General features: G+C 65.4%; 56 protein-coding genes, 1 tRNA gene and 1 pseudogene (2 of these 58 only partly in view). 26 read left to right on the forward strand and 32 right to left on the reverse strand.

Features of this window, described 5'->3' with window-relative positions:
* Window positions 1-109 carry the beginning of an N-acetylglutaminylglutamine amidotransferase gene (locus DBY63_RS10945; RefSeq protein ID WP_027601310.1) on the reverse strand. The gene continues 1664 nt to the left of window position 1, outside the view, so only the first 109 of its 1773 coding nucleotides appear in the window; it begins with the start codon at window positions 107-109; its stop codon lies off the left edge, out of view.
* Window positions 110-507: 398 nt separating this feature from the next.
* Here DBY63_RS10945 and DBY63_RS10950 point away from each other — a divergent pair, with 398 nt between their 5' ends.
* Window positions 508-768, forward strand: a complete 261-nt coding sequence (locus DBY63_RS10950) for a type B 50S ribosomal protein L31 (protein ID WP_007162739.1) — start codon at window positions 508-510, stop codon at window positions 766-768.
* Between the two features lie 24 nt (window positions 769-792).
* Here DBY63_RS10950 and metR read toward each other — a convergent pair whose 3' ends face one another.
* From metR to DBY63_RS10975, 5 genes are all read right to left on the reverse strand, one after another.
* Window positions 793-1710: a transcriptional regulator MetR gene (gene metR / locus DBY63_RS10955; RefSeq protein ID WP_007162740.1), complete on the reverse strand. Its 918-nt coding sequence runs from the start codon at window positions 1708-1710 to the stop codon at window positions 793-795.
* Window positions 1711-1866: 156 nt separating this feature from the next.
* On the reverse strand, window positions 1867-3396 hold the full coding sequence (gene glpD / locus DBY63_RS10960) for a glycerol-3-phosphate dehydrogenase (RefSeq protein ID WP_108581933.1): 1530 nt from the start codon (window positions 3394-3396) through the stop codon (window positions 1867-1869).
* A 156-nt stretch (window positions 3397-3552) separates the two neighbouring features.
* Window positions 3553-4317, reverse strand: coding sequence for a DeoR family transcriptional regulator (locus DBY63_RS10965; protein ID WP_007162742.1), 765 nt, complete (start codon window positions 4315-4317; stop codon window positions 3553-3555).
* A gap of 171 nt (window positions 4318-4488) precedes the next feature.
* Window positions 4489-5997, reverse strand: a complete 1509-nt coding sequence (gene glpK, locus DBY63_RS10970) for a glycerol kinase GlpK (protein ID WP_027597604.1) — start codon at window positions 5995-5997, stop codon at window positions 4489-4491.
* Window positions 5998-6027: 30 nt separating this feature from the next.
* Entirely contained in the window at window positions 6028-6900 is an 873-nt protein-coding gene (locus tag DBY63_RS10975) for an MIP/aquaporin family protein (protein ID WP_027597605.1), read from the reverse strand.
* Between the two features lie 296 nt (window positions 6901-7196).
* Between DBY63_RS10975 and DBY63_RS10980 the strand changes: the two genes are divergently transcribed.
* Window positions 7197-7979: a PhzF family phenazine biosynthesis protein gene (locus DBY63_RS10980; RefSeq protein ID WP_007162745.1), complete on the forward strand. Its 783-nt coding sequence runs from the start codon at window positions 7197-7199 to the stop codon at window positions 7977-7979.
* 48 nt (window positions 7980-8027) lie between these two features.
* On the opposite strand, the gene argF is transcribed toward DBY63_RS10980, so the two are convergent.
* The gene (argF, locus tag DBY63_RS10985; protein ID WP_007162746.1) at window positions 8028-8945 is read right to left on the reverse strand and encodes an ornithine carbamoyltransferase; all 918 of its coding nucleotides are present in this window, start codon (window positions 8943-8945) and stop codon (window positions 8028-8030) included.
* Window positions 8946-9139: 194 nt separating this feature from the next.
* On the reverse strand, window positions 9140-9544 hold the full coding sequence (locus tag DBY63_RS10990) for a DUF3597 domain-containing protein (RefSeq protein ID WP_007162747.1): 405 nt from the start codon (window positions 9542-9544) through the stop codon (window positions 9140-9142).
* 244 nt (window positions 9545-9788) lie between these two features.
* Between DBY63_RS10990 and grxD the strand changes: the two genes are divergently transcribed.
* A complete protein-coding gene (grxD, locus tag DBY63_RS10995) occupies window positions 9789-10115 on the forward strand; it encodes a Grx4 family monothiol glutaredoxin (RefSeq protein WP_007162748.1) in 327 nt (108 codons plus the stop codon).
* A 58-nt stretch (window positions 10116-10173) separates the two neighbouring features.
* Here the strand turns inward: grxD and bfr are convergent, their stop codons facing one another.
* From bfr to pyrC, 4 genes are all read right to left on the reverse strand, one after another.
* Window positions 10174-10653 (reverse strand): bacterioferritin, encoded by a 480-nt coding sequence (gene bfr, locus DBY63_RS11000; RefSeq protein WP_027597606.1) that lies wholly within the window; start codon window positions 10651-10653, stop codon window positions 10174-10176.
* A 192-nt stretch (window positions 10654-10845) separates the two neighbouring features.
* Window positions 10846-11061, reverse strand: a complete 216-nt coding sequence (locus DBY63_RS11005) for a bacterioferritin-associated ferredoxin (protein WP_007162750.1) — start codon at window positions 11059-11061, stop codon at window positions 10846-10848.
* Between the two features lie 110 nt (window positions 11062-11171).
* Window positions 11172-11849: a ribonuclease T gene (gene rnt, locus DBY63_RS11010; RefSeq protein WP_108581934.1), complete on the reverse strand. Its 678-nt coding sequence runs from the start codon at window positions 11847-11849 to the stop codon at window positions 11172-11174.
* The gene (pyrC, locus tag DBY63_RS11015; RefSeq protein WP_042138456.1) at window positions 11846-12889 is read right to left on the reverse strand and encodes a dihydroorotase; all 1044 of its coding nucleotides are present in this window, start codon (window positions 12887-12889) and stop codon (window positions 11846-11848) included. Before pyrC ends, rnt begins: the two co-directional genes overlap by 4 nt.
* 141 nt (window positions 12890-13030) lie before the next feature.
* Here pyrC and DBY63_RS11020 point away from each other — a divergent pair, with 141 nt between their 5' ends.
* Together DBY63_RS11020 and DBY63_RS11025 are read left to right on the forward strand one after the other, a co-directional pair.
* Window positions 13031-13981, forward strand: a complete 951-nt coding sequence (locus tag DBY63_RS11020) for an OmpA family protein (protein WP_027601305.1) — start codon at window positions 13031-13033, stop codon at window positions 13979-13981.
* Between the two features lie 117 nt (window positions 13982-14098).
* Window positions 14099-15316: an argininosuccinate synthase gene (locus tag DBY63_RS11025; protein ID WP_007162754.1), complete on the forward strand. Its 1218-nt coding sequence runs from the start codon at window positions 14099-14101 to the stop codon at window positions 15314-15316.
* Window positions 15317-15366: 50 nt separating this feature from the next.
* On the opposite strand, the gene DBY63_RS11030 is transcribed toward DBY63_RS11025, so the two are convergent.
* The 5 genes from DBY63_RS11030 to DBY63_RS11050 form a co-directional block, all read right to left on the reverse strand.
* Window positions 15367-15546 (reverse strand): hypothetical protein, encoded by a 180-nt coding sequence (locus DBY63_RS11030; protein WP_007162755.1) that lies wholly within the window; start codon window positions 15544-15546, stop codon window positions 15367-15369.
* 141 nt (window positions 15547-15687) lie between these two features.
* Window positions 15688-16326: an endonuclease III gene (nth, locus tag DBY63_RS11035; RefSeq protein WP_027597609.1), complete on the reverse strand. Its 639-nt coding sequence runs from the start codon at window positions 16324-16326 to the stop codon at window positions 15688-15690.
* Entirely contained in the window at window positions 16323-17297 is a 975-nt protein-coding gene (locus tag DBY63_RS11040) for an RnfABCDGE type electron transport complex subunit B (RefSeq protein WP_108581935.1), read from the reverse strand. The genes nth and DBY63_RS11040 overlap by 4 nt, the downstream gene beginning before the upstream one ends.
* 42 nt (window positions 17298-17339) lie before the next feature.
* Entirely contained in the window at window positions 17340-19379 is a 2040-nt protein-coding gene (gene metG / locus DBY63_RS11045) for a methionine--tRNA ligase (protein WP_108581936.1), read from the reverse strand.
* A gap of 98 nt (window positions 19380-19477) precedes the next feature.
* On the reverse strand, window positions 19478-20629 hold the full coding sequence (locus DBY63_RS11050; RefSeq protein WP_074584571.1) for a M14-type cytosolic carboxypeptidase: 1152 nt from the start codon (window positions 20627-20629) through the stop codon (window positions 19478-19480).
* A gap of 122 nt (window positions 20630-20751) precedes the next feature.
* Between DBY63_RS11050 and apbC the strand changes: the two genes are divergently transcribed.
* The 5 genes from apbC (at window position 20752) to DBY63_RS11075 (ending at window position 25303) form a co-directional block, all read left to right on the forward strand.
* Entirely contained in the window at window positions 20752-21846 is a 1095-nt protein-coding gene (gene apbC, locus DBY63_RS11055; protein WP_108581937.1) for an iron-sulfur cluster carrier protein ApbC, read from the forward strand.
* Window positions 21847-21927: 81 nt separating this feature from the next.
* Window positions 21928-22494 (forward strand): dCTP deaminase, encoded by a 567-nt coding sequence (dcd, locus tag DBY63_RS11060; protein ID WP_007162761.1) that lies wholly within the window; start codon window positions 21928-21930, stop codon window positions 22492-22494.
* Between the two features lie 116 nt (window positions 22495-22610).
* Window positions 22611-23540 carry a chemotaxis protein CheV gene (locus DBY63_RS11065; RefSeq protein ID WP_007162762.1) on the forward strand — a complete coding sequence of 310 codons (930 nt, stop codon included), beginning with the start codon at window positions 22611-22613 and terminating at the stop codon, window positions 23538-23540.
* A gap of 72 nt (window positions 23541-23612) precedes the next feature.
* Entirely contained in the window at window positions 23613-24416 is an 804-nt protein-coding gene (locus DBY63_RS11070; protein WP_108581938.1) for an MOSC domain-containing protein, read from the forward strand.
* A complete protein-coding gene (locus tag DBY63_RS11075) occupies window positions 24413-25303 on the forward strand; it encodes an LD-carboxypeptidase (protein ID WP_027597615.1) in 891 nt (296 codons plus the stop codon). Before DBY63_RS11070 ends, DBY63_RS11075 begins: the two co-directional genes overlap by 4 nt.
* Before the next feature lie 21 nt (window positions 25304-25324).
* Here the strand turns inward: DBY63_RS11075 and DBY63_RS11080 are convergent, their stop codons facing one another.
* Window positions 25325-27178, reverse strand: coding sequence for a pyruvate kinase (locus DBY63_RS11080; RefSeq protein ID WP_108581939.1), 1854 nt, complete (start codon window positions 27176-27178; stop codon window positions 25325-25327).
* Between the two features lie 214 nt (window positions 27179-27392).
* On the opposite strand from DBY63_RS11080, the gene nadA reads away from it, so the two are divergent.
* Window positions 27393-28451 carry a quinolinate synthase NadA gene (nadA, locus tag DBY63_RS11085; RefSeq protein WP_007162766.1) on the forward strand — a complete coding sequence of 353 codons (1059 nt, stop codon included), beginning with the start codon at window positions 27393-27395 and terminating at the stop codon, window positions 28449-28451.
* Between the two features lie 17 nt (window positions 28452-28468).
* Here the strand turns inward: nadA and DBY63_RS11090 are convergent, their stop codons facing one another.
* The gene (locus tag DBY63_RS11090; protein ID WP_108581940.1) at window positions 28469-29908 is read right to left on the reverse strand and encodes a M48 family metalloprotease; all 1440 of its coding nucleotides are present in this window, start codon (window positions 29906-29908) and stop codon (window positions 28469-28471) included.
* Between the two features lie 96 nt (window positions 29909-30004).
* On the opposite strand from DBY63_RS11090, the gene DBY63_RS11095 reads away from it, so the two are divergent.
* On the forward strand, window positions 30005-30259 hold the full coding sequence (locus DBY63_RS11095) for a sulfurtransferase TusA family protein (RefSeq protein ID WP_007162768.1): 255 nt from the start codon (window positions 30005-30007) through the stop codon (window positions 30257-30259).
* On the opposite strand, the gene DBY63_RS11100 is transcribed toward DBY63_RS11095, so the two are convergent.
* Window positions 30260-30733 carry a peroxiredoxin gene (locus DBY63_RS11100; protein ID WP_108581941.1) on the reverse strand — a complete coding sequence of 158 codons (474 nt, stop codon included), beginning with the start codon at window positions 30731-30733 and terminating at the stop codon, window positions 30260-30262. It lies immediately after the preceding gene.
* A gap of 22 nt (window positions 30734-30755) precedes the next feature.
* Window positions 30756-31316: a glycine cleavage system protein R gene (locus DBY63_RS11105; RefSeq protein ID WP_007162770.1), complete on the reverse strand. Its 561-nt coding sequence runs from the start codon at window positions 31314-31316 to the stop codon at window positions 30756-30758.
* Between the two features lie 153 nt (window positions 31317-31469).
* Here DBY63_RS11105 and dapA point away from each other — a divergent pair, with 153 nt between their 5' ends.
* From dapA to DBY63_RS11130, 5 genes are all read left to right on the forward strand, one after another.
* A complete protein-coding gene (gene dapA / locus DBY63_RS11110; protein WP_007162771.1) occupies window positions 31470-32348 on the forward strand; it encodes a 4-hydroxy-tetrahydrodipicolinate synthase in 879 nt (292 codons plus the stop codon).
* A gap of 14 nt (window positions 32349-32362) precedes the next feature.
* Window positions 32363-33547 carry an outer membrane protein assembly factor BamC gene (gene bamC, locus DBY63_RS11115; RefSeq protein WP_108581942.1) on the forward strand — a complete coding sequence of 395 codons (1185 nt, stop codon included), beginning with the start codon at window positions 32363-32365 and terminating at the stop codon, window positions 33545-33547.
* The gene (locus DBY63_RS11120; protein WP_027597618.1) at window positions 33486-34244 is read left to right on the forward strand and encodes an MBL fold metallo-hydrolase; all 759 of its coding nucleotides are present in this window, start codon (window positions 33486-33488) and stop codon (window positions 34242-34244) included. The genes bamC and DBY63_RS11120 overlap by 62 nt, the downstream gene beginning before the upstream one ends.
* Before the next feature lie 157 nt (window positions 34245-34401).
* Window positions 34402-35112, forward strand: a complete 711-nt coding sequence (gene purC, locus DBY63_RS11125; protein ID WP_007162774.1) for a phosphoribosylaminoimidazolesuccinocarboxamide synthase — start codon at window positions 34402-34404, stop codon at window positions 35110-35112.
* An 80-nt stretch (window positions 35113-35192) separates the two neighbouring features.
* Window positions 35193-35282: transfer RNA gene (locus tag DBY63_RS11130), tRNA-Ser, on the forward strand.
* Between the two features lie 59 nt (window positions 35283-35341).
* On the opposite strand, the gene DBY63_RS11135 is transcribed toward DBY63_RS11130, so the two are convergent.
* On the reverse strand, window positions 35342-35620 hold the full coding sequence (locus DBY63_RS11135; RefSeq protein WP_108581943.1) for a hypothetical protein: 279 nt from the start codon (window positions 35618-35620) through the stop codon (window positions 35342-35344).
* Between the two features lie 590 nt (window positions 35621-36210).
* Here DBY63_RS11135 and DBY63_RS11140 point away from each other — a divergent pair.
* Entirely contained in the window at window positions 36211-36681 is a 471-nt protein-coding gene (locus DBY63_RS11140; protein WP_007162776.1) for a hypothetical protein, read from the forward strand.
* A gap of 21 nt (window positions 36682-36702) precedes the next feature.
* Here the strand turns inward: DBY63_RS11140 and DBY63_RS11145 are convergent, their stop codons facing one another.
* Window positions 36703-36909: a carbon storage regulator gene (locus DBY63_RS11145; RefSeq protein ID WP_017640335.1), complete on the reverse strand. Its 207-nt coding sequence runs from the start codon at window positions 36907-36909 to the stop codon at window positions 36703-36705.
* Window positions 36910-36997: 88 nt separating this feature from the next.
* A complete protein-coding gene (locus DBY63_RS11150) occupies window positions 36998-37270 on the reverse strand; it encodes a hypothetical protein (protein ID WP_074584567.1) in 273 nt (90 codons plus the stop codon).
* A 260-nt stretch (window positions 37271-37530) separates the two neighbouring features.
* On the opposite strand from DBY63_RS11150, the gene DBY63_RS11155 reads away from it, so the two are divergent.
* Window positions 37531-39099 (forward strand): catalase, encoded by a 1569-nt coding sequence (locus tag DBY63_RS11155; RefSeq protein ID WP_108581944.1) that lies wholly within the window; start codon window positions 37531-37533, stop codon window positions 39097-39099.
* A 71-nt stretch (window positions 39100-39170) separates the two neighbouring features.
* Here the strand turns inward: DBY63_RS11155 and rfbD are convergent, their stop codons facing one another.
* Window positions 39171-40055 (reverse strand): dTDP-4-dehydrorhamnose reductase, encoded by an 885-nt coding sequence (gene rfbD, locus DBY63_RS11160; protein ID WP_042138429.1) that lies wholly within the window; start codon window positions 40053-40055, stop codon window positions 39171-39173.
* A gap of 250 nt (window positions 40056-40305) precedes the next feature.
* Complete coding sequence (locus tag DBY63_RS11165) at window positions 40306-41151, reverse strand: sigma 54-interacting transcriptional regulator (RefSeq protein WP_108581945.1); 846 nt, start codon at window positions 41149-41151, stop codon at window positions 40306-40308.
* Window positions 41152-41409: 258 nt separating this feature from the next.
* On the opposite strand from DBY63_RS11165, the gene DBY63_RS11170 reads away from it, so the two are divergent.
* Entirely contained in the window at window positions 41410-41802 is a 393-nt protein-coding gene (locus DBY63_RS11170; protein WP_108581946.1) for a hypothetical protein, read from the forward strand.
* A 6-nt stretch (window positions 41803-41808) separates the two neighbouring features.
* Here DBY63_RS11170 and xth read toward each other — a convergent pair whose 3' ends face one another.
* Entirely contained in the window at window positions 41809-42597 is a 789-nt protein-coding gene (gene xth / locus DBY63_RS11175) for an exodeoxyribonuclease III (RefSeq protein ID WP_108581947.1), read from the reverse strand.
* Between the two features lie 442 nt (window positions 42598-43039).
* Between xth and DBY63_RS11180 the strand changes: the two genes are divergently transcribed.
* Complete coding sequence (locus DBY63_RS11180; protein ID WP_108581948.1) at window positions 43040-45742, forward strand: cellulase family glycosylhydrolase; 2703 nt, start codon at window positions 43040-43042, stop codon at window positions 45740-45742.
* 224 nt (window positions 45743-45966) lie between these two features.
* Window positions 45967-46155: a hypothetical protein gene (locus tag DBY63_RS11185; protein ID WP_027597626.1), complete on the forward strand. Its 189-nt coding sequence runs from the start codon at window positions 45967-45969 to the stop codon at window positions 46153-46155.
* 13 nt (window positions 46156-46168) lie between these two features.
* Here DBY63_RS11185 and DBY63_RS11190 read toward each other — a convergent pair whose 3' ends face one another.
* The 4 genes from DBY63_RS11190 to DBY63_RS11205 form a co-directional block, all read right to left on the reverse strand.
* A complete protein-coding gene (locus DBY63_RS11190; protein WP_027597627.1) occupies window positions 46169-46510 on the reverse strand; it encodes an FKBP-type peptidyl-prolyl cis-trans isomerase in 342 nt (113 codons plus the stop codon).
* A 59-nt stretch (window positions 46511-46569) separates the two neighbouring features.
* Complete coding sequence (locus tag DBY63_RS11195) at window positions 46570-47430, reverse strand: pirin family protein (protein ID WP_108581949.1); 861 nt, start codon at window positions 47428-47430, stop codon at window positions 46570-46572.
* Between the two features lie 76 nt (window positions 47431-47506).
* Window positions 47507-48592, reverse strand: a complete 1086-nt coding sequence (locus DBY63_RS11200; RefSeq protein WP_108581950.1) for a sigma-54 dependent transcriptional regulator — start codon at window positions 48590-48592, stop codon at window positions 47507-47509.
* Window positions 48593-48602: 10 nt separating this feature from the next.
* Window positions 48603-49769 (reverse strand): acyl-CoA dehydrogenase family protein, encoded by a 1167-nt coding sequence (locus DBY63_RS11205; RefSeq protein WP_108581951.1) that lies wholly within the window; start codon window positions 49767-49769, stop codon window positions 48603-48605.
* Between the two features lie 211 nt (window positions 49770-49980).
* Here DBY63_RS11205 and DBY63_RS11210 point away from each other — a divergent pair, with 211 nt between their 5' ends.
* The gene (locus DBY63_RS11210) at window positions 49981-51297 is read left to right on the forward strand and encodes a PAS domain-containing methyl-accepting chemotaxis protein (RefSeq protein WP_108581952.1); all 1317 of its coding nucleotides are present in this window, start codon (window positions 49981-49983) and stop codon (window positions 51295-51297) included.
* A 57-nt stretch (window positions 51298-51354) separates the two neighbouring features.
* Here DBY63_RS11210 and DBY63_RS11215 read toward each other — a convergent pair whose 3' ends face one another.
* Window positions 51355-52599 carry an acyl-CoA dehydrogenase family protein gene (locus tag DBY63_RS11215; RefSeq protein ID WP_027597632.1) on the reverse strand — a complete coding sequence of 415 codons (1245 nt, stop codon included), beginning with the start codon at window positions 52597-52599 and terminating at the stop codon, window positions 51355-51357.
* A gap of 186 nt (window positions 52600-52785) precedes the next feature.
* Here DBY63_RS11215 and DBY63_RS11220 point away from each other — a divergent pair, with 186 nt between their 5' ends.
* The 3 genes and pseudogenes from DBY63_RS11220 to DBY63_RS11230 all read left to right on the forward strand — a co-directional run.
* Complete coding sequence (locus DBY63_RS11220) at window positions 52786-53790, forward strand: ribonuclease Z (protein ID WP_108581953.1); 1005 nt, start codon at window positions 52786-52788, stop codon at window positions 53788-53790.
* 102 nt (window positions 53791-53892) lie between these two features.
* Window positions 53893-55014, forward strand: coding sequence for a YncE family protein (locus DBY63_RS25350; RefSeq protein ID WP_108581954.1), 1122 nt, complete (start codon window positions 53893-53895; stop codon window positions 55012-55014).
* A 108-nt stretch (window positions 55015-55122) separates the two neighbouring features.
* Window positions 55123-55229, forward strand: a pseudogene (locus DBY63_RS11230) (MEKHLA domain-containing protein) (it continues 364 nt past the right edge of the window).

Here is a 55229-nt window from a genome sequence, read left to right on the forward strand (position 1 = left end):
AACCCCAGGCGTCGGGGCCGCGCTGTTCGAGGCGGTGGGTGATGCGCTCCACCGCGCTGATGGATGCAGGTTGACGATCGAAACGAAGCTCTCCGGCGATGCCGCACATGGTGCTGTGCCTCTTGAATCCTTGGGATGCGGCGCGGTGAGTTCAGTCCCGAACCCGGCGTGCGCATCCAATGCGTGTGGACTTCTCGCCATCCTTGAGAAGCCAATGCAGGGGCGCTGTGCGGGTGAACAGGGCAGGGGGCGGACAGTTCGTCTGTCTGGCGCCGCGGGCCTGAACGCACGCACCGACCGACAGCGGGTCTCAGAGAGGGTGGGGTACCGCCGGTCAGGGCCTCAGGTTACGAGCCCCGGGCGCGGCGGATGGTTCCATTGCAAAGGCCATGGCTGCCGTCACCGTCACAGGCGAGGCTGCAAAAACGACCTTTATATGTTATAATGTATCTTTAATCGGTGCGCAGGAGACATCCCGTCTCGGGCGCCCAGACCAGGAGACGCCTCATGAAACCCGGTATCCATCCCAACTATCGTCCCGTGCTGTTCCACGACACCACTTCGGACACCTACTTCCTGATCCGCTCCACCGCCGAGAGCGACCGTACCCAGGAATACGAAGGCGAGACCTATCCCTATATCAGCCTCGACGTATCCAGCGCCTCGCACCCCATCTACACCGGTGAGCAGCGCCAGATGAAGGTCGAAGGTCGGGTCTCCAGCTTCAACAAGAAGTTTGCCGGCTTCCCGGGCGGCAACAGCAAGTAAGCCCCTCGCGAGCAGCGCGCCGGCTCAGCGCGCGCTGCTGACCCCTTCTAGGGTGGCGAAGGAGGTGTCCTTGGCGGTCAGCAGGAAATCCTGCATGAAGGGCGCCTCCAGCATGTCTTCGCGGATCGCCGCATAGAGCGTCGCATACAGCCCTTTCTCGCCCAGCCGCCGCGCGGTCACATAGCCGCGCGAGCTGTACTCGTGGATCGCCCAGTTGGGCAGGCAGCAGACGCCACGCCCCGAGGCCACCAGCTGCAGCATCATCACCGTCATCTCTGCCGTGCGCACCGACAGCGGCTCGACATCGGCCGGATCGAGGAAGCGGGTGAAGATATCCAGCCGATCGCGCTCCACCGGATAGGTGATTTGGGTCTCCTGGGCGAGATCCTCGGGGACGATATAGGGCCGCTGCGCCAGCGGATGCTGGTTAGCTACCGCGAGCAGGGCCTCGTAGGTGAACAGCGGCACATAGGTCACCCCCGAGAGGTCCACCGGATCGGCCGTCACCACCAGGTCCAGATCGCCCCGGGCCAGCGCTGGCAGGGGCGCGAAGGAAAAGCCGGAGGCCAGGTCCAGCTCAACCTCCGGCCAGGAATCACGAAACTGGTCGATGGTCGGCATCAGCCACTGGAAGCAGCTGTGGCATTCGATGGCCATGTGCAGGCGCCCCGCCGTACCCCCCACCAGGCGCGCCAGATCCCGCTCGGCACTGCGCAGGTGCGGCAACACCGCGTCCGCGGTCTGCAGCAGCCGCAGGCCGGCACTGGTGAAACGGATGGGCTTGGTCTTGCGGATGAACAGCGGGGTACCTAGGCGCTCTTCCAGTTCCTTGAACTGATGGGAGAGGGCGGACTGGGTCAAGTGCAGTCGCTCTGCGGCTTCCACCAGGCTGGAGGATTCACGGAGAGCATGCAGGGTTTTCAGGTGACGGAGTTCGAACATGGCGCTGGTACTGGAGACAAAGGCGCATCATGAAGACTTTTCATGGTGCTGCCTATGCTCTAACGCCTCTGGCCAGTCCTTGCCGGTTCGATTGCCGGGTGAGTTCCGACCGTCCCCGAGCGGATTGCCCACTCGCGAGACGGCTCTTTCCGGGTCTCAGGCCGCGTTGCTGCCCTTGGTGGCCTGGGTCGGTTCCGAATGCGCCAGGAAGTCTTCCAGGGCCGCCCGCTCGGCGTCGGTGAACACCAGGCCCAGCTTGGTCCGCCGCCAGAGCACGTCATCGGCGCGAGTGACCCACTCGTGACGCTGCAGGTATTCCACCTCACGCACATGCAGATCGGCGCCTAGCACCGCACCCAGCTCTTCCACAGAGCGCGAACCGCCCAGCAGGGTCCAGACGCGGCTGCCGTAAGTGGTCGCCCAGCGTTGTGCCAGGGCGGGCGTCAGGCCGCTGACCTTGTCCAGCAATTCGCGGGTCAGCGCCTGGGGCGTAGTCATCTGCTCGCCACCGGGCAGCGGTGCCGAGGCGGTCCAGCTGTTGCCCAGCTGCGGAAAGAAAGGCTGCAGCTGCGCCATGGCCGATTCGGCCAGCTTGCGGTAGGTGGTCAGCTTGCCACCGAACACCGACAGCAGCGGCGCACCCTGTTCCTCGGCCAGCGACAGGGTGTAGTCGCGGGTGATGGCCGAGGGGTTGTCCGATTCGTCGTCGCACAGCGGGCGCACACCGGAAAAGGTGTGCAGCACATCGTCGCGGCTGAGCTGCTTGCGGAAGTGGGCGTTGGCCACACCGAGGACGTAGTCGATTTCCTGGTCGGTGATGGTCACCTTGGCCGGATCGCCCTGGTACTCGCGATCCGTGGTCCCCACCATGGTGTACTGGCCGAGATAGGGGATGGCGAAGACGATACGGCGGTCTTCGTTCTGCATGATGTAGGCCTGCTCGCCTTCGTACAGCTTGGGCACGATGACGTGGCTGCCCTGGATCAGGCGGATGCCATAGGGCGACTTCTGCTGCAGGTCCTGGCGGATGAAGCTGGCGACCCAGGGGCCGGCGGCATTGACCAGGCCCTTGGCGCGGATCTGCTGGCGGCCCTGGGGCCCCTCGACCTCGACTTCCCAGCGACCCTCGACGCGCCGGGCGCTGACGCAGCGGGTGCGGGTGAGGATGTCGGCACCCTTGTCGCGCGCCTGCATGGCGTTGAGCACCACCAGGCGGGCGTCGTCCACCCAGCAATCGGAATATTCGAAGCCGCGCTTGATCTCGGCCTTGAGCGGCCCCTGGGCATCGAACTTCAGGCCACGGGAGCCCGGCAGCTTTTCGCGCTTGCCGAGGTGGTCATAAAGGAAGAGACCGGCACGGATCATCCAGGCCGGACGCAGGTGCGGACGGTGGGGCAGGACGAAGCGCATCGGCTTGACGATATGGGGCGCCTTGGCCAGCAGCACCTCACGCTCGGCGAGGGCTTCGCGCACCAGGCGGAATTCGTGATGTTCCAGGTAGCGCAAGCCACCATGGATCAGCTTGCTGCTGGCGGAAGAGGTATGGCTCGCCAAGTCGTCGCGTTCACAGAGAAACACCGACAGACCCCGACCGGCTGCATCGGCCGCGATGCCTACACCGTTGATGCCACCGCCGATGACGGCGAGATCGTAAGTCCGGGGAGTTGCAGTGGGTGCCTGGGCCATGGTGCCTCCTGTGAAACGAACATAATTATTCGGTTTCGAACATAATAGCCCAGCAAAAACTCAGGTTCTAGCCAAGCCTGTGGCTTAAGACCGCTAAAACGAAAAAAAACGAATATAGACAGAGGTGAGGCGACGAATGGTCGTCGCCTCGAGGGATCAGCGCGGACGCGCCACTTCGACCTTGACCTGCCACTCGCGCAGGCAGCGTGCGAAGGCCGGGGAAGGCTCCTGCTCCGTGAACAGCTGGTCGATCTGTTCCAGGCTGCCGAGGCGGATCATGGCGTTGCGGCCGAACTTGCTGGAGTCGGCGGCGAGAAACACCTGGCGGGCGTTATGGATGATGGCCTGGGAGACGCAGACTTCCTGGTAGTCGAAGTCCAGCAGGGTGCCGTCTTCGTCGATGCCGCTGATGCCCACCAGGGCGTAGTCGACCTTGAACTGCTTGATGAAGTCGGCCGTGGCCTGGCCCACCACGCCGCCATCGCTGCGCACCTTGCCGCTGGCGATCAGCACGTCGAAGTCGTCCTTGGCGCTGAGAATGTTGGCCACGTGCAGATTGTTGGTGATGACCTTGAGGCTGCGATGCCCGAGCAGGGCATGGGCGATGGCCTCGGTGGTGGTGCCGATATTGATGAACAGCGAGGCGTGGTCGGGCACGGCTGCGGCCACGGCTTCGGCGATCAGACGCTTTTCCTCGCGCATCTGGCCCGCTCTCATGCTGTATTCGGTGTTTTCCACGCTGGAGTCGTGGGCGGCGCCCCCGTGGTAGCGCCGTAGCAGCCCGGCTTCGGCGAGCTGATTGATGTCACGACGGATCGTCTGGGGGGTGACGGAGAAATGCTGGGCCAGCTCTTCGATGCTGACGTAGCCGCGCTCACGGACCAGTTCGAGAATCTGCTGTTGGCGAGGCGCCAGGCTCATTACGGCTTCCTTGAGGTGATCGAGTAAATTCACAGAGGATGCCGTAGCTCTATCCGGGTGGAAAGCGCTTGTCGCGCAAAGCAAGACCGGCGTCGGAAGACGCCGGCCTGGTGGGGGAGTCTTGCGGGAAGCGGCCCGGCAGGTGCCGGTCGCCTCCCGGTCGGATTCGACTCAGTCCAGCGCCCAGCCGCGGGTACGCTCGACGGCCTTCTTCCAGCCCTTGTACAGGGTGTCTCTCTTGGTCGGATCACAGGCCGGTTCGAATACGCGCTCGATGGTGCTCTTGCTGCGCAACTCGTCCAGGCTGCTCCAGAAGCCGGTGGCGAGACCGGCCAGGTAGGCCGCGCCGAGGGCGGTAGTCTCCTTCATTTCCGGCCGCTCGACCCGGGTGCCGAGCACGTCCGACTGGAACTGCATGAGGAAGTTGTTGGCGGTGGCGCCGCCGTCCACCCGCAGGGACTTCAGGGCTTCGCCGGCGTCCTGCTGCATGGCGTCCAGCACATCGCGGGTCTGGAAGGCGATGGATTCCAGGGTGGCGCGAATGATGTGGTCCACCTTGACGCCGCGGGTCAGGCCGAACAGCGCGCCGCGGGCATAGGGATCCCAATAGGGCGCGCCCAGGCCGGTGAAGGCCGGGACCAGGTAGACGCCGTTGCTGTCGGTCACCTTGGTGGCGAAATACTCGGAATCCAGGGAATCGTTGATCACCTTGAGTTCGTCACGCAGCCACTGGACGGTGGAGCCGCCGTTGAAGATGGCGCCTTCCAGGGCGTAGTTGACCTCGCCGCGGGGACCGCAGGCGATGGTGGTCAGCAGGCCGTGCTGGGACTGCACCGCCTTCTCGCCGGTGTTCATCAGCAGGAAGCATCCGGTGCCATAGGTGTTCTTGGCCTGGCCCGGCTCCACGCACATCTGGCCGAACAGGGCCGCCTGCTGGTCGCCGGCGATACCGGCGATGGGGATGCCGGTGGTCTGGCCGCTACCCAGGTGCGCCTGGCCATAGACCTCGGAAGAGGACTTCACCTCAGGCAGCATCTCGCGCGGGATGTCCAGCACCTCGAGCATGGTGGCGTCCCACTCGCGCTTGTGGATATCGAACAGCAGGGTGCGCGAGGCGTTGGTGTAGTCGGTCACGTGGGCCTGACCCTGGGTCATCTTCCAGATCAGCCAGGTGTCCACGGTGCCGAACAGCAGTTCGCCGCGGCGGGCGCGTTCACGGCTGCCTTCGACGTGGTCGAGGATCCACTTGATCTTGGTGCCCGAGAAATAGGGGTCGATCACCAGGCCGGTGGTCTTGCGGATATGGTCTTCCATGCCGTCGCGCTTGAGCTGGTCGCAGATCGCGGTGCTCTGGCGGCTCTGCCAGACGATGGCGTTATAGATGGGACGACCGGTGGTCTTGTCCCAGACGATGGCGGTTTCACGCTGATTGGTGATGCCGATGGCCGCGATCTGCTCGTTGCTGATGCTGGCCTGGGCCAGGGCCTCGACGAACACCGCGCTCTGGGTGGCCCAGATCTCCATGGGATCGTGCTCGACCCAGCCGGCCTGCGGATAGATCTGCGCGAATTCGCGCTGGGCGATGGTCACCACGTTGGCATTGCGGTCCAGCACGATGGCGCGCGAACTGGTGGTGCCCTGGTCGAGCGCGACGATGTACTGCTTGTTCTGGTCGGTCATGGTCTTGTTCCTTATTGTGATTCGCGGCGATCAGGACGCTTTGGAGGCGGAGGTCACTTCGGTGCGGGCACTTTCCTCGGCCTTGGCCGGAACGTCGCAGGCACCGGAGGCCAGGCCGGGCAGATGGCGGCAGATCAGCGCCTTGTAACCGGCGGCGCCCAGGCAGGCACCGACGATGGGGCCGAAGATGGGAACCAGGAAGTAGGGGATGTCACGGCCACCGGTGAAGGCGATCTCGCCCCAGCCGGCAAAGAAGGTCATCAGCTTGGGTCCGAAATCCCGCGCCGGGTTCATTGCGAAGCCGGTCAGCGGGCCCATGGAGCCGCCGATCACGGCGATCAGCAGGCCGATCAGCAGGGGCGCGAGCGGGCCGCGGGGCAGACCGTTGCCGTCGTCGGTGAGGGCCATGATCATGGCCAGCAGGATCGCCGTGATGACGGCTTCGACGAGGAACGCCTGGCCAATCGACAGGGAAGGATGGGGATAGGTGGAGAAAACGCCGGCCAGCTCCAGGCTCGCCTGGCTGCCGCGGACCATGTTGTGGGCCTGTTCATAATCGAAAAACAGGCTGCTGTAGAGGCCGTAGACCAGAGCCGCGCCGCAGAAGGCACCGGCGACCTGGGCCAGGATGTAGGCGGGCACCTTGCGTCTTTCGAAGCCGCCGAACAGCCAGAGGGCGATGGTGACGGCCGGGCTGAGATGCGCGCCGGAGACCCCGGCGGACAGGTAGACCGCCATGCTCACACCCACGCCCCAGATGATGCTGATTTCCCACAGGCCGAGGGTGGCACCGCCGACCTTCGCGGCCGCCACGCAACCTGTACCGAAAAAGATGAGGAGGGCTGTGCCGAGGAATTCGGCGATGCATTGACCGCGTAGCGTTGGAGCGAGAAGAGTACTCATGGAGGAGCCTCGTGGTTGTTGTATTTATAGGTGGCCAGGGAGCCATTTGTTCGCAACCGAAAATCTAATTTCAAATATGAAAACTGTCAAAGCTCCTGAGCGCAAAAACAGTGACGACGTTCGACAATTCATTGCCGATGCGACGCCGCCTGCTATTTTGGTCATAGGACTTCTGGCGACAACCGGCCCGTTGGCAGGTCTCAAGAGGTAGCCGTTGCGGCCAGGGATCATCAGGGGTCTGGTGCCCGCGCGACGGCGACGCTCGCTGTTTTTCTTCTTCTGCTCAGGTAGCGCGCATGCCCCTAGAATTTCATCAGGTCGATGCCTTCACCGATCAGCCCTTTCGCGGCAATCCCGCCGCGGTCTACCGCCTGGACAGCTGGCCAGCCGACGAGCTGCTGCAGCGGATCGCCACCGAGCACAATCTTTCGGAAACCGCCTTCGTAGTGCAGGAGGGAGATACCTGGCGCATCCGCTGGTTTACCCCGCGGACCGAGGTGCCCCTGTGTGGCCATGCCACCCTGGCCGCGGCGCATGTCCTGTTCGAGGTGTATGGCGAGGCGGGCGACCGCCTGGCGTTCATCAGCCAGTCCGGCGTCCTGCGCGTGTTTCGCGAAGTGGACGGCCTGCTGGCGCTGGATTTCCCTGCGCTAGTGCCCACGGAGCTGGGGGTGACCCCCGAACTGGAGCGTGCCCTGCGGGTATCACCGGTGGATGCCCTGGCGGCGGACAAGCTGCTGGTGCTGTTGGAATCGGAACAGGCGGTACGGGACTGCAAGCCGGATCTGGCGGCCATCGCCCGGCTGCCCTGGCAGGGCGTCATCGTGACCGCGCGTGGCCAGGAGGTCGACTTCGTGTCGCGCTTCTTCGCCCCGGCGGTGGGCGTGGACGAGGATCCCGTCACCGGTTCGGCGCACTGCAGCCTGATTCCCTATTGGTCGCGGCGATTGGCCAAGCGGATGCTCACCGCCCAGCAGCTTTCGGCGCGGGGTGGGCAGCTCAGGTGTCGGCTGGAAGGGGATAGGGTCAGCATCGCCGGACGCGCGGTAACGGTCATGCGCGGGCAGCTGCTGCTGTGATGGGGAGACCTCGGCGGCCAGGGTGCGGCCGAGGTCTTCGGCTCCGGATCAGGCGTGCAGTGGCGGCTTGATGAGGAATTCGAGCAGCGCCTTCTGGGCATGCAGGCGATTTTCGGCTTCGTCCCAGACCACGGCGCGCGGGTCGTCCAGCAGGGTATGGCTGATCTCTTCGCCGCGGTGCGCCGGCAGGCAATGCATGAAGAGGACATCCGGCGCGGCGCCATCGAGCAACTCGGCGGTGACCTGGTAGGGCTTGAAGGCCGCCAGGCGCAGGCGGGTTTCCTCTTCCTGGCCCATGGAGGTCCAGACGTCGGTGCTGACCAGGTGCGCCTGGGCCACGGCCTCGCGCGGATCCCGGGTCAACCGGACGCGCTCGCCGGCGCGTTCGAGAAAGCGCGGATTGGGCTCGTAGCCTTCCGGGCAGGCGATGCGCAGATTGAAGTCGAGCTGTTCGGCCGCCTCGATATAGCTGTTGCACATGTTGTTGCCGTCGCCGATCCAGGCCACGGTCTTGCCACGGATATCGCCGCGGTGCTCGAAGAAGGTCTGCATGTCCGCCAGCAGCTGGCAGGGGTGCAGATCGTCCGACAGGCCATTGATCACCGGCACCTGGGAATGGGCGGCGAAGGTGGTCAGCATCTCGTGGGCGTAGGTGCGGATCATCACGCCGTCAAGCATGCTCGACATGACGCGAGCGCTGTCCGGGACGGGCTCGCCACGGCCGAGCTGGGTGTCCCGAGACGAGAGGAAGATCGCCTGGCCACCGAGCTGGATCATGCCGGCCTCGAAGGAGAGGCGGGTGCGGGTGGAGGCCTTCTCGAAGATCATGCCCAGGACGCGATTGCGCAGGGGCTCATGCAGCACGCCCCTGTTACGCAGGGCCTTGAGCTCGATGCCGCGTGCGATGAGTTGCCGGAGTTCCTCGGGGGAACAGTCCATGAAAGAAAGAAAGTGGCGAACCGTCATTTCGTTACCCTAGCGTCCCGTCCCGGTAACGGCCGTCCATGGAGGGCGCGGCGAACCTGAGAGCATGCCGTTTCAAACGGCGGAAAGACCAAAGGCGAAATGGTATAAGTTCATGTCGCATTTTACCACCATCCCAGCCTAGGCCCTTCGTTTCGAGCGGCTAGCCTGGGACGGGGTAGCGAAGGGGCGGTGCCTTACAGCAGGTCAGCGGGGACGTTGCCGCCGTTGTCGGCCAGCTTCTGCAGAACGGCCTTGTGCAGCCACATGTTCATCTGGGCGGAGTCGCCCATCTTGTCGGCGGGGCAGTTCAGTTCCTTGGCCAGCTCCTGGCGGGCGGTCAGGCTGCTGTCCAGGTCGAGCAGCTTGAGCAGGTCGACGATGGAGGTCTTCCAGTTGAGCTGTTCGCCTTTCTGGGCGGCCAGACCGTCAAGCTTGGCGGCGACGTCCACCTGGCTCATGGGGGTGGCGCCGGTCGGGGCGGCCGGGCTGCCGGCGGGTGCGGCGGTATCGGTCGCGCCGGTGGTGGGCGCAGCGGCGGGGGTATCCGCATGGGCTTCACCAATGCCGAGCTTCGAGAGGATCTTGCTGAACAGGCTCATGGAGTTCTCCTGGGTCTTGGATCAGGCGCACCGAGCGGCGCCTACCCTTAACCTGACCACGGCCCGGGCGCCAAAGTTTTGCCTGGCGCCGCTCGGGATGGTCATGGTGCTGGCGAACGGCCGGGTCGGAACGTGGTCGATTGCCAGGTCGAGCCGCGCCTGTCACGGGCTGGACGTCGCGGAAATCCCGGCGTTCCACCGGCCTTTCCGTTACAATCGTCCCACCGTATTAGCGAGGTGCATCGTGGACATCATCGATACCATCAAAGACCAGATTGCCAACAATCCCGTGCTGCTCTACATGAAGGGTTCGCCGAACGCGCCTCAGTGCGGCTTCTCTTCCCGTGCCGCTCAGGTGCTGATGGCCTGTGGCGAGAAATTCGCCTACGTCGACATCCTGCAGAATCCGGAAATCCGCGCCAATCTGCCCAAGTACGCCAACTGGCCGACCTTCCCCCAGCTGTGGGTCGGTGGTGAACTGGTCGGCGGCAGCGATATCCTCGCCGAACTCTACGAGAAGGGCGAATTGCAGACCCTGATCAAGCAAGCCGTGGAAACCAAGGACGCCTGAGTCCCTGGTCCACAAAAAAGCCCGCAATGTGCGGGCTTTTTTGTGGGCATCTGCCCGATCAATCGTCGTCGTCGTGCATCTGCGACTGGATGTAGTTCTCGATCCCGACACTGGCGATGAGGCTCAGCTGGGTTTCCAGCCAGTCGATGTGCTCTTCCTCGGATTCGAGAATGTCCTTGAGCATGTCGCGGCTGACGTAGTCCCGTACGCTTTCGCAGTAGGTGATGGCTTCACGCAGGTCGGCCACGGCGCTGATTTCCAGGCGCAGGTCGCACTGGATCATCTCCTGAGTGTTCTCGCCGATCATCAGCTTGCCCAGGTCCTGCAGATTGGGCAGGCCTTCCAGGAACAGGATGCGCTCGATCAGGCGATCGGCGTGCTTCATCTCGTCGATGGATTCCTTGTACTCGTGATGGCCGAGTTTGCGGATACCCCAGTCGTTGTACATCCGCGAATGCAGGAAGTACTGGTTGATGGCCACCAGTTCGTTGCCGAGGATCTTGTTCAAATGCTGGATGACGGTGATATCGCCTTTCATGGCCGGACCTGCGAATGGGGTGGGATTGCCGGCAGTCTGAGCGTGGAACAGTCCTTTGTCAAAAGCTTAAGTTGTTGAAAAATCGACGAAAATCGAACGGTAATCGGAAGCTTTTCCATCCTTTCCGTAAGCGTTTGATTAGACAATAAAAAAGCCGGACCCAGGTTCCGGCTTTTTTTACAGGGCTCGCGCTCAGGCGCGCGGCACGTCCAGCGCGTAGGCGAGCTGCTGGGCGCCGTGCAGTTCGCCGAGGGTTTCCTTGACCACCTGCTTGGCCAGGCAGGCGCACTTGCCGCACTGAGTGGCGCAACCGGTGCTTTCCCGAACTTCCCGATAACTGCAGCAGCCCTCGTAGATGGCTTCACGGATCTGCTTGTCGGTCACGCCACGGCAAAGACACACGTACATGGATCGCCTGCTGTATGAGTGGAGGTGCCGCCAAAGCTAATGACAATGAGAATGATTGTCAAAGTTGTAGGCGGCAAAATCTCATCAAAGGCAGGATCGGCGACGGACGGTCAGTCGAGATCGACCCAGCCACCCATCTCCCGCCAGCGATTGACGATGCCGCAGAACAGCTCGGCGGTCTTCTCGGTGTCGTAGCGGGCGGAGTGGGCTTCGCGGTTATCGAATTCGATGCCGGCCGCCTGACAGGCCTTGGCCAGCACCGTCTGGCCATAGGCCAAGCCGGCGAGGGTCGCGGTATCGAAGCTGGAGAAGGGGTGGAAGGGATTGCGCTTCAGGCCGCAGCGCAACACCGCGGCATTGAGGAAGCCCAGGTCGAAGCTGCTGTTGTGGCCGACCAGGATGGCCCTCTTGCAGCCGCTGGACTTGAGCGACTTGCGCACGCCCTTGAAGATCTCGCTGAGCGCCAGCTCTTCACCCACCGCCATGCGCAGCGGATGGTCGAGCTTGATGCCGGTGAATTCCAGCGCCGCTGCCTCGATGTTGGCGCCGGCGAAGGGCTCGACGCGGAAGAAGTAGGTGTGATCCGGATAGAGCACGCCTTCCTCGTCCATGGCCACGGTGGTGGCGGCGATTTCCAGCAGGGCATCGGTGGCGGCGTTGAAGCCGCCGGTCTCGACATCCACCACCACCGGCAGGTAGCCGCGGAAGCGACGTGCCATGGGGATGCGCGAGTCGGACATCGGCTGGCTGGCGTCCAGTTCGTCGCTGAAGGTCTCGTCCATGCTCATGCACCCACCTCCAGGCGCCAGCGCAGGGTCTCGCCGGCGCGCAGCGGAATCACCTCGTGGTCACCGAAGGGCAGGGAAGCCGGCGCCTGCCAGTCCTCGCGCACCAGGGTGACGGTCTCGGCATTGCGCGGCAGGCCGTAGAAATCGGCACCGAAGTGGCTGGCGAAGCCTTCCAGGCGGTCGAGGGCATCGCGGCTCTCGAAGGCCTCGGCATAGAGCTCCAGGGCGCCATAGGCGGTATAGCAGCCGGCGCAGCCGCAGGCCGCTTCCTTGGCGTGCCGCGCGTGGGGCGCCGAATCGGTGCCCAGGAAGAACTTGGGATTGCCGCTGGTGGCGGCGTCCAGCAGGGCGCTCTGGTGGGTGTTGCGCTTGAGGATCGGCAGGCAATAGAAGTGCGGCCGGATCCCGCCCACCAGCATGTGGTTGCGGTTGTACAGCAGGTGATGCACGGTGATGGTGGCGCCGACGTTGGCCGGGGCCTCGCGCACGAAGGCCGCAGCGTCGCCGGTGGTGATGTGCTCGAAGACCACCTTCAGCGTCGGGAAGCGCTGGACGATACGCACCAGGTGCTCATCGATGAATTTCTTCTCGCGATCGAAGACGTCCACCTCGGCATGGGTGACCTCGCCGTGCACCAGCAGCGGCAGGCCGATCTCGGCCATGGCTTCCAGGGTGGGGAAGAGGTTGTCCAGCGAGGTCACGCCGGAATCGGAGTTGGTGGTGGCGCCGGCCGGATAGAGCTTGGCGGCATGCACGAAGCCACTGGCCTTGGCGGCGCGGACGTCTTCCGGGCTGGTGCGGTCGGTGAGATAGAGCACCATCAGCGGTTCGAAGCGGCTGCCGGCCGGGCGTGCCGCCAGGATGCGCTCGCGATAGGCGGCGGCCTGCTCGGCATTGCGCACCGGCGGTACCAGGTTGGGCATGACGATGGCGCGACCGAATTCCCGGGCGGCGTCGGCGACGGTCTGCTGCAGGGCGGCGCCGTCGCGCAGGTGAATGTGCCAGTCATCGGGACGGGCAAGGGTGATCCGGTCGGTCATGCGGGATTCCAGGCTGCGGGAAAGTAGGGAAATGCTACCGGAAAAGGGGGTAGCCGGCACCCGTGCGGCGGGACCGCGCTCAAGTTTTCCGCGCCCTCGACCGATAAGAACCCCAGGTACTTTTTCTTTCCGGAGTCCGACGTGCGCCCGCGTTACCTCTTCCTTTCCTGTCTGCTGCTTGCCGTGCCGGCCTGGGGGATGACCTTCCAGAGCCGGCTCGAGAGCGTGGAATGGAAGGTGGAGGGTGACATCTTCGCCTGTCGCCTGCTGCAGCCCATCCCGCGCTTCGGCAGTGGTGGCTTCCTGCGCCGCGCGGGCGAGTCCACGGTGTTCGAACTGCGGCCCAATGGCCAGTGGTTGCCGGCGGGCAGCGCCAGCCTGAAGGCGGCGGCGGTGCCCTGGAAGCCGGGGCTGGGCGATATCAGCCTTGGCTCGGTCAAGGTGGTTGAGGGCGAGCAGGCGCTGGCCACCAGCGCGCAGCAGGCGCAGCGCCTGCTGGCGGGGCTGATGGAGGGGCGCATGCCCCAGGTGAGTCGCTCGGGGGCCCTGGACGACCGCGTCGAGGTGCGACTGTTGCCAGTGCGCTTCGAACCGGCCTACCAGCAATTCCAGGCCTGCACCCAGAAGCTGCTGGCGGTCAACTTCGAGCAGATCCGCCATTCCCAGGTCAATTTTCCGGGCGGCGGCGATACCCTGGACGACCTCGCCAAGGCCAAGCTCGACCTCATCGACGAATACCTGAACGCCGATCCGACGGTCAATCATGTCATCGTCTCCGGCTACAGCGACAACCAGGGCACCCGCCTGGACAACCGCCAGGAATCGCGGCTGCGCGCCATCGCCGTGATGGAGTACCTCAAGAGCAAGGGCTTCGCTGCGGAGCAGATCGAATTGCGCTTCTTTGGCGAGCAGTACCCCGTGGCGCCCAACACCAGCAAGGCCAATCGCGCGCTCAACCGCCGGGTGACCCTGGTGTTCTCGCGGGTCCCGCCGAGCGGCGAGCCGCCGGCTGCGCCAGCCACCAGTACCGCGGCCAATCCGCCCGAATCGCTGGCGCCCACCCCGGCACCGCCGGCCAAGCCCAAGGGCTGACCCGCCCCGACCGCATGTCGCCCAGACATCAGAGTGCGTCGCGCCCCTGTAAAAGCAGCGAGGCGACCAGTAGAATTGTCGCTTTCCGACTCAACGCAATACACGGGAGCGAACGGCATGGCGGATGTGAAGAAGGTAGTCCTGGCGTATTCCGGCGGCCTGGACACCTCGGTGATCCTCAAGTGGCTGCAGGATACCTATAACTGCGAAGTGGTGACCTTCACCGCTGACCTCGGCCAGGGCGAGGAAGTCGAACCGGCACGTGCCAAGGCCAAGGCCATGGGCGTCAAGGAAATCTACATCGACGACCTGCGCGAAGAATTCGTCCGCGACTTCGTCTACCCGATGTTCCGTGCCAATACCGTCTACGAAGGCGAGTACCTGCTGGGTACCTCCATCGCCCGTCCGCTGATCGCCAAGCGCCTGATCGAGATCGCCAACGAGACCGGCGCCGACGCCATCTCCCACGGCGCCACCGGCAAGGGCAACGACCAGGTGCGCTTCGAGCTGGGCGCCTATGCCCTCAAGCCGGGCGTCAAGGTGATCGCGCCCTGGCGCGAGTGGGACCTGCTGTCCCGCGAGAAGCTGATGGACTACGCCGAAAAGCATCAGATCCCGATCGAGCGCCACGGCAAGAAGAAGTCGCCGTACTCCATGGATGCCAACCTGCTGCACATCTCCTACGAGGGCGGCGTGCTGGAAGACACCTGGACCGAGCATGAAGAAGACATGTGGCGCTGGACCAAGTCGCCGGAAGCCGCGCCGGATACCCCGACCTATCTCGAGCTGACCTACCGCAACGGTGACATCGTCGCCATCGACGGCAAGGAACTGAGCCCGGCCACCGTGCTGGCCGAACTGAACCGCATCGGCGGCGAGAACGGCATCGGTCGCCTGGACATCGTCGAGAACCGCTATGTGGGCATGAAGTCCCGTGGCTGCTACGAGACCCCCGGTGGCACTATCATGCTCAAGGCCCACCGCGCCATCGAGTCCATCACCCTCGACCGCGAGGTGGCCCACCTCAAGGACGAACTGATGCCCAAGTACGCCAGCCTGATCTACACCGGCTACTGGTGGAGCCCCGAGCGGCTGATGCTGCAGCAGATGATCGACGCCTCCCAGGCCAACGTGAACGGCGTGGTGCGCCTGAAGCTGTACAAGGGCAACGTCATCGTCGTCGGCCGCAAGTCCGACGAGTCGCTGTTCGACGCCAACATCGCCACCTTCGAAGAAGACGGCGGCGCCTACAACCAGGCGGACGCGGCGGGCTTCATCAAGCTCAACGCCCTGCGCATGCGCATCGCCGCAGGCAAGGGCCGCACCCTGCTGTAAGGGTCGCCTGGCAACGCAAAACCCCAGCCTCGGCTGGGGTTTTTTATGGCTTACAGATCGAAGTCGTACTCGGAAATCTGCCGCTTCAGGCGGCGCTCTTCGAGCATGTTGTCGATCAGCCGCCGCTTGGTCAGGTTGGTCTTGCTGACGACGGGTTCGACGGTCTCGGGCGCTTCGCCATCGGTCTCGAAATCATCGTCTACATCGATATCGCTTTTGTCTTCGGCCATTGGTAACTCCTGCAAGGCTGGACAGGATCACACGCACTCATCGACAGGGCTGCGGGACCTTTTCGCGCACCTTATAACGACAAACCAGGGGCCGGTAAAAAAGATTTTTTCAATCGCCAAAGGGCTTTGACAGGCCCTTTTTCAATCGTCAGAGGTTTTCGCCTTGTATTCGCAGAGATCCTCGATCCGGCAGCTGCCGCAGCGGGGCTTGCGCGCCTGGCAGACATAGCGGCCGTGCAGGATCAGCCAGTGGTGGGCATCCAGCAGGAAATCCTTGGGCACCACCTTGAGCAGCCTGAGTTCGACCTCCACCACGTTCTTGCCGGGTGCAAGATTGGTTCTGTTGCTGACCCGGAAGATATGGGTGTCCACCGCCATGGCGAGCTGGCGGAAGGCGGTGTTGAGCACCACGTTGGCCGTCTTGCGGCCCACGCCGGGCAGCGCCTCCAGTTCCTCGCGGGTCTGGGGCACCTCGCCGCCATGGCGCTCCAGCAGCAGCCGGCAGGTCTCGATGACGTTCTTGGCCTTGCTGTTATAGAGGCCGATGGTCTTGATGTACTCCGACAACCCCTCCACGCCCAGGTCCAGGATGGCCTGGGGGGTGTTGGCCACCGGATAGAGGCGGGCGGTGGCCTTGTTGACGCTGACATCGGTGGCCTGGGCGGAGAGGATCACCGCGATCAGCAACTCGAACGGCGAGGCGTAGGCCAGTTCCGTCTTGGGATCGGGATTGTCCTCGTGCAGGCGGCGAAAGATCTCCAGGCGTTTGGCGGCGTTCATGGGCTGTTCGGGTATTCCAGTGCGGCGAGACGGTGGGCAGCCTGCTGAGCGGCGCCGCGCAGGGCAGCCAGTTGAGCGCTCTGCTCGGGGGTGGGCGCGCTACCGAAGGCGCGCTCGGCCTTGGTCAGCTGGGCACGCGCCAGGGTGGCGGCGATGCGTGCCTGCTTGAGGGCGGCGGGGTCGGTGGCTGGCGTCGCCAGGGCCGGCGCCCTGGCGGTGGCCGCTCCACGCTGCGCGCTGTCCAGGGCCACCTGGGCCTGCTCGGCGGCTTCGCGCAGTTGCTGCACCTGGGCCTCCAGGGCCGGTGTGCCGTACTGCGCCAGTTGCCGTTCGGCCTTTTGCAGGGCGACCCGGGCCATGGCGGCGGCGATCTTCAAGGGTTTGAGCGCAGCGTCCGCGGTGGCCGGCGTCTCCGCCGGCGTGCTGACTGCAGGAGGCACCTGCCGCCGCTGGCGTTCGGCCTCCAGGCGCTCGCGGTCGCGCTGCAGGCGCGCCTGGCGGGCGTCGAAGCGGCGGCGGTAGTACTGCGCGCGGCGACGCTCCGCCGGGCGATCGACCGGGGCCGGTACCGCCACCAGGTCGATGCAGTCCACCGGGCAGGGTGCCAGACACAGTTCACAACCGCTGCATTCGCTTTCGATGACCGTGTGCATCAGCTTGGCTGCGCCAAGGATGGCGTCGGTGGGGCAGACCTGGATGCACTTGGTGCAGCCGATGCAGTCGGCCTCGCGAATCACCGCGCGCTGGCTGGGCGTTATCGGATAGGGCGAGTCCAGGGGCAGTGCCGGACGCTGGAGCAGCGCCGAAAGCTCGAGGATGGTGGCCGTGCCGCCGGGTGGACACTTGTTGTGCGCTTCGCCCGCGGCGATGCCCGCCGCATAGGGCTGGCAACCGGGATGGCCGCACTTGCCGCACTGGGTCTGCGGCAAGAGGGCGTCGATGGCACTGATGAGGTTGGTTTGGGCGTTCATGGCTTGCACTTGAAAGGACGGCGCCCTGGGGCGCCGTCGCTATCACATCACCCGCTGGCCGGGCTTGGCGCCGATGTCGGGGCTGAGCAGGTGGATCTCGGTACCGCCGGGGCCGGCGGCCAGGACCATGCCTTCGGAGACGCCGAACTTCATCTTGCGCGGCGCCAGGTTGGCAACGTACAGGGTCAGGCGGCCTTCGAGCTGGCTCGGCTCCGGGTAGGCGCTCTTGATGCCGGAGAAGACGTTGCGCTTGGCATCGCCGATGTCCAGGGTCAGGCGCAGCAGCTTGTCGGCGCCCTCGACGAACTCGGCCTTCTCGATCAGGGCGATGCGCAGATCGACCTTGGAGAAGGTGTCGAAGTCGATGGTCTCGGCCAGCGGGGCCTTGGTCAGTTCGCCGTTGCCGGCGGGCTGGGGTGCGGCCTGGGCGGCCAGGTCTTCCTTGGAAGCGTCGATCATGGTCTGCACCTTGGCGGGTTCGATGCGGGTGAGCAGGGGCTGGAAGGCATTGAGCTGATGATTGGCCAGGCGCGTGTCCAGGTCGGCCCAGGTCAGGGGGGCGACATTGAGGAAGCTCTCGGCGGCAGCGACCAGGTTGGGCAGCACCGGCTTGAGCAGGATCGCCAGCTGGCGGAAGAGCTCGATGCCCTGGGCGCAGATGGCCTGGACCTCATCCTGCTTGCCGTCCTGCTTGGCCAGACTCCAGGGCGCCTTATCGGCGATCCAGGCGTTGGCGCGATCGGCCAGGGCCATGATCTCGCGCATGGCGCGGCCGAAGTCGCGGGTCTCGTAGGCCTCGGCGATGCTCGGCGCGGCGGCGCGGAAGGCGGCTTCCAGCTCGGGCGCGGCCTGGGCGTCCACCAGCAGGCCGGCGTTGCCCTTGTGAATGAAGCCGGCGCAGCGGCTGGCGATGTTGACCACCTTGCCCACCAGGTCGGAGTTGACCTTCTGCACGAAGTCTTCGAGGTTCAGGTCGATGTCTTCGACGTGGCGCGAGAGCTTGGCGGCGAAGTAGTAGCGCAGGTACTCGGGATTGAGGTGATCCAGGTAGGTGCGCGCCTTGATGAAGGTGCCACGGGACTTGGACATCTTCTGGCCGTCGACGGTAAGGAAGCCGTGGACGTTGAGCGCGGTCGGCTTGCGATAGCCGGCGCCTTCGAGCATGGCCGGCCAGAACAGCGCGTGGAAGTTGACGATGTCCTTGCCGATGAAGTGGTACAGCTCGGCAGTGCTGTCCTTGTTCCAGAAGGCATCGAAGTCCAGGTCGTCGCGGTGATCGCAGAGATTCTTGAAGCTGGCCATGTAGCCGATGGGGGCGTCCAGCCAGACATAGAAGTACTTGCCCGGGGCGTCGGGAATCTCGAAGCCGAAGTAGGGCGCATCCCGGGAGATGTCCCACTCCTGCAGGCCGGCGTCCAGCCATTCGGCGATCTTGTTGGCGACCGATTCCTGCAGGGCGCCGCCGCGGGTCCAGCCCTTGAGCATGTCGGTGAAATCGGGGAGCTTGAAGAAGAAGTGCTCGGATTCACGCAGCACCGGGGTCGCGCCGGAGATGGCCGACTTGGGATCCTTCAGCTCGGTGGGGGCGTAGGTGGCGCCGCACTTCTCGCAGTTGTCGCCGTACTGGTCGGCACTGCCGCACTTGGGGCAGGTGCCCTTGATGAAGCGATCGGCCAGGAACATCTGCTTGTCCGGGTCGAAATACTGGGTGACCGGACGGGTGGCGATGTGGCCGTTTTCGCGCAGCTTCAGGTAGATGGCGCGCGACAGCTCGCGATTCTCTTCCGCATGGGTGGAATGGAAGTTGTCGAAGGCCACGCCGAAGTCGGCGAAATCGGCGCTGTGCTCGCGCTTGACGTTGTCGATCAGCTGTTCGGGCGTGATGCCCTCACGCTCGGCGCGCAGCATGATGGCCGAGCCGTGGGCGTCGTCGGCGCAGACATAGAGGCACTGGTTGCCGCGCAGCCGCTGAAAGCGCGCCCAGATGTCGGTCTGGATGTACTCGACCATGTGGCCGAGGTGGATGGAGCCGTTGGCATAGGGCAGGGCGCTGGTGACGAGAATCTTGCGGGGCTCGGTCATGGTCTTGGCTGGATCGCGACGCTGATAAGGTGACCGACCATCATAGCGAAATGGCCGGTCGGTTTCATCCGTAGGGATGGGCGGGTGCAGGTCCGGACTTAGAGATCCGCCAGCTGCCAATACAGGGCACTGACCATGGCGGCACCCAGGGCGGCGCTGCGGGCACCGTTCCAGCCGACGTCCGGGCGGGGATCGTTGGCGTTGTCCTTGAACGGCAGCTCCAGGGTCAGCGCCAGGCAGCCATGGGTATGACCGACGTACTTGGTGGCGAGCTTCAGGGTCTCGCTGCCGAAATGACCGCGGGGATAGCCGTACTGGGTCTGGAAGTCCGGACTGGCGCGCTGGAAGCGCTGCAGGAAGGCCCGTTGCTCGGCTTCCTCGCGCTCGCCGAAGTTGGGCAGGCCGTTGCAGCCGTCGACGAAGACATAGGGCAGGGCTTCGTCACCGTGGATGTCGAGGAACAGATCGCAGCCGCTCGCCGCGATGGCCCGGCGTACCGCCAGCACCTCGGGACTGCGTCCTTCGTCCGGCTCCAGCCATTCCCGGTTGAGGTTGGCACCGGCGGCGTTGGTGCGCAGATTGCCCAGGGCCGAACCATCGGGATTCATGTTCGGCACCACGTGCAGCACCGCGTGCTCCAGCAGCTTGCCGCCCACCGGATCGCCCTGGTGTTCGCCCAGGCCCAGCAGCCGGCGCAGCAGGCCTTCGACGAACCACTCGGCCATGGGCTCGCCGGGGTGCTGGCGGGCGATGATCCAGATGTTCTTCTTGCCGGCGCCCGGCGTGCCGATGCGCAGCAGGTCCAGCGAACGTCCCAGCAGCGAACGGCCGACGGTTTCCAGACGGACGGCGGGATGCCGCTGGGCTTCGCCCATGAAGGCCAGGTGGCGGCTCTCCGGATAGGGCTCGAAATAGGCGAAGAACAGGCTGTCGTGCTCCGGGGTGACCGTCCAGCTCAGGGTCTTGCCGTCATAGCGGCTGGGGATGCGGAACCACTGCTGGCCGCAATAGCTGGCCACCACCCCATAGTCGCGCCAACCTTCGGGGTAGGCGCACTCGCCGGCGTTGTCGAAGCTCAGTTGGCAGGGCAGGCCGCGGGCGCCTTCGAGACGGAAATGGAACCACTGGGTGAAGGGCGAGGCGGTGTCCGGGCGGATGCGCAGGCGGATGTCGGCGTGGTCGGCCAGGGACAGCACCTCGACGGCGCCGCTGTCGAAGGTGGAACTGATGTGCAGGGAAGAGGCGTTCACGCAGGGCTCCACGGGCGAGGGGAAAGCCGGGAGTGTAGCGCCGCGTGGATAGGCTTTAGCAAGGACAGTGGGTAGCATAGGCCGCAGCTTCTCTTTCCTATCCGCTGTTTCCGGGAGTCTGCATGACCGCTCCGACTCGCGAGGCCATCGAGGCCGCGCTGCGCCAGTATCACGATCCCTATCTCGAACAGGACCTGCTCAGCGCCGGTGCCCTGCGCGACCTCGCGCTGGACGGTGGCCGGGTGCGCGCCCGCTTCGAGCTGGGCTATGCCGCCGGACTGTTCAAGGGTGGCCTGGCCCAGGTGCTCAAGACCGCGCTGGAGAACGTGCCCGGGGTCGACACCGCCGAGATCCAGGTCGACTGCATAATCGCGCCCCACGCCGCCCAGCGGCAGCTGGAAGCCATGGGCAACGTCAAGAACATCATCGCCGTGGCCTCGGGCAAGGGCGGGGTGGGCAAGTCCACCACCGCCGCCAACCTGGCGCTGGCGCTGGCCCGCGAAGGCGCCCGGGTCGGGGTGCTGGACGCCGACATCTATGGTCCCAGCCAGGGCATCATGTTCGGCTTCGCCGAGGGCACCCGTCCCGAGGTGCGCGACGAGAAGTGGTTCATCCCGCTGCAGGCCCATGGCGTCGAGGTCATGTCCATGGCCTTCCTCACCAACGACAAGACCCCGGTGGCCTGGCGTGGCCCCATGGTCTCCGGCGCCCTGATCCAGCTGATCACCCAGACCGCCTGGAATGACCTCGACTACCTGGTGATCGACATGCCGCCGGGCACCGGCGACATCCAGCTGACCCTGGCGCAGAAGGTGCCGGTGGCCGGCGCGGTGATCGTCACCACGCCCCAGGACCTGGCCCTGCTGGACGCCAAGAAGGGCGTGGAGATGTTCCAGAAGGTCAATATCCCGGTGCTCGGGGTGGTGGAAAACATGGCGGTGCACATCTGCTCCAACTGCGGCCACGCCGAGCACCTGTTCGGCGAAGGCGGCGGCGGCCGGCTGGCCGAGCAGTACGGCGTGGACCTCCTGGCCTCGCTGCCGCTGGCCATGGCCATCCGCGAGCAGGCCGACGCCGGGCGCCCCACCGCCATCGCCGATCCCGACAGCCAGATCGCGCTGATCTACCAGGAACTGGCGCGCAAAGTCGGGGCCCGCATCGCCTTGGGCGGTCAGGCCGGTGGCGGCATGCCGACCATCACCGTCAGTGACGACTGATTTCGTCCGTTCGCCTTTGAGACCGCGCTGCGATCCTCTAGAATGCGCGGTCAATTTTTTCGCCCCGGAGCCAGACCTGCCATGAGCATCAAATCGGACAAGTGGATTCGCCGCATGGCCCAGGAGCACGGCATGATCGAGCCCTTCGTCGAGCGCCAGATGCGCGGCGCGGACGACAGCCGGGTGATCTCCTACGGGGTGTCCAGCTACGGCTACGACGTGCGCTGCGCCAACGAATTCAAGGTGTTCACCAACATCCATTCGGCGGTGGTGGATCCCAAAAACTTCGACGACAAGAGTTTCGTCGACGTGGTCAGCGACGTCTGCATCATCCCGCCGAACTCCTTTGCCCTGGCGCGCACCGTGGAATATTTCCGCATTCCGCGCGACGTCCTGACCATCTGCCTGGGCAAGAGCACCTATGCCCGTTGCGGCATCATCGTCAACGTCACCCCGCTGGAGCCCGAGTGGGAAGGGCACGTGACCCTGGAGTTCTCCAACACCACCACCCTGCCGGCCAAGATCTACGCCAACGAAGGCGTGGCCCAGATGCTGTTCCTGCAATCCGACGAGGCTTGCGAGGTGTCCTACAAGGATCGCGGCGGCAAGTACCAGGGCCAGCGCGGCGTGACCCTGCCACGCGCCTGACTTGGCGCTATTCGAGCGAAGCCGCCTGTCTGGCGGCTTCGCCGTTTCCGGGCCTCAAGAAAAGTCCACGGCCGCCGATAGCCTGTGACCTGACTTATCTTTGGAGTGGACTTTCCATGGCCGGCATTCTCGACACCGTCGATCAACGCACCCAGCTGGTTGGCGAGAATCGTCTGGAAATTCTCATGTTCCAGCTGTCCAGCCGGCAGATGTTCGCCATCAACGTGTTCAAGGTGCAGGAAGTCCTCAAGCTGCCGCGCCTGACCCAGATGCCCAAGCGCCACCCGATGATCTGCGGCGTGGTCCACCTGCGTGGCCAGACCCTGCCGGTGATCGACCTGGCCGCCGCCATCGGCATGCGACCCATCACGCCCGACGAGAACAGCACCATCATCGTCACCGAGTACAACCGCTCGGTGCAGGCCTTTCTGGTCGGCAGCGTCGATCGCATCATCAACCTCAACTGGGACAGCATCCAGGCCCCGCCCGGCGGTGCCGGACGGCAGCACTACCTGACCGCCATCACCCGCATCGAAGACCGCCTGGTGGAGGTGATCGACGTGGAAAAGGTGCTGGCCGAGATCGCGCCCTACAACGTCAAGGTCTCCCAGGAACGCCTGGCCGATCCGCTGCTGGCCAAGGCCCGCGGTCGCGAGGTGCTGCTGGTGGACGACTCCAGCACCGCCATCGGCCAGCTGCGCGACACCCTGGTCCAGCTGGATCTGAAATTCCACGTCGCCACCGACGGCCTGCAGGCCCTGCGCAAGCTCAAGGCCTGGGCCGACGAAGGCGTGGTGCTGACCGAGAAGCTGCTGATGGTGCTGACCGATGCCGAGATGCCGGAAATGGACGGCTATCGCCTGACCACCGAGATCCGCCAGGATCCGCGCCTCGCCGACCTCTATGTGGTGCTGCACACCTCGCTGTCGGGCAGCTTCAACGAAGCCATGGTGAAGAAGGTCGGCTGCAACGCCTTCCTCTCCAAGTTCCAGCCCGATCAGTTGGTCGAGGAAGTCCGCCGCCGCCTGGCACTGGCCGAGGGCTGATCCCCGCGGTTTCGCCGCTCCGGCGCCTCCCTTACACTGACGGCCTTTGTCCGCCGCCAGGAAGCCGCGCCCATGTCGCACCTCAGTGCCCTCTATCGTTATCCCGTCAAGTCGACGGCCGTGGAATCCCTCGCCCAGGCCGAGGTGGATGCCCTGGGCCTGGTGGGGGATCGCCGCTGGATGGTGGTGGATGCCGACACCGGTCGCTTCCTGACCCTGCGCCAGCTTGCGCAGATGAATCACATCGAGGCGCGCTGGCTGGCCGCCGATCGACTGCGCCTGAGCGCGCCAGGGCGGACTCCGCTCGAGGTGGCGGTGCCCGATGCCACCGGTGAGCAGCTAGGCGTGACCATCTGGCGCGACACCCTGCAGGCGCCGGTCGCCGCCGAGGCCGATGCCTGGCTGAGCGACTTCCTCGGGCGCCGCTGCCGCCTGGTGTACATCGCCGAAAGCCATGCACGCCAGATCAATACCGATTTCGCCGAGCCGGGGCAGAAGGTCCACTTCGCCGACGGCTTTCCCCTGCTGCTGACCAGCGAGGCCTCCCTGGCCGATCTGGCGGAGCGGGTGGGCAAACCGCTGGAAATGCTGCGCTTTCGGCCGAATCTGGTGGTGGAGGGCACTGCGGCCTATGCCGAGGACGGCTGGAAACGGCTGCGCATCGGCACGGTGGACTTCGCCGTCGCCTGTCCCTGCTCGCGCTGCATCGTCATCACCCAGGATCCGGTGACCGGCGAAAAGGATCCGGATCGGCAGCCACTGACCGCCCTGCGCGAATACCGTTTCCAGGACAATCGCATGCTGTTCGGCATGAACGTCATCCCCCTGGGGCGCGGCGTCATCGAGGCTGGCATGCCGGTGGAGGTGCTGGAATGACTCCCGTGCGGCGTGTGGCGCTGGTAAGTCCGGCAGGTGCGGTCAAGCAGGAGCTGGTCACGGCGGCGATCGAACAGCTGCAGGCGGCCGGCATCGAAGCGGTGCTGGGCGAGCAGGCGCTCAAGCGTCATCGCTATCTCGCCGGGACCGCCGAGGAGCGGGCCGCAGATCTGCACTGGGCCTTCAGCCAGGCGGACGTGGATGCGGTCTGGTGCCTGCGCGGCGGTTATGGATCCGCACAGCTGCTGCCCTGGCTGGACTGGTCGCGCCTGTCCAGCAGCAAGGGCCGGCCGCTGATCGGCTATTCCGACCTGACGGTGCTGCTGGAAGCCTTCCATCGCCGCGGTCTCACCGCCATCCATGGTCCTGGCGCCCTGGACTGGGGGCGCCGCGACGAGGATCCGGCTACCCAGGCGGCCCGGACCCGCTCGCTGGAGTCAGTCCTGGAGCTGTGCGCCGGTGGCCGTCCGGCCTGGCAGCTGGAGCGCCTGGCCGGTCCGGCCCAGGTGCCTGCCGGCGAGCTGATCGGCGGCAACCTGACCACGCTGGCCAGCGTGGTCGGCACCGCCGCGGCGCTGCGTCCCCACGATGGCGCCATCCTCATGCTGGAAGATGTCGGCGAGCCCTACTATCGACTCGAACGCAGCCTCTGCCAGTTGCTCGGCAACCTCACCGAGCACCGCATCGGCGCGGTCTGCCTGGGCACCTTCACCGACTGCCCGGCGCGCAACGTCGAGCAGTCGCTGGAAGAGATCTTCGCCGAATGGCTGGCGCCGCGCGGCATCGCCCTCTATCGCGGCCTGCCCAGCGGCCATGGCCCGGACAACCAGGCCTGGCCCTATGGCGCCCGGGTGCGCCTGGAAGCGGGTCGCCTGCAGGTGCTCTAGGCCCGACCGCTCCTGGGCGGATCAGTCCGCCCAGGGCGTGGCCAGTTCCAGCTTGCGCAGCATCTGGCGCTTCTTGCTGTTGTAGCCCTGCATCCGCACCAGCAATTCATCCAGGGTAGCGACCGCCTTGAGGATGTGCGGGCCCTTGTTGAGCATCACGCATTCGGCACGGACTCCGGTGGCGGCATCGGTGATCTCGGCGCGCGAAGGCGAACCCTTCTTGGCCAGATTCTCCAGCACCTGGGTCGCCCAGATCACCGGCACGTGGGCCGCCTCGCACAGGCAGAGGATGTCTTCCTGCAGCGCCGCCAGGCGCTCGAAGCCGCCTTCCACCGCCAGGTCGCCACGGGCGATCATCACGCCGAAGCCGCCGCGCTGCATGCCGGCCAGCAGCAGTGCGGGAAGGTTGTCGAAACCGCGGCGGGTCTCGATCTTCAGTACCACACCCAGGTGCTCGGCCTGCAGGCGCTCGAGTTCCGCGAGCAGCGCACGGACGTCGTCGGCGCTGTTGACGAAGGACATCTCGATGGCGTCGGCGTGCTCGGCGGCAAACGCCAGGGCTGCGAGGTCCTGTTCGCCCAGCGCTGCCAGCCGCAGGTTGCTCTGGGGAAAGTTGATGCCCTTGTCGCCCTTCAGCTTGGCGCCGCCCGGCGCGTGGGTGATACGGACCTGCAGCGCATCCTGATCGGCGCCTTCGATCACCCCGCCGATCTTGCCGTCGTCGAACCAGACCGGCTCGCCGCCGCGCACGTCGGCGAACACCTGGGGCAGGGTGCAGCCCAGGGTGGCGGGTGTCAGCAGGCGACCGCCGCTGTCCTGGCTGGCGGGCCGGCCGGGCGTCTGGTCGGCAGTCAGGATCAGCAGATCATCCTCGGCGAGGCGCAGGGCACCCGGCTGCGGGGCGAAATCACCAATGCGGCTGTGTCTCTTGCGCCCCTCGCGCGCGACGCTCAGACGCAGTCCGGGCGCAAGGTAGGTGGTCTTGGTCGCCTCCGCCCAGCAGCCGCGGTCGCCGACCTCGACGACCGTCCAGCGCCGTTGTGCCTGCCGGGTGTCCACCAGGCGGATATGGTCGCCCGGCTGCAGATCCTTCAGCCAGCGTTCGCCCACCTGGACACTGGCGGCGGCCGGAGAGGGCGCCGGTTGCGGCTGGCGACGGCCGGTCAGCCAGATCCGCGCCGGCTGGCAGACACGGCCCCGGGCATCGCGTTCGGGCTTCACCTTCTGCACCGCCGCGCCCGTGGCGATGGGCCCGGTACGCAGCTTGGGGCCCGGCAGGTCCATGAACACCTTGCAGGGCCGGTCCAGCTCCGCGCTGGCACGGCGCACGTGCTCGATCATCCGCTTCCAGCTGGCCGGTTCGTCGTGGGCGCAGTTGATGCGCACGCAATCCATATGCGCCGCCAGCAGATCCCGCACCAGGGAATAGTTGTCCGCGGCCTCGCGCGGCAGGGTGACCATGATGCGCACCTCCCGCTCGGCGGCAGGGGAGCCGAACAGCATGCGGGCGTGATCCGCCAGCGGGTTGGCGGCCTTGGCCGTGGGTCGCGCCGCCGGGCTCCCGCCGAGCAGTCGCTCCAGGGTGTTGATAAGCGTCGCCACCGCCGGCAGCACCGCGGCTTCGGAACGACCCAGCGACGACAGCCCCAGGGTGGAGAGGCGCAGCTGCAGGCCATGCAGGTCGCCCTCGCGTAACGCCAGATAGGCGAGCAGGTTCTGGGCGCTGGCGAGGTAGGCAGGATTGAGCGCCTGGCGATCCAGGCGCGGATCCGCGCTGGCCTGGTGCAGGGCATCCTGGAGGGCGCGCAGTTCAGCGAGGAGGGTGGCGAGATCGTGATCGGAGGTCCGGGAACGCGAGGTCGAACGGGGCGGCACGATAGGTCTCCAGCAGCGGGGGCCCAGGCGAGACGCTCACCGGGCGTTCCTGTCTCGGACCCGTGACCGCCGGAGAAGTGAAAAGCCAAGTGTTGCCAGACATTAGCGGCAGATGGCCACTCATCGCGCAGGCCGCCGCTGGCGCCCATAGGGAGTCGGCCAGGATGCTGCTATGATGCGCGGCCTTGACGACCCCCGTTTTCAGGTACCCGCCATGGTGCAGATTTCCGAACGTCTCCTGGTCCAGGCCCATCTGGCCGCCAAGCAGCCCAAGGCGCTCGGGCCGGACGAGATCGCGGCCTACAAGACCGCCATCGCCCGCGAGCTCAAGGCGCAGAACGCGGTGCTGCTCGCCCACTACTACACCGATCCGCTGATCCAGGCGCTGGCCGAGGAGACCGGCGGTTGCGTCGCCGACTCCCTGGAGATGGCGCGTTTCGGCAATCGCCATCCGGCGTCCACCGTGGTGGTGGCCGGGGTCAAGTTCATGGGCGAGACGGCCAAGATCCTCAACCCGGAAAAGCGGGTGCTGATGCCGACCCTGGAAGCCACCTGCTCCCTGGACCTGGGCTGCCCGGTGGAGGAATTCTCCGCCTTCTGCGACCAGCATCCCGAGCGCACCGTGGTGGTCTACGCCAACACCTCGGCCGCGGTGAAGGCCCGGGCGGACTGGGTGGTCACCTCCGGCTGCGCGCTGGACATCGTCGAGCACCTGATGGACAACGACGAGACCATTCTCTGGGCCCCCGATCGCCACCTGGGTCGCTATATCCAGCGCGAGACCGGCGCCGACATGCTGCTCTGGGAAGGCTCCTGCATCGTCCATGAGGAGTTCAAGGCGAGCCAGCTGGAAGACCTCAAGCGGCTCTATCCGGAGGCGGCCATCCTGGTGCATCCGGAGTCGCCCGAGGCGGTGATCGAACTGGCCGACCATGTCGGTTCCACCAGCCAGATGATCAAGGCGGCCCAGACGCTGCCCAATCGCCAGTTCATCGTCGCCACCGATCGCGGCATCTTCTACAAGATGCAGCAGGCCTGCCCGGACAAGACCTTCATCGAGGCGCCCACCGCCGGCAACGGCGCCGCCTGCCGCAGCTGCGCCCACTGCCCGTGGATGGCGATGAATACCCTGGAGCGCACCCTCAACTGCCTGCTCGACGGCTCCGGCGAGGTGCTGGTCGATCCGGCACTCATCCCCCGGGCGGTCAAGCCGCTCAAGCGCATGCTCGACTTCACCCAGGCGCTGCAGCTGAAGGTCAAGGGCAACGCCTGAGGGCGCGGCCCAGGACGCTAGCGCAGGATTTCTTCGCTCAGCTTGCGCTGGGCGATCATCTCCTGCTGGCGGGCATCGATCCGCGCGGCCAGCTGATAGTTGCTGGCGGCGCGCTGCTTGGCGAAGCCCAGTTGCTGGATGGCCTGGTTGTAGTCACCGGTGAGGGCGAAGTACTCGGCGCGTGCCTGGTGCACGCCGACCAGGTCGCCGGCCTGACCGCGGACGTCCGCCGCCTGATTCCACAGATCCGGATCGATCGGCCGCTGCTTGAGCAGCTTGTCGAGCAGTTGGCTGGCGGCCTTGGCCTGCTTGGTGCGGCCAAGCAGGTCCACCTGGGCCAGGCTCACCGCCAGATCGTCCGGATAGAGCTCCAGCAGTCGCTGCACGCGTTTCTGGGCGTCGGGCAGGCGATTGGCGGTGATGTCCAGGTCGACCTGGGCCAGGTTGCAGCTGATCTCGTCCGGCGCCTTGCGCAGCAGCGGCGCCAGGGTGTCCCGCGCCTCGTTGAGCTGGCCCTGCTTGGTCAGGCCCATGGCCAGGCCGTAGCGGACCGCGTCGTTGTCCGGGTTTTCCTGCAGCTGGGCTCTATAGCGCTTCACCAGCAGGCCGGCGGTTTCCTCGAAATACATCTGAGCCCGCACCTTCATCAGCTGGAAGCGCTTGCTATCCTCGACGCCGCCCTTGGGAAAACGCTCGGCACGCGCCTGGGTATCGGCGATCCGGCTGTCGGTGACCGGGTGGGTCAGCAGGAATTCCGGCGGGGTACGGTCATAGCGATACTGCCGGGCGAGCCGACCGAACATCTCCGGCATGGCGCGCGGGTCGTAGCCGGCGCGCTCCAGATTGACGATGCCGACGCGATCGGCCTCCTGCTCGTTGAGTCGGGAAAAGCGCAATTGGCTCTGGATGGCCGCCGCCTGGGTCGAGGCGATTGCGGCGATTCCCGCATCGCCGCCGCCTGCCGCGGCGGCCACGATGCCGGCGAGCAGGGCCGCCATCAGCGGCAACTGCATGCGCTGCTGGTTTTCCACGCCGCGGGCGAAGTGGCGCTGGATGAGGTGACCCAACTCATGGGCCATGACCGCCGCGTATTCGGCTTCGGTCTCCGACTTGAGGAACAGCCCGCCATTGACCCCGATCACCCCGCCGGGCGCGGCGAAGGCGTTGATCTCGGGATCCTTGATCAGGATGAAGACCAGGCGGTGGTCCTGCAGGTCGCTGGTTTCGGCCAGCTTGTAGACGGTCTGCTCGACGAATTGCTTGAGCTGCGGATCGTTGATGGCCGGGACCTGGCCGCGCAACATGCTCAGCCAGGCGCGGCCCATCTGAAACTCCTGCTCGGGCGAGACGATCGAAGAGCTGGCATCGCCCAGTGACGGCAGATCGTTCGCTCCCTGCGCCAGATGGGGCGCGGCGAGCAGCGCCAGGGACAGCAGGGCAGGGCGCAGGACGTTCATGGCAAGACTCGTGGCCGCAAAAGGGCTACTTTAGCGGCCCGCCGTCTGGGTGCCTAGCAAACCCGGGCACTGACCTAGCCCCCAATGGAGAATCTCATGGCCGATCTGAGCCAACCCTACACCGGCGCGGTGACCGCCCAGCTGGACGCCAGTGGCCTGAGCTGCCCCATGCCGCTGCTCAAGGCCAAGCTGGAACTCAACCGCCTGTCTTCCGGCGAGGTGCTGGCCGTGGTGGCGACCGATGCCGGGTCGCAACGCGACTTCCGTACCTTCGCCAAGCTGTCGGGACACGCCCTAGTGGGCGAAGAGGTGGCGGGGGAAACCTTCCGCTACTGGCTGCGCAAGGCCTGATCAGGCCTTGTTCAGCGCCTGGGCGGCGGCCAGGACCTCGGTGACGTGCCCGGGGACCTTCACGCCGCGCCAGATCTGGCGCACCACGCCTTCCCGGTCGATGAGGAAGGTGCTGCGATCCACACCGATGTAGTCCTTGCCATAGAGCTTCTTCTGTCGCATCACGTCGAACAGCTGGCAGAGGGTCTCGTCCTTGTCGCTGATCAGCTCGAAGGGAAAGCCCTGCTTGGTGCGGAAATTCTCGTGGGTGCGCAGGCTGTCACGACTGATGCCGAAGACCTGGGTATCGACCGCGAGGAACTGCTCGTGCAGATCCCGAAAGCCCTGGCCCTGGGTGGTGCAGCCGGGGGTGTTGTCCTTGGGATAGAAGTACAGCACCGCCTGGCGACCGCGCAGGCTGGCCGGCGAGACCTCGAGGCCGCTGGTGGCCTGGGCCTGGAAAGCCGGAAGCGGTTGGTCGAGGGTCACGCTCATGGGCAGCTCCTTGCGGGTTCCGTCAGTTGCTCTGTGGCCGCCAGGGCTCGATCAGGGCATCGAGATTGAGGGCGTCGGCGAAATCCAGGAACTGGTCGCGCAGCCAGCTGATCTGGGTGCCGGCGGGCAGGGTCACGGTGATGGTAGCGTTGAGCATGGTGCCGCCGGTCTGGGGCGCCTGGTAGGAATCGCAGACCAGGTTCTCCACTTCGATCTTGTGGTCGGCGAAGAACTGGCAGAGCTCGTTGAGGATGTCCGGGCGATAGGCGGCACTGACATAGACGACGTACGGCAGGGCCTGGGGGCGATTCTCCAGGGCGGCGCTGCGGGTGACGCCGACGGTGAAGCCGTGACGCTTGCCGAGGCCGGCGAGGCCGCCTTCGAGGCGCGCGAGGCCGTCCCAGTTGCCGGAGACCTGCAGGATCAGCGCGCTGTATTCCCCGTGCCGGCTCAGCCGGCTGCTGACCACTGCGCAGCGGTTGTCCATGCAGCTGCGGTAGAGCACGTTGGTCAGCTCCATGGGGTTGGCGCCCAGCGCGCTGATGACGAGAAATTGTTCGCGAATCGGGGGGGTGGCGGACATTAGGCTTCCTGGCAGGGGGAATTACAGACTGGCAAAGGCGAAAGGGTAGCGAAAAGCGCTCGCGGGGGGAATGCCCGTTGGGGGCGCGTTGCTTGTGCTGGCGCAGAGGCGTCAGTACCATTACCGCTCTCTTTTTCCGGCAGGAGCGGTTGCATGATTGCGGGGAGCATGGTGGCGCTGGTCACCCCTATGGACGCCCAGGGGCGTATCGACTGGGACAACCTGACCAAGCTGGTGGACTTCCATCTCGCCGAAGGCACCGACGCCATCGTCGCGGTGGGCACCTCGGGTGAATCCGCCACGGTCGACGTCGACGAGCACGTTGCCGTGATCCGTCATGTGGTCGAGCAGGTCAAGGGCCGCATCCCGGTCATCGCCGGCACCGGTGGCAATTCCACCCGTGAGGCCATCGACCTGACCCGCGCCGCCAAGGACGCGGGCGCCGACGCCTGTCTGCTGGTCGTGCCCTACTACAACAAGCCGACCCAGGAAGGGCTGTACCAGCACTTCCGCATGATCGCCGAAACCGTCGCCATTCCGCAGATCCTCTACAACGTGCCGGGCCGTACCGCCTGCGACATGCTGGCCGAGACCGTCGAGCGCCTGGCCAAGGTGCCGAACATCATCGGCATCAAGGAAGCCACCGGCGACCTGGCGCGCGCCCGCGACATCCTCTCCCGTGTCGGCAAGGACTTCCTGGTCTACTCGGGCGATGACGCCACCGCCGCCGAACTCATGCTGCTGGGCGGCAAGGGCAACATCTCGGTGACCGCCAACGTCGCGCCGCGCGCCATGAGCGAACTCTGCGCTGCTGCCATGCGGGGCGATGCCGACACCGCACGCGCGCTCAACGAACAGCTGATGCCGCTGCACAAGAATCTGTTCATCGAATCGAATCCGATCCCGGTGAAGTGGGCCCTGCATGAAATGGGCATGATCGACGCCGGTATCCGCCTGCCGCTGACCTGGCTGAGCTCGCGCTGCCACGAAGTGGTACGTCAGGCCCTGCGTCAGGCGGGAGTGCTGGCGTGATTAGGAAGCAGTCGATGAAACGTGTTCTTGGTTTGACGACGCTGGGTCTGGCCGTGGCCACCGCCAGTGGCTGCAGCTGGGTGTGGGGCGAGCATGGTTATTTCCGCGATCGCGGCAATGACTATCTCGAAGCCCGCGAAACCGGCCCCATGCAGGTGCCGACCGATGTCCAGGCCAAGCCGATGGATCCGCTGCTGCCGATTCCGGCCAACGTGGCTGATACCCAGAATCGCTCCTATGGCTTCGAAGTGCCGAAACCCCAGCCGCTGGCCGTCCAGGGCAGTGGCAACGAACAGTTCAGCGTGCAGCGCAGCGGCAACGCCCGCTGGCTGGCCGCCCAGAAGGTCCCCGCCAGCGTCTGGCCGGTGGCCCGTCAGTACCTGACCGACAACGGCTTCCGCATTGCCGAAGAGCGTCCGCAGACCGGTGAGATCATCACCGCCTGGCAGGCGCCCACCGAGCTGTCGACCCCGCTGGCCCGCAGTCTGAGCACCAACGGCCGCCTGCAGCCGGGCAACGAGCTGCGCACCCGCCTGCGCATCGAGCCGGGCGTGCAATCGGGCAGCAGCGAAATCTTCATCCAGACCCAGACCCGCAGCCAGGGCAGCTCCAGCGAGCCGTCCTGGTCCAGCAGCCAGAACAGCTCGGCACTCGATGACGCCCTGCTGAATCAGGTGCTGGCCGGCCTGGACCGCAGCGAGCAGGGCAGTGGCTCGGTCTCGCTGCTGGCCGCCGGTGGCTACGACACCCCCGAGCGCGTGACCTACGAGGTCGACGGCAGCGGCGTGCCCATGCTGGTGCTGGAAAGCGATCTGAATCGCGCCTGGTCCAGCGTAGGTCGCGCCATCGAAGGCGCCGACATCCGCGTCGACGACATGGATCGCAGCCTGGGCGTCTACTACGTGAACATCGCCGAAGGCGCGCAGAAGCCCGAAGAGCGCAAGCCGGGCTTCTTCGGCCGCATGTTCGGCAAGGGCGAGACCAAGGAAGAGGAAGACGCCCGCGCACGGCGCTTCCAGGTGCGCCTCACCTCGGTAGGCAACACCGTCCAGGTCACCCTGGACAAGACCATCAACACCGCAGCACCCCAGGACATCGCCGAAGGCGTGCTGAAAAAGCTTCAGACGAGCATGCAGTATGCGCTTCGCAATCCTGGGCAGCGGCAGTCGGGGCAACTCGACCCTGGTGCACAGCCATAACAGCTATGTGCTGATCGACTGCGGCTTCTCCCTGCGGGAAGCCGAACGTCGTCTGGCCCGGCTGGGCGTGGTACCTGCCCAGCTGGATGCCGTCCTGGTCACCCACGAACACTCCGATCACGTGCAGGGCGTCGAGCTCCTGGCGCGCAAGCACGGGGTGCCGGTCTATTACAGCGCCGGTACCGGTCGCGGCCTGCGCAAGCCGGTGGCCGCCCAGGGCCTGTTGGTGGACGGCGAACGGCTGGTGCTGGACGCGCTGGAAGTGACCGTGGTGCAGGTGTCCCATGACGCCCTGGAGCCGACCCAGTTCGTCTTCGACGATGGCCGCAAGCGCCTGGGCGTGCTCACCGATCTCGGCGAGGCCACCCCTGGGGTGCTGGCGCATTACCGTGGCCTGGATGCCCTGGTGATCGAAGCCAACCACGACAGCAACATGCTCGCCGCGGGCCCTTATCCCTATCACCTCAAGGCACGGGTCGGCGGGGTGCGCGGTCATCTCAACAACCGGCAATCGGCCGAGCTGGTGATGGAGCTGGCCTGTCCGGGCCTGCAGCATCTGGTGCTCGCCCACCTGAGCGAGAAGAACAACAACCCCTGGCTCGCCCGCGCCTGCTTCAGCAATGTGCTGGGCTGCGATGCGGACTGGCTGCAGATCGCCGATCAGCAGCAGGGGCTGGAGTGGCAGGCCATCGCCTGAGGCGCTGACCGGCTTTTCTTTAGCGGTCGGGCGTTGCTGCACGGCCAAAAGATCCACGATCCTATGTAAACTGCGCTTCCCGGCTGTACTGGTCCCGAACCGGTCGTCTCACCTGCGTTCGTCCACAGCCTGCAAGCCCTTCGAACCGGAGTCCAAGATGGAAAAACGCGCAGAACTCTACCGTGGCAAGGCCAAGTCGGTATTCACCACCGACGATCCCGATCGCCTGGTCCTGTTGTTCCGCAACGACACCTCTGCCTTCGATGGCGAGCGCATCGAGCAACTCGAGCGCAAGGGCATGGTGAACAACAAGTTCAATGCCTTCGTCATGCAGAAGCTCGAAGCGGCCGGCATTCCCACCCAGTTCGAGCAGCTGCTGGGCGACAACGAATGCCTGGTCAAGAAGCTCGAGATGATTCCGGTGGAATGCGTGGTGCGCAACTTCGCCGCCGGCAGCCTGGTGCGCCGCCTGGGCGTGGAGGAGGGCCTGGAGCTGACGCCGCCGACCTTCGAACTCTTCCTGAAGAACGATGCGCTGCACGACCCCATGGTCAACGAAAGCCATGTCCAGGCCTTTGGCTGGGCCACTCTCGACCAGCTGGCCGAGATGAAGGCGCTGACCTTCCGCATCAATGACATCCTCAAGCAGCTGTTCGACGACGCCGGTCTGCTACTGGTCGACTTCAAGCTGGAATTCGGGCTGTTCCACGGCAAGGTCGTGCTGGGCGACGAATTCAGCCCGGACGGCAGCCGCCTGTGGGATAAGGAAACCCGCAAGAAGATGGACAAGGATCGCTTCCGCCAGGGTCTGGGCGGCGTGATCGAGGCCTACGAAGAGGTCGCCCAGCGCCTGGGTGTCCCGCTCTAAACGCAAGCCGCTGATACCAGAGCTTTTTTTGCAATTGCTTGTTCGCTTTTGCCCGCATGACTGGTATCATGCGCCGCGTTGGAGAGATGCCGGAGTGGTCGAACGGGACGGATTCGAAATCCGTTGAGTCAGCAATGGCTCCTAGGGTTCAAATCCCTATCTCTCCGCCAAATACGGAAAACCCCGAGCGTGCCAGGCACCTCGGGGTTTTTTATTGCCTGCGGATTGGCTAGTCGATCTTGCTGGTAGGGGAGAGCGCAGGCGTCTGCGCGGTCTCTACATCGGCTGGGCCAGGAGCGGAGCACTCCTGGATCCGCTGGTAATGGGTCAGCCAGAAACCCAGCTCCAGGGCCAGCGTCTTCTGCTCCAGGGGGGAGAGGGCGTTCAGGCCGTGGCGGATGGCCCGTTCGGCATAGTCGATGGCCGCCAGCTGGCCCGTCGTGCGCGCGGGACAGTTTCTGATGGCATAACGGAGCGCCTCTTTGCAGTCGCTATCCAGGCCAGTCATAAAAGGTCCTTGAGTGGATAAGGGGTTCACCGAGGCGCCGCCCTGGATGGCCAGGGCGGCTGCAGGCCCTGCTGCTGGCGATTCGCGAAAAGGCGTTCAGCCGGTCAGGGATCCGAACGCGACCAGGCGCGGTTGCTTGGCCACCGGGACCGTCCAAGTCCTTGTCAGGGCTGCGATTTCGACCACTCCTGGCGATCACGGTTGGCCGAATACTAGTTCGCCGGAATCGTCTTGAGCAGCCAATATCGCCTTGCCTGATGGGCGGTACCAGAACTTGTACCCTTGTTGTATCCGGCTCTGGAATGGCGGTCTTGCGTGATCTCGAGGCGATAAAGCGGCCGGCAGACCCGATGTCATCTTGTATGGAAGTTGGACGAAGCCGCGGCGCTTCATGTCGCATCCAGGGCCGTTTGCGGTAGCTGCGTACCGTCGAGCGGTAGGGTCCAGCGCCCGGGAATGGCTGGACGCCTCAGGCAAATGGAGCGATGCTGGAAAGGCACGCCTCAGAGCGTGCGACCTCCGATGGCCGAGCGGCAAGCGGCAGCCATTGGACGGTGGCTTCGGCGCATAACAATAAGAGGAGTCGAGCGATGTTCTACAAGGTCAGCGTGTATTCCCGGCCTGAAGATCGTGGGCTGCTGGTATGGCGGTGGAAGAAGCAGTTTCTCGGTGAATGGGTGGAGTCGCGTCAGGAATTCGAGGACTGCGACCACTGCGTCCACCATGCCCTGCAGGATGCCAAGGGGCAGAGCGTTCACCTCGAGACCGATCGCTGCACCCTCTATCGTTACCGCTTCGAAAGCATGCTGCATCAATATGGCAGCTGCTATTGCCTGAGCGGCGGCCGCTCGGCCGAAGCCGTCCTGGATCTCATCGCCCAGATCGAAGAGCGCCACAACGTCATCGTTCTGCGCGACGGCCAGCCGTTCTTCGCCCACTATCGAGCGGATCTGCAGGCCGAAGGCACGCTGGCGCCGGAACTCTGGCAGGGCGTTGAATGGCGGGGTCTGGAGGGGCGCTTCGAGTACGTGCGCAACCGCAACTCGCCCTGGTTGCGGTAGCGACGGTCGGTCAGCGGCGACTCAGAAGGGCAGCAATTCCTGCCGCATCACGCTGATGTCGGTCGGCGCCTGGATGCCTACCTGCACGCGGTCGCCCTGCACTTTGAGGATGCGGATGTTGATGCCGCCATTGAATAGCAGATCCAGCACCTGTTCTTCATCGGCCCCCGGCTTCAGGGAAAGATTGATGATTTCGTCGGTGCGACGGGTCAAGACCAGATAAGACATGAGCATCCCTGCCATGATTTCAGGGCGCCGATGATAAACAGTTCCGCCTCTGGTGAGAATCAGTAGGCAGATTGTTGGGCTCCGCCGGTTATCTGGCGCGATGTACGGAGCGATGTACGGAGCGATACCGACGCCCCAGTTGCCAGCGCCGTCCAACGAATCCCAAAGCGCCCGCGAGGACCACCAGCAGGTTGATGACATTGGTCGGACCACTGCCGTGATAACCCGCGAGCAAGGCGACCAGGGTGGTCAGAGCCCAGACGGAGATGGCGGCGGCGACGGCGGCAGCCATTTCGTTGAAGTCGGAATGCCCCGCCGGTTTCGAGCAGGGGTGCGGATCGCTTTCGTATTCTTCTGGCATGGGAAGCTCCGGCTGCTGTTCTTGTTAAAGAGTATCGCCGTGAGTCTTATCGACTGCTGATGAACAGTCTGGATGGGATCGATAGCGCGATCAGCGATTTTTTCCGCCGAACGGACGAGAGGTAGCGGCTAGAGCCCCGGGTGGTCAGCAGAAGCGGCCCGGGCGCCGTTTCGTCTCCGGACAGCTCGTCTGACGGCTGACAACTGCCGCGGACAGGCCCGGTCACTGCAGTGTTCGACGTGACTAGCCTGGAGACCACCATGAGCGACGATAAGATCACTCTCACGACCCGCCAGGGTCATCCGGTACGGGACAACCAAAGCCTGCGCAGCGTGGGCGAGCGGGGCCCCGCCACGCTGGAAAACTACCAGTTCATCGAGAAGATCACCCATTTCGATCGGGAGCGGGTGCCCGAGCGAGTGGTGCATGCCCGGGGCACCGCCGCCCATGGCTGGTTCGAGGCCTATGGCACCATCGGCGACGAACCCGCCAGCCGCTACACCTGTGCCAAGGTGCTGACCAAAACCGGGGTGAAGACGCCGGTCTTCCTGAGGTTCTCCACCGTCATCGGGGCCAAGGAGTCGCCCGAGACCGCGCGCGATCCGCGGGGCTTCGCGATCAAGTTCTATACCGAGGACGGCAACTGGGATCTGGTGGGCAACAACCTGAAGGTGTTCTTCATTCGCGACGCCATCAAGTTTCCCGACATGATCCATGCCTTCAAGCCCGACCCCATCACCAATCGCCAGGAGCCCTGGCGCTTCTACGACTTCGTCCAGCATCACCCGGAAGCGCTGCACATGGTGACCTGGGTGAAGAGCCCCTGGGGCATCCCCGCAGACTATCGGCACATGCAGGGTTCCAGCGTGAACACCTACAAGCTGGTCAACGACCAGGGCGTGGCGGTGCTGTGCAAGTTCTCCTTCGAGCCCAAGCAGGGCATCCGGAATCTCACCAGCGAGCAGGCGGCCGAGATCCAGAAGTACGACGTGGGCCATGCCAGTCGGGATCTCTACGACGCCATCGAGCGGGGTGACTATCCCGAGTGGGAGATGTGCGTGCAGATCATGGCGGACGAGGCGCACGACGAATTGCCCTTCGATCCCCTGGACGACACCAAGCGCTGGCCGGAAGACCAGTTTCCCCTGCTGCCGGTGGGCCGGCTGGTGCTGGATCGCAATCCCTCGAACGTCTTCGCCGAAACCGAGCAGGCCGCCTTCGGCACGGGGGTGCTGGTGGAGGGCATCGACTTTTCCGACGACAAGATGCTGCAGGGGCGGACCCTGTCCTATTCCGATACCCAGCGCTATCGGGTCGGCGCCAACTATCTGCAATTGCCGATCAATGCGCCCAAATGCCCCTACGCCACCAATCAGCGCGATGGCCAGATGGCGCTGCAGGTGGATCGCAGCGGGAGCAATCCCCACGTCAATTACGAGCCCAGCTCCCAGGGTGGCCTGAGCGAGGCGCCGCGGCCGCAGCACGAGTATCGTCAATGGATCGAAGGCCATCTGGGGCGCTATCAATCCCGCAAGACGGCTGCTGACTACCAGCAGACCGGTGCGCGCTATCGCAGCCTCGAAGACTGGGAAAGGGACGATCTCATCGCCAACCTGGTCGCCGACATGCAGGCCTGTCCCGCAGACATCCAGTTGCGCATGGTCTGGCACTTCTGGCACTGCGATCCGGACTATGGCACCCGGGTGGCCCAGGGCGCCGGCATCGACTTGGAAAGGGCCAAGGCGCTACCGAATCTGCCGGGCCATCCTGCGCCCAACGAGGACGTGACTGAACCGACCTACCAGGGTGGGGAGCGGGAGAGCCGTTGAGGGGGGACGCCGTCGCCTGCGGCTGAAGCCGAGGCGACCCGGCGGACAGGCGCCGCCGGGGTCCGGCCCGCTCAATTCAGCGTTCTATCGCGTTCGAACCGCGCCCAGCAGCGGTCGAAGTCGGCTTGCCAGTCCGGCAGGGCGTTCGGCAGGACTGCTTCGACCTTGCTGCAGTCGAGGCAGGAATAGAGCGGTCGTGTCGCCGGCGTGGGGTAGTGTTCGGTCGTGGTGGGATAGAGGCGGGCACGCAGTTCGCCGCGTCGCTCCAGGCGCGCGGCGATGGCGGCGGCGAAGCCGTACCAGGAGGTCTGGCCCGCATTGGTCAGGTGATAGAGACCGCCGACATCCCCGTGCTCCAGCAGACGTTCGACCAGCTGGCGGGTGGCCGTGGCGATCGTGGGCGCCCAGGTGGGGGCGCCGAGCTGATCCTCCACTACGTGGAGTTCGTCGCGCTCGGCCAGCAGCTGGCGCATGGTGTTGAAGAAGCACTGGCCATCATGGGAGTAGACCCAGGAGGTACGCAGCACCAGGGCGCGGCCACCGGCCGCCAGTACCGCCTGTTCGCCCGCCAGCTTGGAGCGACCGTAGACGCTCAGCGGCGCCGGCGCGCAAGCCTCGGTGTAGGGCTGATGCCCCCGGCCATCGAAGACGTAGTCGGATGAATAGTGCACGAAGGGGATATCCCGCTCACGCGCCAACTCGGCCAGGATCTGCGGTGCCCGGGCGTTGATCGCCTCGGCGCGTTCGATTTCCGCCTCAGCCTGATCCACGGCGGTATAGGCGGCGGCGTTGAGGATGAGGTCGGGTTCCAGCCGGTCGAAGGCTGCGCGCAGTTGCCCGGTTTGGGCCAGATCGAGATCCGCCTGACCCAGCACGGTCAGTTGATGGGTGCTACCGAACTCGCGCTGCAAGGCGCGCGAAACTTGGCCGGAACGGCCAGTGATCACAATATTCATGAAAGCATGCCTGAACGTCTTCAGCGGAAGACGTACGTCCTGTCGATCGATTCCTGAAAAGCCCTGGGCTTTTCCCACACGAATCAACGCCTGCCGCGCGAGGCGACAAAACGAGGATTCCGATCATCTTTCCTGGGGAAAGATGGCCGCCGCAGACTATGGCGGAGTGGGCATCGACAGGATGGGCAGGGTGGTCATGCTGGGACTCGAGCAAGGGTACGCGGCTAGGACTGCCGTCTGTCGGCAGAGTTCAGCGGGGTACCAGGGACAGTGGCAGCAGCTTGCCAAGCTGGAGTCCGGACGTCGAGGCAGTTAGCAGCGCGGTATGGAGAACCTGTTCAAGTTCGCGGATGTTTCCCGGCCAGGGATAGGCGATCAGCGCGGCTTCGTCCTCAGCCGTCAATTCCGGGGGTGTCCGGTCGAGACGTTCGGCATGCAGCCTGAGGAAATGCCGGGCGAGGGGGAGCAGATCGGCCGGTCGCTCGCGCAGGGGCGGTACTGCCACCTGCCCCGGCGCCAGGCGTTGCCAGAGGCGTTCGTCGAAATGGCCGGCTGCGACGGCCAGCGCCAGATCGATACTGGAGCCGGCGATCAGGCGGACGTCCACCGAGGTGCGCTGACTGCTGCCGAGCCGCAGGATGCTTCCGTCGGACAGGACCTCGACCAGCTCCTCCTGCAGCGGGCGGGAGAGGTCGGCGATCTCGTCGAGATAGAGGCTGCCCTCGTGGGCGGTACCGAACCAGCCCACCCGACTGCCCGAGGTGCCGGCATAGGCGCGTGGAACATAGCCAAAGAGTTCGGCCGCAGCATGCCGACGACTGAGCGAGGCGCAATCGAGGCTGCTGAACAGTCCGGTGCGGCCGCTGCGCTCGTGAAGCCGTCGCGCCAGCAATTCGCGCCCGGTGCCCCATTCGCCCGTTAGCACCACGGGGGAGGGGCGCGGCGCCAGGGCATCCAGGTGCTCGAGCAGTTGCCGCGAACGCGGGTCGGCGAAGGCCAGGGCCTTGGCGCGGATGGTCAGGGAGCTTTGTTGCTCCGCGGGCACGATCAGGAGGTCGGAGGAGAGCGTGGGCATGGTGATATCGCGGGCAGTCAAAGCCTCATCCTAATGGCTATCTCATATATCTAAAAATAAGCTTTAGCTATTTTTTAATATCGATTGGTTTTTTGGACGGAGCGTGATCCCTTGGTACTCGGCATGCAGCGGATCCCTGTGTCGGCCACGGGGTCTCTTAAACGGCCGGGAGACTCACTGTCTGGACGTTCTGTCGTGTCGCCCACTCGGCGCCGCCGTCGTCAGGGTGAGGCGATCGGCGCTATCCTGCTGCTCCGGAACGAGAGGAAAAGAGGTCAGATGGCTTCCTTGCGTGCGCCCTGTCCGCCTGGCGTCTGTACCTGCGAGCGCGACGCCGTGCTGGCCGATCCGGCCGCCGATGCGCGAGCGCTGTTGCTCAATCGCCAGGAAGAACAGCGCCTGCTGGAGCGCCTGGAAAACGTCACCAGCGTGGCCGATCTGCAGCGCCTGCAACGGCGCCTGCAGGAGCAACTCGGCATCCAGCTGGAGATCGAGCCAGGGCCGGGAGAGGTACGCAGCGCCCGCGGCATGTTCATCGAGTTGCAGCCACGACCGGGACTGTGTCGCAAGCTCCATCAGACGATACCGGCCGCGGTGCGCCGCGGTCTCAATCAGCGTCCGGAAGTGCTCTTCGCCCTGCTCAACGCCAACGACCTGCTGCGCGACGCTTGAACGCCTTCAGTCAGGCGCCTTGAAGCGGATCCAGGTCGGCGCATGGTCGCTGGTCTTCTCCAGGTCGCGTACCCAGCGATGCACCCCGGCTTCCTGCAGGGACTTCTGCAGCGCCCGACTCAGCAACAGATGATCGATACGCAGACCGGCGTTGCGCTGCCAGCGTTGGCGGAAATAGTCCCAGTAGGTGTAGATCGCCTCATCCGGATGGCAGGCGCGCAAGGCGTCCAGCCAGCCCTGGTCCAGCAGCCGTTCGAAGCAGGCGCGACTCTCGGGTTGCAGCAAGGCGTCCTTGCGCCAGGATTTCGGGTCGTAGATGTCATGGTCGGTCGGCACCACGTTGTAGTCGCCTGCCAGCACCACGGGATGCCCACTCGCCATCAGTCCCTGGGCATGCTCGATGAAACGCTCGAACCAGGCCAGCTTGTAATCGAACTTGGGGCCCGGCCAGGGATTGCCATTGGGTAGATAGAGGCAGGCGACGACCACGCCCTTGGCCGCGGCTTCCAGATAGCGGCGCTGGGGATCGTCGGTCATTCCCGGTAGGCCCCGGCGAACCTCCAGTGGCTGGTCATCCCGCGCCAGGATGGCGACCCCGTTCCAGGAGGGCTGGCCGTCCCAGAGCGCACCGTAGCCCGCAGCTTCCAGCTCCGCCTGCGGGAAGTCGGCAGACTTCGCTTTCAGTTCCTGCAGGCAGACGATGTCGGGCTGCTCCCGCTCCAGCCACTGCAGGAGGATGGGCAACCGGGCACGAATGCCGTTGACGTTATAGGTCGCAAGGGTAAGGGAGGTCATGAAGTGCTCCGGAAGCGGTTATAGCCATGACCCGAACGAGATATGGGCAGTTCCTCAGCCACATTTATGTGATCTGTTTCACGTTAATTTGCGACTTACTTTTTTTGGCACCTTCGGGAACTTTTGGTCGGTTGTCGGATTATTCCGGAAATAAATTTGACGGCGGACTTGCATCGACGCGCTGATGATTAGTGGTGAATGGATTCACCCGTCGGAGTCGATGAACGGTAGTTATAGAAAAGCCTTTAAAATCAAAAGCTTTAGAAACTTCTCAATGATGTCTAAATAGTGGCCATAGTAAAGCGGTATGAAGTTGGCATGTGGCTTGTATAGCTGGACATGCTTGGAGGCAACGTCGCGCTTGGCAACATGGCGCGACTCTTCTCTCACTTCATATCGGCCAGTGTTCAGGGAGCGGGCTGTCGATTTAGCGCAGTTGGTGATGATGAATCCATCCTTCCTGAAGTTTTCCCGCAGAGCAGCCCAGGTGCTGCCCTTCGTTGCCGCCCTGACCCTGGCTGCCGGTGCCAAGGCCGAGCAGGTCAATCTGGTCGGCCTGAACCTGTCCGGCGCCGGTTTCGCTGGCCAGGTACTGCCGGGCGTCAACGGCACCCACTACATCTTTCCTGTCGAGGCCTACTTCAAGCAGTGGAGCGGCAAGGGCATCAAGCTGATCCGCTTCCCGATCATCTGGGAGCGCCTGCAACCGGTGCTGGGCGGTCCGCTGGACCCGACCTATGCGGCGCTGGTGGACCAGACCTTCGCCAATGCGCAGAAATACGGCATGCGCATCATCCTCGACCTGCACAACTACACCTTCTATCGCGGATCGGTGATCGGCAGCGCGGCGGTTCCCTATGACCGCTACCAGGAGATCATGACCCGGATCGCCCAGCGCTGGAGCAGTCAGCCGTCGCTGTACGCCTACGACATCATGAACGAGCCCCACGATTCCATGGCCCAGTGGCCGATCGCCGCCCAGTACGGCATCAACGGGGTCCGCGCGGTCGACAAGACCAAGCCGATCATGATCGAAGGCAACGGCTGGTCGGAAGCGACCCGCTGGCCGCTGTGGAACGACTCCCTGCTGGCGCTCAAGGATCCGTCCGACAACCTGATCTTCCAGGCGCATTCCTATTTCGATGAAAGCGCCGGCGGCAACTACACCGGCATCGATGTCGGCAAGCTGAGCCAGGACTATGGCGTGGAGCGGGTGCGGCCCTTCGTCGAGTGGCTGAAGAAGAACAAGAAGAAGGGCATGATCGGCGAATTCGGCGTGCCGGATAACGATCCCCGCTGGCTGCCGCTGATGGACCGGATGCTGGCCTATCTCAAGCAGAACTGCATTCCCGCCACCTACTGGGCCGCCGGCCCGGGTTGGGGCAACTATTTCCTGTCGGTAGAGCCGATCAATGGCGTCGACCGGCCGCAATGGCCGACCCTGAAGAAGTACATCGATGACAGCAGCTGCACCGCCATCGGCCCGCTGGCCAGTGGGACCGGCAGCACGCCAGCCAGCGGTACCGGTGCCACGGGCGGCTCCAGCGGCTCCACCGGCAGCAGCGGTGGCTCCACCAGCGGCAATACCGGCTCGAACAGCGGTGGCAGCTCGGGCACCGGCGCCTCCGCGGGCACCGGCAACACCGGCGGCTCGACCACGACCGGGGTGACCACCTCGATCAACGATTTCACCAACGAGGACTGGCTGCACGGCGTCTATCGCAAGGCGGCCGGCTTCTCCATTCCGGCGTCGGCGGCCAACGTGGGCGCCTTCAAGGTGGGCGCGCAGATCACGCCGGCCGATGGCAAGAGCTACAAGGTGACCTATGCCCAGGTCGTCGGCAGCAACATGAGTGTCTTCATCGAGAGCCCGCAGCTCGATGGCAATGCCTACGGCTATCCCAAGACCCTGAAGACCGGGACCACCACCTCCGGCACGCCGACGACGGTGCCGGGGACCACGACGGGCTCTACGGGCAGTACCGGCAGTACCGGCAGTACCGGCAGTACCGGCAGCGCCAGTTCGGGCAGCAACTCGGGCAGTGCGACGCCGGCCGTGACGACGCCAGTGGCCGAGGTGAAGCCTGCGATCGGCACCGGCAGCACGGGCTCCTCGGGTGCCACCACGCCCGCCACCGGTTCGACGACCACACCCACGGGATCGACCGGCACGCCCGCCAACAGCGCCAAGCTCAACCTGGTGGGGCTGAATTTCTCGGGTGCCGCCTTTGCACCCCAGACGCTGCCCGGGGTTCTCAACGTCAACTACATCATGCCGGGCGAGGCGAATTTCCAGCAGTGGAGCGCCAAGGGCGTGCGGCTGATCCGCTTCCCGGTGATCTGGGAGCGCCTGCAGACCCGCTTCTTCGGTAGCCTGGAAGGAGCCTACACCCAGCAGGTCACCCAGGTGCTGGAGCTGGCCAAGAAGTACAACATGAAGGTGATCCTGGCGCTGGACAACGGCGGCCGCTACAAGGGCACCCTGATCGGCACCGGTACCGTCACCAACTTCAACTACTGGGATCTGATGTACCGCCTGGCCTACCAGTGGGGCAACCATGCCGCGCTCTATGGCTATGACATCATGGGCAAGCCCAATGGCGCCGACAGCAGCTGGCCGGTGACGGCCCAGTCCGGCATCGACGGCGTCCGCACCATGGACCGCACCCACCCGGTGATCGTCCAGGGCAATGCCTGGGGTAGCGCGGCCAACTGGCCCGGGGTGAGCAATGCCTTGCTCAATCTGAAGGATCCGGCCAACAACATCGTCTACGCGGCCAACGTCTACCTCGACGAGGACGGCAGTGGCACCTATGCCACCCAGAATCCGAGCACCATCGATCCGCAGGTCGGGGTCAATCGGGTCAAGCCCTTCGTCGAATGGCTCAAGCGCAATGGCAAGCGGGGCATGATCGCCGAGTTCGGCGTACCCGCAGGTGACAGCCGCTGGCTGACCGCCACCGACAATATGCTGGCCTATCTGCAGCAGAACTGCATGCCGCTGACCTACTGGGCGGCCGGTCCCGGCTGGGGTGCTTCCGCGCTGGCGGTGGAGCCGGTCAATGGCGTGGAGCGTCCGCAGTGGCCGACGCTGAAGAAATACGTCGATGCCAGCAACAGCTGCACGGCGGTAGGCCCGCGTTAGCTTTTACCGCGTGTGTCCTGAAGGCGACGAACCTCCTCGGGTTCGTCGCCTTTTTTCTTGATCGTTCGGTGAGGAAAGATGCGCTTTTCACGCCTTGCACTGATGCATTCGCGAGACGAAACGGCTCTGCAGCGGTGGTCTAAGGGACGACGAACGGCTATAGCTCGACTTGTCGGGGCACGGTTAGAGTCCATTTGACACCCCAAGCACAAGGAGTAGGTGCCATGACGCAAACCACCCAGCAGCGGCTGCAGACGCTTGAAGAGCAGATCCGCAGTCATCGACAGGACCTTGCCCGGAGCCGTCAGAGCTTTCAGGAGCAATTCGTCATCTACACCCGCCAGTTCGCCCGGCTGAGCGTGCTCGAAGCCCAGCTTGAGTTGGTGCGCCGCAATACCAAGACGCCGAGCTGAAGTCGGCCAGACCTCAATCGTCGCGTGTCAGGACTTCCAGCAATTCGATTTCGAACCTCAGGTTGGCATGTGGCTTGATCAGCGCTCCGACCTGGCGTTCGCCATAGGCGAGGGCCGCCGGTACCTCCAGGCGCCGCTTGCCGCCGACCCGCATGCCCATCAGGCCCTGATCCCAGCCCTTGATCACCCGGCCAGTACCGATGACGCACTGGAAGGGCCGTCCCTTGGCGCGGGAGGAATCGAACAGGGTGCCGTCGTCCAGCCAGCCCTCATAGTGGGTGGTGATCAGGGCGCCCTTGACCACCGCCTTGCCGTCGCCCACCACCAGATCCTCTATCCGCAATTCGTCACTCATCGCCATGCTCCAGGCAAAAGCCGGATTCTAGCCTGGGCGCGGCGTCCTGGCGGGGCGACTTACTCCGGTACGTCACCGAACAGGCCGGCCTGGTAGTCGCGGATCGCCTGACGGATCTCCTCGGCGCTGTTCATCACGAAAGGGCCGTGGGCGACGATGGGCTCGGCGAAGGGCGCCGCATGGCCATAGAGCAGCACGGCGCCGTCGCGGCTGGAGACGTCGATGTGGTCGCCGTCATCGGCGAATTCGAACAGCTGCCATGGCGCTTCGTCCTGGCCGGCGATCTGCACGGTGCCGCGCACGCCATAGCAGAACACCGAGTTGCCGGCCGGGGCGGGCAGGGTAACGCGGCCACCCGGGGCGATCTCGACGGTCATCAGGGTGATGGGTGTCGGGGTGGCCACGGCGCCTTGGATACCCTCATGGCTGCCCGATGCCAGGTGCAGGCGTACCCGGCCGCTATCGGCCTCGATCAGGGGCAGGTCCGCGGCGGAAACGCCGTGGTAGGCCGGCGGCGTGAACTTGAGGCGGGCGGGAAGATTGACCCACAGCTGCAGGATCTCCAGGTCACCACCATCGCGCTTGAAGGCGGCGGGCGACAGCTCGGCATGCACCAGACCGCTGCCCGCGGTCATCCACTGGATGCCCCCGGCTTCGATGACGCTCTCATGGCCGCCGCTGTCGCGGTGGGCGAGCGAACCGGAGAGGATGAAGGTCACCGTCTCGAAGCCGCGATGGGGATGAGGACCAAAGGGCAGACCGGCATTGTGCGGCGGATAGACCTGGGGACCGTGATGATTGAGGAACAGGAAGGGGTCCAGATGGGGCAGGCCGGGGCCGGGTAGCGGCCGGCGTGTCTGGAGGTCGCCGATGTCGTCACGCCGGGCGGGATGGCGGTGCAGCAAGGTACGGGCGGTCATGCGGAGGCCTCGCGGAGCAAAACTCCAGTGTAAGGCGCTCCATGGTCTGTCGGTACCCCGTCGGGTAGGACACCCTTCAGATGGAGAAGCGGACCTCGCGTTCCGGCCGGGGCGCGAGCGGCCGACGGTGATTGACCACCAGCTCGCCGATACGGATCAGGTGGGCACGGGTGACGTTGCGGCTCAGCCCCAACAGGCGGGCGGTGTGGACCTGGTTGCGATGGCAGAAGCGGTAGGCGGCGCGGACCAGGGCATCTTCGACGCGCTCGTGCAGGGCCTCCGGTTGCTCTTCGAACAACTGGGCGAAGGCGTCGGTCAGCAGGCTGTCCACCGGCGCCGCCTCGGTCGGGCGCGGCGCCGCCGGGACCAGGCTGGGACGCTGGACGAACGACAGGTCACCGGCATCCAGCAGGCCCTGGGGCTTGAGCAGCAGGGCGTGCTGCAGGGTGTTTTCCAGTTCGCGGATATTGCCCGGCCAGGGGTGATCCAGCAGGCGTCGCTCCGCCGCCGGGGTCAGGGCGATCGGCGCCTGGGCATAGGCGTGGAGGAAGTGCCGGGCCAGCGGCAGGATATCGCCCTGGCGCTGGCGCAGCGGCAACAGCGGCAGGCTGACCACATTGAGTCGGTACCAGAGGTCTTCGCGAAAGGTGCCTTCGGCCACCGCCCGCTCCAGCGGGACATTGGTGGCGGCGATGATCCGCACGTTCAGCGGCACGCTGCGGCGAGAGCCGAGTCGCACCACCTCGCGCTCCTGCAGGACGCGCAGCAGCTTCACCTGCACCGACAGCGGCAGGTCGCCGATCTCATCGAGAAACAGGGTGCCGCCGTTGGCCTCCTCGAACCAGCCGGCGCGCGCGGCCAGGGCGCCGGTGAAGGCGCCCTTTTCGTGACCGAACAACTCCGCCTCGACCAGGCTCTCGGCGAAGGCGCCGCAATTGACGGCGACGAAGGGGCCGGCATGGCGGTGACTCAGCGCATGGATATGCCGGGCGATCAGTTCCTTGCCGGTACCGGTTTCGCCGATCACCAGCACGCTGGCGTCGCTCGGGGCGATCTTTTCCAGGTGGGCGAGCAGGTCGCGCGACTTGGGATCGGCGAACACCTGGGCCGTTGCCCGGTAGCGGGGCACCTCGGGTGTGCGCGTCAGGGTCAGCAGGGTCATCGCGGGCTCCTCAGGAGTAGAAACTGGGGGTGGGCAGGGTGTCGTTGAGGGCCCAGTCGCCCAGCTCGTACAGCTTGTAATCGACCGGATCGTGCAGGGTCTGGGTGCGCAGGTTGCGCCAGTAGCGATCCAGGCGCAGGGCACCGGCGGTGGCGCGGGCCCCGCCGACCTCGAACAGGCGGCTGGCGAGATCGAGGCCGTGACGACTGGCGGCGACCTTGGCCGTGGCGATGGCGATGGCCAGTTCACCCCGTGCCGCGGCGGTCAGCGCCGTGCCCTGCTGCCAGGCCTGGGCGAAGGCGCCGTTGGCGCGCTCCACCAGCAGCCGACTGCTCTCCAGGGCCACCCAGAATTCTCCGTAGTGGCGCAGGATGTAGGGGTCTTCGCTGGCGCTGGCCGCTGTGGACTTGAACCAGGGACGTGCCTGGGTGGTGGTGTAGCGGCGCGCCTCGGCAAAGGCGCCTTCGGCCAGGCCGAGAAAGATATTGGCGAAGATCAGCTGGGCCAGCAGCGGCCGCAGGCAGGCGAAGGGGGTGCTCAGCGGGCCGGGATCGAGCAGCCATTCCTGGTGTTCGACCCGTACGCCGTCGAAGCGCGCGCTGCCGCTGTCGGTCTGGCGCTGGCCGTTGTTGTCCCAGTCGTCGAACAGCTGGATGCCGGCACGGCCGGTGGGTACCACGGCGATCAACAGGCGTCCGCTGTCATCGTTTTCCAGCGCGGAAAGCAGCAACAGATCCGAATCCAGGGCGCCACTGCAAAAGCTCTTCTGGCCATCCACCTGCCAGGCATCGCCGCTGCGGCGGGCGAGGGTACGGCGATCCAGGGGATTGAGGGCATTGCCCCAGAACAGGCCATCGTGCGCGGTGCCCTCAAGCCAGGGTCGCCACTGCGCGGGCTGGCCGAACAGCTGGGCGGTGGCCAGCAGCAGGTGATGGAAGCCGAAGACGTGGGCCAGGGAGCTGTCGACCCGGGCCAGTCGCCGCACCGCCTCCAGCGTTTGATCCCAGGAGGCGCCGAGGCCGCCCAGTTCCGTAGGAATGCTCAGGGCCAGGAGACCGCTCTGGCGCAGAGCGTCACGCTCGGCCTTGGGCGTGCCGCCCTGACGATCACGTTCCGCCGCGGTGGCAGCGAAGCGCTCCAGCAGGGGAAGGAGGGGGGCCAGCAGGGAATCGGACATGGGGGACTCTTGCAATGGAGAGAGCAGACAGGCGTTAGAACGTAATGCCGGCCAAACCCTGAGTTGAAATATTTTTTTGTTATTAGTTAATGGCCCGCCGCCATCCATCTTGCATTCCGGACATCTGGTCATTGTCCTGCTGACGGCATTAAAGGCCTGACTAATCCCGGTCGATACAGCGGTAACCTAATCTCCCAACCAGGGGCGTGTCATGTTCAACAAAGGCCTAAAACAAGAACTGCAGCGCCTCCGCGAGCAGGTGGACTCCTTCAAGCGGCTGAAGGCCGAGCTCGACGTGGAAATGCTGGGCCTGGAACTGGATGGCCGCGGGTGCATCTCCGCGGTGAACGCCAACTTCGAAAAGGAGATGGGCGTGCGCGCCGCGGATCTGCTGGGACGCCCCCTGGCGGACCTCATTCCGGCGCACGTCCGCAACCAGGAATACAGCCGCCGACTGCAGCAGGCGCTGAGCCGCGGCGAGCCCTACAGCGGTGCCCTGCATCTCTTGCGTGGCGACGGTCAGGAAGCCTGGTTGCGCGGCATCCTGCACCCCTTCCATGACAGCCAGGGCCAGGTGACGCGCTTCCGACTGTTCTGCAACAACCTGACGCGAACCATCGAGACCTCGCGCGAGCACGAAAGCCTGCTCAAGGCGCTGCGCCGTTCCACGGCCGTCATCGAGTTCAACCTCCAGGGCGAGGTGCTCGATGCCAACGACAGATTCCTGCAGGCCATGGGTTATTCCCTGGCGCAGATCAAGGGCAAGCACCACCGGCTGTTCTGCGAGCCGGCCGAAGCCAATTCCGAGGCCTACGAGCAATTCTGGGCGCGCCTGCGTCGCGGCGAATTCGTCGTGGATCGCTTCAAGCGCCTGGATGCCCATGGCCGCGATGTCTGGCTGGAAGCCTCCTACAACCCGGTGATCGATGCCCATGACCGGCTGTACAAGGTGGTCAAGTTCGCCACCGTGATCACCGACCAGGTCCAGCAGGAGCAGGCAGTGTCCGAAGCCGCCAGCGTGGCCTTCGAGACCTCCCAGCATACCGACGACACGGCCCGCAAAGGCGCGGCGGTGGCGCAGCAGACGGTGGAAGTGATGCGCGCCCTGGCCACCCAGATGCAGGAAGCGGTGAAGGGCATCGAGGCGCTGGACAACCAGTCCCAGGTGATCGGGACCATCATCAAGACCATCAGCGGCATCGCCGAACAGACCAACCTGCTGGCGCTCAACGCGGCCATCGAGGCGGCCCGGGCCGGTGAGCAGGGTCGTGGTTTCGCCGTGGTGGCCGATGAGGTCAGGCAATTGGCCTCGCGCACCAGCAAGGCGACCGAGGAGATCGTCGGAGTGGTGCAGCAAAACCAGCAACTGGCCGGCGAGGCGGTGACGGTGATCGAGAACGGTCGGCGCCAGGCCGAGCAGGGCCTAGAACTGGCGGGGCAGGCCGGCCAGGTGATCGTGGAGATCCAGGATGGTGCCCAGCGAGTGGTCGGCGCCGTGGGGCGTTTCGCCCGCCAGCTGTCGAACTGATCCGGCGCGCTGAATGCACAACGGCAACCCCAGGGTTGCCGTTGTGCATTCTGGTGGTCAGCCCTGCTTGCTGCCGCCGCCGATCTGCCAGACAAAGGGCGGTTCGCTGCCGTCGATCGCCCAGGCGCCGACGATGCGCTCCTTGTAGATCAGCGGATTGTGCGAGGCGGCGGTACGGGCGTTGCGCCAGTGTCGATCGAGCCCCTTGCGGGTGCTGGTGGCCGACGCGCCCAAGGCATTGAACAGGTCACTGGTGGCCCGCAGCACCAGCTCGGCGACCGCCGACTGCGCCTGGGCCGATTCCAGCTCCGCCGCCACGTTGGCTTCATGCTCGGCGGCGGCATCCCCGGCATAGCGGGCCTCGAAGGCGGCCTGGGCCGCCGCGGCGGCGGCCAGGGTCGCGGCTTCGGCGGCATAGACGAAGGCCGAGGCCTTGCCCACCACCTGCTGTACCTGGGGATCGGCACTGGCCGCGCTGGCATTGCCATGGCTGTAGACCCGCGTGCGCCCGCGCACTTCGCCAGCGAATTCGCGCACGGCGGCCTGGCCGCTGCCGGTGATCACGGCCAGCAGCACCAGCTGGTAGAAGGCGGTCTGGTACTTGAAGCGGGTGGCGAAGTCGATGAGATTCTCGGGCGCCACCCGTACGTTTTCGAACACCGAGGTGCCGCTGGCGGTGGTGCGCTGGCCGAAGCCGTCCCAGTCGTCGGACTGGCGCACGCCCGGCTGGTCGGTGCGGATGGCGGCGATGACGTCGCCGCCGGTGTCGTCGCGCTGGGCATAGACGTCGATCCAGTCGGCGAACAAGCTGCCGGTGCTGTAGTACTTGGTGCCGTTGAGGCGCCATTCGCCGTCCCGCTGGCTGACCCGGGTGATGACCTCGCCGAGCTTGACCGTGCCGATCTCGGTCCAGGCGTTGCCCACCAGGTCGCCGGCGACGAAGCGCTCGAACCAGACCCGCTGGGAGGTGCTGGCATGGGCGTTGAGGCGGTCCTCGACAAAGGCGAAGTGGCCGCGCAGGGCCTGGGGCAGATTGCTGTCGGCGGCCGCCAGCTCGATCAGCAGCCGAACCAGTTGCGGCAGGCTGGCACCGCTGCCGCCGAATTCCACCGGCACCCGCACAGCGCCGAAGCCGGCGTCCTTGAGCCAGGCGACGGGCGCATAGGGCAGGGTGCGGTTGCGTTCGCGTTCCAGGGCGCCTTCGGCGATGCGCGCAAAGAGCGGACGGAAGCGGGCGGCCAGTTGTTCGTAGTCGGGGCTGGGCGCAGGGCTGGGCGGCAGATGGCGAGCGGGCAGATTCATGGTGATCCTCGGCGATTGAAAGGTCGACGCCAGAGGCTTTGCAAGAGCGCTGCCAGGGCCTGAAAGGCCGTTTTCTCGGGGTTTGCGGGGCCCGGGGTGCCTCGCCAGCAGCAGGAGTGCCTGGCCACTGTTGCCCGGGCGACAGTGGGGTGGCCGCGCTAGACTGAGCTTTTGCCCGGAGCCCCCATGGACCTCCTGTTTCTCGGCACCTCGGCCGGGGTGCCCACTCGGCGGCGCAATGTCTCAGCCCTGGCCCTGATCGAGGACCAGGGCAAAGACTGGTTTCTCGTCGATTGCGGCGAGGCGACCCAGCACCAGCTGCTGCGTACCCCCTTGTCGGCCGCGGATCTGCGCGCCATCTGCATCACCCATGTCCATGGCGACCACTGCTATGGCCTGCCGGGGCTGTTGGCCAGCGCCGCCATGACCGGACGCAGCCAGCCGCTGGTGCTGATCGCGCCCCAGGCGGTGGCGGACTGGCTCGCCGCCACCCAGGCGCTGACCGCACTGCACCTGCCCTTCGAACTGCGCTTCCACGCCCTGGAAGACTTCGCGGGCGTCTCCGTCGGGGTCTGGGATATCGACGCCTTCGCGCTTTCCCACCGGGTGCCCAGTCACGCCTTTCGCTTCCGCGAGACCCGCCGGCCGCAGCGCCTCGATCCCGCGGCCCTGGCGGCGGCCGGGGTGCCGCGTGGCCCGCTGTGGGGCCGGCTGCATGGCGGCGAGGATGTGCTGCACGAAGGCCGCCTGCTGCGCAGCGCCGACTTCCTGCAGGCGGCCCATGGCGAACGACGGCTGGTGGTGGCGGGGGACAACGACGCGCCCGCCTTGCTGACGGAGGCCTGCCGGGGCGCTCAGCTGCTGGTCCATGAAGCCACCTATGCCCAGGCGCAGATCGACAAGACCGGGCAGAGCTGGGACCACAGCAGCGCGGCGGGCGTCGCCCGTTTCGCCGAGGCGCAGGCGCTGCCGGCCCTGCTGCTCACCCATTTCAGTCCGCGCTACCAGGCCGAGGCGGGGCGTTCGCCGTCCATCGACGACCTGCGCCAGGAGGCCGCGGCCTGTTACCGCGGCAACCTGCAGCTGGCCGAGGATTTCGCGCGCTTTCGCCTGGATCGCCAGGGCCGGCTGAAAGCCCTGGAACAGAGCGGCCGGGCAGGGGCTGGCGACCGGCACCCGATAGGAGTTTGAACTCTTTCGGTCTTGTCTGACCTTTGCGCCTTGGGCATAGTGCGAACGTTTATCATTTCAGGATCGATTCGATCCCTCGCACCTCGTCCCTAGGAGAAGCAAATGGCGGTGTCTTTCAACAAGGTCTCGACGCTGGGCGCCATGGCGCTGCTGTCCCTGGCAGTGGCAGCCTGTTCCAATCGCCCGGAGGCACCGACGCCACCGCGACCCGCGCCGGCGCCCGTCGCTGCGCAACCGGCCGCGCCCCAGGCACCGGCCGAACTCAAGCGCATCGAACTGGGCTACGGCGTCTACGAGCTGGCCTACAGCCCGGCCAAGCAGTCGGTCTATGCGGCGACCGCCCAGTTGACCAAGGGCGTCACCGGTGGGGTGATCTATCAGCTGGATCCGGCCACCCTGGCCATCACCGGCCAGATCCACACCGATCTGAAGAACTTCGCCCTGACCACCGATGCCAGTGGCGAGACGCTGTTCGTCACCAACTCCCTGGACGGCGGCCTCAGCCGTATCGACCTGCGCACCGGCAAGGTGGAGAAGCGGCTGAAATTCAACGAGATGGGGCGTGACGGCCATCCGGTCAATCCGCGCCAGGTCATTCTCCACGACGGCTTGCTGTACGTCGGCGGGGTCGGCGATCCGGGCGTGATCTGGGTGGTGGACGCCAAGACCCTGACCCTCAAGGCGCGCATTCCCAATGCCGGCAAGTGGGTGACCGGCCTGCTGTACTCCGAGGACACCGGGCGCCTCTATGCGGCCAACGGCAGCGGCGAAGTGCTGGTGATCAATCCGCGCACCCGCAAGATCGAGCACCGCTGGACGCCGGGCGATGGCGGCAAGTACCTCTTGCTGAACCTGGCCGAGGATCGCGCGAACCACCAGCTGTTCGTGACCGACAACTCCGAAGCCAAGACCGTGCTGGTCTTCGATATCCGCAGCGGCAAGGTGATCAAGCGCCTGCCGGTGGGCGACGCCCTGGCCATCAAGCTCAACACCACCCGCAACGAGCTGTACATCACCCAGCGCGAGACTGGTCGGCTGCTGATTCTCGACGCCACCACCTACGCCGAGAAGAAGGCCTACGACCTCAAGCCCAACCCCAACAGCCTGCTGGTCAGCCCGGATGGCCAGACGCTGTATGCGACGGTGAAGACGCCCTTCGACAAGGAATACATGAACACCGCGCCGGAAAGCGTGGTGCGCATCGACCTCTCCGCGGTGAAGTAAACCGCGCCGCCTGGGCTGCCGCAGCGTCCTGCTGCGGTGGCCCCGCGCTTCCCAATTCCGCTGGCTTGCTCTTGAATGCGGGGGTCCCCCCACCCAGGAGCCGCCGCCTTGTCCGCCACCGATCTCAGCCTGCTGCCGCTGCTGGACGCCTCCTACCGCCACTGGCTCGGTCAGCCGCTGCCGCGTCCTGTCGGCTTGCCTGAGGCCGACGTCCC

It is taken from the genome of Pseudomonas sp. RIT411 (assembly GCF_003057735.2).
Taxonomy (GTDB): Bacteria; Pseudomonadota; Gammaproteobacteria; order Pseudomonadales; family Pseudomonadaceae; genus Chryseomonas; species Chryseomonas oryzihabitans.

Bases quoted from the DNA above. Each gene is read 5' to 3' on its own strand.
- argF (WP_007162746.1), bottom strand. From the start codon at position 8,945: ATGACGGTTCGCCACTTTCTTTCTTTCATGGACTGTTCCCCCGAGGAA.
- bamC (WP_108581942.1), top strand. From the start codon at position 32,363: ATGAAACGTGTTCTTGGTTTGACGACGCTGGGTCTGGCCGTGGCCACC.
- metG (WP_108581936.1), bottom strand. From the start codon at position 19,379: ATGACCGAGCCCCGCAAGATTCTCGTCACCAGCGCCCTGCCCTATGCC.
- DBY63_RS11190 (WP_027597627.1), bottom strand. From the start codon at position 46,510: ATGAGTGACGAATTGCGGATAGAGGATCTGGTGGTGGGCGACGGCAAG.
- DBY63_RS11105 (WP_007162770.1), bottom strand. From the start codon at position 31,316: ATGTCCGCCACCCCCCCGATTCGCGAACAATTTCTCGTCATCAGCGCG.
- DBY63_RS10950 (WP_007162739.1), top strand. From the start codon at position 508: ATGAAACCCGGTATCCATCCCAACTATCGTCCCGTGCTGTTCCACGAC.
- DBY63_RS11220 (WP_108581953.1), top strand. From the start codon at position 52,786: ATGGACCTCCTGTTTCTCGGCACCTCGGCCGGGGTGCCCACTCGGCGG.
- DBY63_RS10965 (WP_007162742.1), bottom strand. From the start codon at position 4,317: ATGAGCCTGGCGCCTCGCCAACAGCAGATTCTCGAACTGGTCCGTGAG.
- pyrC (WP_042138456.1), bottom strand. From the start codon at position 12,889: ATGACCGACCGGATCACCCTTGCCCGTCCCGATGACTGGCACATTCAC.
- DBY63_RS11210 (WP_108581952.1), top strand. From the start codon at position 49,981: ATGTTCAACAAAGGCCTAAAACAAGAACTGCAGCGCCTCCGCGAGCAG.
- DBY63_RS10980 (WP_007162745.1), top strand. From the start codon at position 7,197: ATGCCCCTAGAATTTCATCAGGTCGATGCCTTCACCGATCAGCCCTTT.
- DBY63_RS11180 (WP_108581948.1), top strand. From the start codon at position 43,040: ATGATGAATCCATCCTTCCTGAAGTTTTCCCGCAGAGCAGCCCAGGTG.
- DBY63_RS11070 (WP_108581938.1), top strand. From the start codon at position 23,613: ATGTCGCACCTCAGTGCCCTCTATCGTTATCCCGTCAAGTCGACGGCC.
- DBY63_RS11025 (WP_007162754.1), top strand. From the start codon at position 14,099: ATGGCGGATGTGAAGAAGGTAGTCCTGGCGTATTCCGGCGGCCTGGAC.
- DBY63_RS11030 (WP_007162755.1), bottom strand. From the start codon at position 15,546: ATGGCCGAAGACAAAAGCGATATCGATGTAGACGATGATTTCGAGACC.
- DBY63_RS11120 (WP_027597618.1), top strand. From the start codon at position 33,486: ATGCGCTTCGCAATCCTGGGCAGCGGCAGTCGGGGCAACTCGACCCTG.
- nth (WP_027597609.1), bottom strand. From the start codon at position 16,326: ATGAACGCCGCCAAACGCCTGGAGATCTTTCGCCGCCTGCACGAGGAC.
- DBY63_RS11215 (WP_027597632.1), bottom strand. From the start codon at position 52,599: ATGAATCTGCCCGCTCGCCATCTGCCGCCCAGCCCTGCGCCCAGCCCC.
- DBY63_RS11065 (WP_007162762.1), top strand. From the start codon at position 22,611: ATGGCCGGCATTCTCGACACCGTCGATCAACGCACCCAGCTGGTTGGC.
- nadA (WP_007162766.1), top strand. From the start codon at position 27,393: ATGGTGCAGATTTCCGAACGTCTCCTGGTCCAGGCCCATCTGGCCGCC.
- dcd (WP_007162761.1), top strand. From the start codon at position 21,928: ATGAGCATCAAATCGGACAAGTGGATTCGCCGCATGGCCCAGGAGCAC.
- xth (WP_108581947.1), bottom strand. From the start codon at position 42,597: ATGACCTCCCTTACCCTTGCGACCTATAACGTCAACGGCATTCGTGCC.
- DBY63_RS10975 (WP_027597605.1), bottom strand. From the start codon at position 6,900: ATGAGTACTCTTCTCGCTCCAACGCTACGCGGTCAATGCATCGCCGAA.
- DBY63_RS10990 (WP_007162747.1), bottom strand. From the start codon at position 9,544: ATGAGCCTGTTCAGCAAGATCCTCTCGAAGCTCGGCATTGGTGAAGCC.
- DBY63_RS11170 (WP_108581946.1), top strand. From the start codon at position 41,410: ATGGCTTCCTTGCGTGCGCCCTGTCCGCCTGGCGTCTGTACCTGCGAG.
- glpK (WP_027597604.1), bottom strand. From the start codon at position 5,997: ATGACCGACCAGAACAAGCAGTACATCGTCGCGCTCGACCAGGGCACC.
- DBY63_RS11040 (WP_108581935.1), bottom strand. From the start codon at position 17,297: ATGAACGCCCAAACCAACCTCATCAGTGCCATCGACGCCCTCTTGCCG.
- DBY63_RS11150 (WP_074584567.1), bottom strand. From the start codon at position 37,270: ATGCCAGAAGAATACGAAAGCGATCCGCACCCCTGCTCGAAACCGGCG.
- DBY63_RS25350 (WP_108581954.1), top strand. From the start codon at position 53,893: ATGGCGGTGTCTTTCAACAAGGTCTCGACGCTGGGCGCCATGGCGCTG.
- DBY63_RS11100 (WP_108581941.1), bottom strand. From the start codon at position 30,733: ATGAGCGTGACCCTCGACCAACCGCTTCCGGCTTTCCAGGCCCAGGCC.
- DBY63_RS11095 (WP_007162768.1), top strand. From the start codon at position 30,005: ATGGCCGATCTGAGCCAACCCTACACCGGCGCGGTGACCGCCCAGCTG.
- DBY63_RS11135 (WP_108581943.1), bottom strand. From the start codon at position 35,620: ATGACTGGCCTGGATAGCGACTGCAAAGAGGCGCTCCGTTATGCCATC.
- rfbD (WP_042138429.1), bottom strand. From the start codon at position 40,055: ATGAATATTGTGATCACTGGCCGTTCCGGCCAAGTTTCGCGCGCCTTG.
- dapA (WP_007162771.1), top strand. From the start codon at position 31,470: ATGATTGCGGGGAGCATGGTGGCGCTGGTCACCCCTATGGACGCCCAG.
- DBY63_RS11200 (WP_108581950.1), bottom strand. From the start codon at position 48,592: ATGACCCTGCTGACCCTGACGCGCACACCCGAGGTGCCCCGCTACCGG.
- DBY63_RS11075 (WP_027597615.1), top strand. From the start codon at position 24,413: ATGACTCCCGTGCGGCGTGTGGCGCTGGTAAGTCCGGCAGGTGCGGTC.
- DBY63_RS11140 (WP_007162776.1), top strand. From the start codon at position 36,211: ATGTTCTACAAGGTCAGCGTGTATTCCCGGCCTGAAGATCGTGGGCTG.
- DBY63_RS11145 (WP_017640335.1), bottom strand. From the start codon at position 36,909: ATGTCTTATCTGGTCTTGACCCGTCGCACCGACGAAATCATCAATCTT.
- DBY63_RS11205 (WP_108581951.1), bottom strand. From the start codon at position 49,769: ATGTCCGATTCCCTGCTGGCCCCCCTCCTTCCCCTGCTGGAGCGCTTC.
- apbC (WP_108581937.1), top strand. From the start codon at position 20,752: ATGACCGCTCCGACTCGCGAGGCCATCGAGGCCGCGCTGCGCCAGTAT.
- purC (WP_007162774.1), top strand. From the start codon at position 34,402: ATGGAAAAACGCGCAGAACTCTACCGTGGCAAGGCCAAGTCGGTATTC.
- DBY63_RS11155 (WP_108581944.1), top strand. From the start codon at position 37,531: ATGAGCGACGATAAGATCACTCTCACGACCCGCCAGGGTCATCCGGTA.
- glpD (WP_108581933.1), bottom strand. From the start codon at position 3,396: ATGGCCCAGGCACCCACTGCAACTCCCCGGACTTACGATCTCGCCGTC.
- DBY63_RS11090 (WP_108581940.1), bottom strand. From the start codon at position 29,908: ATGAACGTCCTGCGCCCTGCCCTGCTGTCCCTGGCGCTGCTCGCCGCG.
- DBY63_RS11185 (WP_027597626.1), top strand. From the start codon at position 45,967: ATGACGCAAACCACCCAGCAGCGGCTGCAGACGCTTGAAGAGCAGATC.
- metR (WP_007162740.1), bottom strand. From the start codon at position 1,710: ATGTTCGAACTCCGTCACCTGAAAACCCTGCATGCTCTCCGTGAATCC.
- DBY63_RS11195 (WP_108581949.1), bottom strand. From the start codon at position 47,430: ATGACCGCCCGTACCTTGCTGCACCGCCATCCCGCCCGGCGTGACGAC.
- bfr (WP_027597606.1), bottom strand. From the start codon at position 10,653: ATGAAAGGCGATATCACCGTCATCCAGCATTTGAACAAGATCCTCGGC.
- rnt (WP_108581934.1), bottom strand. From the start codon at position 11,849: ATGAGCATGGACGAGACCTTCAGCGACGAACTGGACGCCAGCCAGCCG.
- DBY63_RS11005 (WP_007162750.1), bottom strand. From the start codon at position 11,061: ATGTACGTGTGTCTTTGCCGTGGCGTGACCGACAAGCAGATCCGTGAA.